Here is a 55,730-nt window from a genome sequence, read left to right on the forward strand (position 1 = left end):
CCGGATGAATGGAGCGAGGATTTTTTGGTGACTTTTTGATCCTTCAAAAAGTTACCCGCCGTAAGGGCGGAAAGGTGAATAAGCGTCACTACAAATAATGAATGCGCATACAACTTTCAAAACCAACAAACCAACAAACCAACAAACAACGAAACCCCAAAAACACAAACGCCAGAAGCCCGAATCAAACCCAAGCCCCTGGCGCCCAACCAGCAGAAAACCCAATCAGCCAAACGGCCGCAACCCCTGCCTCATCCCAAACAAAAACAACAAAATATCGTGATCAGGCTCAACCCGCGCCTGCTGCTCAACCCTGGCCACCCGCGGCAACGGGCAAGCGCCAGCAACCTCCCCCTGGCTGAACACATTCATTCTCGGCTGCTCCCAGGCCGCAAAGGCCACCGTCGTGACGCCTAACGCCGCGACCAGAAACAAACCTCGAGCGATTTCTAGTTTCATTGCTCTAACCCTTTGACAGCGCTGCCAAACGCCATCTGGTAAAAGTAGAGCAAGCTTTGCCACTGCGCATCATCGAACGACGAGTGGCGGCGCAACTGACGCAAGTCGTTATAAGCCGCCCGCTGGCAACTGATGCGCCGACGGCATTTCTCCAGGTCCAGCAAGGCCACCTCGACCCGCGCCTGCTCGCCCTCGCCCAGCACCTTGACGAACACATGCTTGCCGTACAGGCAGCCATGCTGCCAATGCCCCAGGTGCATGCGCGCAAGGTTGTCCGCCAGGTCCTTGAGCATGCGCTCGTGCACCATCTGCGGGTAACGCTCCCGGGCGCCTTCGGCAAACCAGGTATCGAGGTCGACGAAACCGTCCAGCGCCTCGCTCACCAGCAAGGCATGCCACTGGTGATCGTCAGTGCGCTCGGCGCCGGCAAAGACGATGCGCGGCACCCGTACGCCAAGCTGTTCGAAGCTGTTCAACGCGTCCAGTTCGCGCAGCACGGTGGGCCGCCCGAAGGGGTGCAGCAGGCTGCGGTATATGTGACCAACCTGGCGCTTGGCGTACAGCAGTTGGCCACTGGCGTCGCACAGGCGCTGCACGCCGCTCTCGCCGCCACGGCGCTGGTTGGGCTCCTCGACCCACTCCCCCTGCTGCTGCCAGTAGAACTCGAACTGTTCGGACCGTCTCTGGGTTACCGCCATCCGTCTTTACCCCTTACGCAATACGTAAACACGCCACATGGCATAGAACGGCAGGAAGTCCAGACGTTCCTGAATTCTGAAACCGGCTGCCACAAATTCTTCTTCAACTGTTTCAGCGGGTAACACAAAGCGGTTCTGATAACTGCCCTGCTCGCTTTTGGCGCTGCGTCGCGCTTCCAGCTTGCGCCGCCGCCAAGCCTTGAAGTTACCGTCCACCCACAGCGACACGATCACACTGTCACGGCTAACCCGTTGAAATTCTGAAAGAATTTTCTGGCGGTGAGCGGCGTCGCCAATGTGGTGGAACAGGCGCATGCAGAAGATGCTGTCCACGGCGTTGTCGGGCAGGTCGATGGCGAAGGCAGATGTTTGCAAAGGGCGTACCCGCGCCACCACTTCTGGCGGTTGTGCCGCACAGGCTGTCTCGATCATCGCGGCGGAGTTGTCGGCGCCGATGATCACGCGGTTGGGCTTTTCGGCCAGCAGCGGCCAGAAACGGCCAGCGCCGCACGGCAGGTCGAGCACCAAACCCGGCTCGCCGGCGAGCATCAGGGCACGCCGGGCCAGTTGTTCATCGCGCTTGTGAGACAGGCGTCGGGCCAGGCCATCCTGGTGCTTGAGGAAGTACTCCCGGGCATGATCGCGGTCGTACTTTTCGGAAAATTCGAGTTTGATGGGGCTACGCATGAGCATCTCCTGACTCCAAGTGCGCCCACCTTAGTCAGGCAGGCGTTGGAATCAGGTCATGCCAATGTGAAAAATCCGTCACACGATGCGAAGGATGTTACAGAACGTTAATCAGCTTCCGACAACGTGCTGCCGTTTTCACCCTCCAGAAACGCCCCGTTGCTGCGGGTCAGGCTGACCTGAAAACGGCAACCATGGGGCAAGGTGGTGGTCAGGGTGACCTGCCAGCCCTGGTCGTCGCAGATCCGCTGCACCAGCGACAAGCCCAGCCCCAAGCCTTCGCCACGGCGCTCATCGCCACGCACGAAGGGCCGGAACATCGCCTCGCGCTGCTCCTCGGGAATGCCCACACCGCTGTCCTCGACGCTGAAACCATCACTCTGCAGGCTCAGGCGGATATAGCCGCTGTCGGTGTAGTGGGCGGCGTTGCGCAGCAGGTTGCCCATCACCGATTGCAGGAAGGTGGCGTTGTACAGCACCGGGCTGGCACTGACGCGGCCGTCGTAGTACAGCGCCAGGCCCTTCTGCTCGATGGTGTCACGCCAAACGCCGGTAAGGTCGTCGGCCACCTCGCGCAGGGTCGCCTGTGACGCCACCGCCCCCTCGTCGCGCTGGGCGCGGGCCAGCATCAGGAAGGTCTTGACCAGCTCGCGCATTTCTTCGGTGGCCCGGGCAATGCGCTCCACCTGGCTGCGCGAGCGGGTGTCGAGGTTGGGGTTCTCGATCAACAGCTCGCAGGAGGTGGCCAGCACCATCAAGGGCGTGCGCAGCTCGTGGCTGACGTCGCTGGTGAACAGCCGCTCACGGGTCAGGGCATCGCGCAGGCGGCCCAGGGTGTCGTCGAAGGCCACTGCCAGCTGGCCCACTTCGTCCGCCGCGTAGTCCGGCGCCAGCGGCGGCGCCAGGCCCAGCAGCTGGTCGCGGTGGCGTACCTGGCGGGCCAGGCGGATCACCGGCGCCATCACCCGCCGTGCCAGCAACCAGCCCAGCAGCGTCGCCAGGGCCAGGCTGAGCACGAAGCCCACCACCACCACGGCGAACAGCACCCGCTCGCGCTCCTCGAAATCGCTTTGGTCCTGCAGCAGCACGTAGCGGCGCCCGTCGACGATCTCGACCATGGCGTGGTACGACAGCTGGTCGCGGAACACCTCGTGAAAGCCCGGGTCGAGGTGGCGCAGATCGCGCGGCATCTCGAACTCGTCGCGCCCGCCACTGAAATAGAACAGCTGGTCGGGGCGCGGGCGGTGGCTCCAGTCGCTGACGCTGTCCATGCGCAGCAGGCGCTGCAAGTCGCCGCCGAGCACCGACGAAATCAACCGCTCCTCGACCAGGTGCACTGTGGCAACGATGCCGAAGGCGAAGGCCCCGGCCACCAGTGCGCTCATCAGCGCGAAGGCGATGATGATGCGCTGGGCAAGGCTTTGCTTAAACTCCATCGCGGCCCTCGGCGAGGCGATAGCCGACGCCATGGACGGTATGCAGCAGCGGTTTGTCGAACGGTTTGTCGATCACCTGGCGCAACTGGTGCACATGGCTGCGCAGGCTGTCGCTGTCGGGGCAGTCGTCGCCCCACAGGGCCTCTTCCAGCACTTCGCGGCGCAGCACGTGGGGGCTTTTCTGCATCAATACCGCCAGCAGCTTGAGGCCGACCGGGTTGAGCTTGAGCAGGCGGCCCTGGCGGGTCACCTCGAGGGTGTCGAGGTCGTAGCTCAGGTCTGCCACTTGCAGGGTGCGGCGCCCGCCGCCCTGGGCCCGGCGCAGCACCGCTTCGATGCGCGCGGCAAGCTCGGACAGGGCGAACGGCTTGAGCAGGTAGTCGTCGGCGCCGGAACGGAAGCCCTGCAGGCGGTCGTCCAACTGGTCGCGGGCAGTGAGCATGATCACCGGGGTGTCGCGCCGGGCGTCTTCGCGCAGGCGCTTGCACAGCGTGTAGCCGTCGATCCCCGGCAGCATGATGTCGAGCACGATCAGGTCGTAGTGTTCGGTGGCGGCCAGGTGCAGGCCCGACAGGCCATCCTGGGCGCAATCGACGGTGTAGCCTTTCATGCCGAGGTAGTCGGCCAGATTGGCAAGGATATCGCGGTTGTCTTCAACCAAAAGAATGCGCATCGGGGTCTCCTGTGCGGCCCTTCGCGGGGCGCGGCAGGCGCAGCTTAAGGCCATTGCCTGCACTGTGCCAGCCCTTGGGAAATTTCGCCGCGGTTGACGGATTTTTCACTGATCCTTCACGGACACAGGATAGCGGCAGGCTGACAATGCCCGGTCTTTTTCCGCACCGTGGAGTCACCATGCCCGAAGCCATCCGCCCTCGCCCGCTCAATCTCTGGCTCTGCCTGGGCATCCCGTTCGCCACCATCGTCGCTCTGCTGCTGCTCGAGCTGACCTCGCTGGACATGAACATCGCCGACCTGTTCTTCGACCAGACGGCCGGGCAATTCATCGGCCGCCACAGCTACCTGCTGGAGAACATCCTGCATGACCGGGTCAAGCAGGGGGTGATCCTGTTCAGCCTGCTGGCGGTGGCCGGGTATATCGCCAGCTTCTTCTGGAGCAAGCTGGTCAGCTGGCGCCGCGAGCTGGGCTGCCTGGTGCTGGCACTGGGGCTTTCGACCGCGTTCGTCACCCCGCTCAAGCAACTGACCCAGGTGCAGTGCCCGTGGAGCCTGACCCAGTTCGGCGGCAAGGAAACCTACAGCAAGCTGCTCGAGCCACGCCCGCCCACCGACAAGCCGGGCCTGTGCTGGCCGGGCGGCCATGCGGCCACCGGGTTCTGCCTGTTCGCGCTGTTCTTCGCCCTGCGTGACCGCAAGCCACGCCTGGCCAAGGCGGCGCTGGGGCTGGCGTTCGTTGCAGGTTCGGTATTGGGGTTGGGCAGGATGATGCAGGGCGCGCACTTCTTGTCGCACAACATCTGGACGGCGGTGTTCTGCTGGTTGATCGGGCTGGGGTGCTATTACCTGGTGCTGTATCGCCGGGGGGTGGCGCAAGCGCCAGCCGCCGAGCGCAGCGTTGCCTGATTCGCGGGTAAACCCGCTCCCACAGGCTCGGCGTTACCCTCAAGAGCGGCGCAATACCTGTGGGAGCGGGTTCACCCGCGAAGAGGCCCGAACAGGCAATGAAAAAGCCCCGCACTAGGCGGGGCTTCTTGTTACAGCTTGGGGGTAAGGCTGGCTTACATCATGCCGCCCATGCCACCCATGCCGCCCATGTCTGGCATGCCGCCAGCTGGCTTGTCTTCCGGCAGGTCGGCAACCATGGCTTCGGTGGTGATCATCAGACCGCCGATCGAAGCTGCAGCTTGCAGGGCCGAGCGGGTGACCTTGGCTGGGTCCAGGATGCCCATCTCGATCATGTCGCCGTATTCGCCGGTAGCGGCGTTGTAGCCGTAGTTGCCCGAACCTTGCTTGACCTTGTCGGCAACAACGCTTGGCTCGTCGCCGGCGTTGGCAGTGATCTGGCGCAGCGGGGCTTCTACTGCGCGGCGCAGCAGGGCGATACCGACGTTCTGGTCTTCGTTGTCGCCTTTGAGGTCAACGATGGCAGCCAGGGCGCGAACCAGGGCCACACCACCGCCAGGCACCACGCCTTCTTCGACGGCTGCGCGGGTAGCGTGCAGGGCGTCTTCAACGCGGGCTTTCTTCTCTTTCATTTCAACTTCGGTGCCGGCACCGACCTTGATCACGGCAACACCGCCAGCCAGCTTGGCCAGGCGCTCTTGCAGCTTCTCACGGTCGTAGTCCGAGGAAGTCTCTTCGATCTGGGCACGGATCTGCTTGACGCGTGCTTCGATGTCGGCGTCAACGCCAGCACCGTCGATGATGGTGGTGTTTTCCTTGGACAGGATGACGCGCTTGGCGTTACCCAGGTGCTCCAGGGTAGCGGTTTCCAGGGACAGGCCGATTTCTTCGGAGATGACCTGGCCGCCGGTCAGGACGGCGATGTCCTGCAGCATGGCCTTGCGGCGATCGCCAAAGCCCGGGGCCTTGACCGCAGCAACCTTGACGATGCCGCGCATGTTGTTGACCACCAGAGTCGCCAGGGCTTCGCCTTCGACGTCTTCGGCAACGATCAGCAGCGGACGGCCGGCCTTGGCGACGGCTTCCAGAACTGGCAGCAGCTCACGGATGTTGGAGATCTTCTTGTCGACCAGCAGCAGCAGCGGGCCTTCCAGCTCGGCAACCATGGTGTCCGGCTTGTTGACGAAGTACGGCGACAGGTAGCCGCGGTCGAACTGCATGCCTTCTACGACGGACAGTTCGTTTTCCAGGCCCGAGCCTTCTTCGACGGTGATCACGCCTTCTTTACCGACTTTTTCCATGGCTTCGGCGATGATTTCACCGATGGAGTTGTCGGAGTTGGCGGAGATGGTGCCTACCTGGGCGATGGCCTTGGAGTCGGCGCATGGCTTGGACAGGTTTTTCAGCTCGGCGACGACGGCGGCGGTGGCCTTGTCGATACCGCGCTTCAGATCCATCGGGTTCATGCCGGCAGCGACGGCTTTCAGGCCTTCGTTGACGATGGCCTGGGCCAGGACGGTCGCGGTGGTGGTGCCGTCACCGGCAGCGTCGTTGGCCTTGGAAGCAACTTCCTTGACCAGCTGGGCGCCCATGTTTTCGAAGGCGTCTTTCAGTTCGATTTCTTTGGCGACGGAAACGCCGTCCTTGGTGATGGTCGGCGCGCCGAAGCTCTTGGCCAGGACCACGTTGCGGCCTTTCGGGCCGAGGGTCGCTTTGACGGCGTCAGCCAGTACGTTTACACCAACCAGCATTTTCTTGCGGGCGGAATCGCCGAATTTTACGTCTTTAGCAGCCATGATCGTTTAATCCTTGGAATTCTTTGGAGTAACGGGAAGTCGGGGAAATCAGCCTTCGATAACGGCGAGGATTTCGTTCTCGGCCATGACCAGCAGGTCTTCGCCATCGACTTTCACGGTGTTGCTGCCCGAGTAAGGGCCGAAAACCACTTTGTCACCGACTTTAACGGCCAGTGCGCGCACTTCGCCGTTGTCCAGGATGCGACCGGTGCCGACGGCGACGATTTCACCGCGGTTTGGCTTTTCAGCGGCCGAACCTGGCAGGACGATACCGCCAGCGGTTTTCGATTCTTCTTCGCTGCGACGGATGACGACGCGGTCATGCAGAGGACGAAGCTTCATTGTCGATCTCTCCCAAATTGTGGTTTTCATCGGCCGGTATCGACACCGGCGGGTTGATTCGGTCCGGCGTTGCCGGGAGTGGCCCGCCTGGAGCGAACCACCTGTGTAATGACTGGTGCAAACACCAGAAACCTTGCGGTGACCACATACATGAGGCCGGGAGTTTCGATTACAAGGCTTGTTGCAGAAAATTTTTCATAAGCTGTGAAAATGCATCGTGGGGGCGGGCTTGCCACGCGATCAGGGCGACTGGCCCCATCGCGGGGCAAGCCTGCTCCCACCCATGACCACGCCTTACTTGTCGCGGCGCTCGTACTCGCCCTCGATCACGTTCGGGCGGTGGCCGCCGTCACGCGGCTGGGCCTGGAACGGGTCGTCCTGGAACGCACGCTGGCGCATGGCCTGCTGCTCGGCGCGCTGACGCAGCTTGCTGGCCACCAGGCGGCGGCTGAACGGCAGCAGGCACAGCAGGCCGATCACGTCGCTGATGAAACCCGGGATCAGCAGCAGGCCGCCGGCGACCGCCAGCATCAGGCCCTGGAACATGTCCTCGGCGGGCAGCTCGCCACGCTGCAGGCTCTCGCGGGCACGCAGGGCGGTGGCAAGGCCTGCCACGCGCATCACCAGCAGGCCCAGGGCGGAGCCGGCGATGATCAGCAGCAGCGCCGGAAAGAAACCGATGGCCCCGGCGACCTTGACGAACACGAACAGCTCGAGCACGGGGAAAACCAGGAACAGCAATAGAAAGGCGCGCATCAACAATTCCTCTACGGAAGAAAATCTTCCTGTAAGACCCTCAGATGGATGCGCGCCGCGCTTTTTTCAACCCTCGGCCGCCAGCGCAACCGGCCACTGATCGGCGCGGGCCAGCAGTACCAAGGCTTCGCGCACTTGTGTCGGGTTATTACAGGTTTGCGGGAAGGCCAGCCAGTACACGCTCTGGCCGATACGCAGGTGCATGCCTTCGCTGTCGATGCCGACCAGCTCGGCCGGGGCCGTGCGCGGCAGGCCGGTGAGTTCGACGTAGTGAGCGATGGCGTTGGCATGGTCGCTGTTCATGTGCTCGATCATGCTGGCCTCGGCCTTGCCGGCGAACGGGTTGGCCAACGTCACCTGGTCGAGCCAGTGGATGGCACCGAAGCCGCCGATGTAGCGGTGGCGCACCGGTTGCAGCACCCAGAAGTCGAAGTCGTGGGCCTTGTGGTAGTTGGCCGACTCGGGGAAGTAGCGGTAGTAGCGCGCCGCAGCCGCCTCGATGGCGGCTTCGTCGGTGAGCTTGCGGGCTTCGGCCATGAGCGTCAGGCGGCCCACCGCTTGTACGTCCTCGGCGTCGCGCTCACCCACCAGCAGCGAGCACTTGGGGTCTTTTTGCAGGTTGTGGGTGTGCTGGGCAATGCGGCTGATGAGGATCACCGGGTGGCCCTCGGCGTCCAGGCAGTAGGGCACCACCGAACCGAACGGGTAGCCGGGCATGGACTTGGAGTGGGTCGACAGCACGCCGCGGAATTCCTTGAGCAGCAGTTCCCGGGCGGGGCGAAGGGCGTTGGTACTCACGGCAAGAACCTCAAATAAGAATCAGCTGCAAGTTATACGCTACAAGCCCCAAAGGCCGCTACGCGGCCAATCGCCTGCAAGCCGGCACAGGGTTTGTTGAGGTGCTGTAGGAGCGGCCTTGTGTCGCGAAAGGGCTGCGCAGCAGCCCCAGCAATCTTGCATGATGCCGATATCCTGGGGCCGCTGCGCAGCCCTTTCCGACCGGTCCGGCGCCCCGGCAAGGCCGCTCCTACAGCGATGGCGGTTTACCAGGTCACGCCGAAGCCTGCGGTGTAGCGGGTCTTGTCCAGATCGCTGTCGCTGGTGCCCCTGATCAGGTCCTTCTCGGCCTTGAGGTTCAGCGAGGCCCATTCGGTAACCTTGTAGCGCAGGCCCATTTCGGCATCCAGGGTGTAGTCGGCGACGCCGCCGAACGGTTTGCCGACCTCACCGTTGGTGAAGAACTCGACTTTCTTGCCGATCAGGTAGCGGTTGTAGTCCCACTTCACCGACGCCGAATAGAAGTTATCCTTGCCGCCGTCGCGGTACTCGAAGTCGCTGCGGTTGATCAGCGAGCTCAGCGAGAACGCACCCAGCTCGTCATCCCAGAACTGGTAACCCGGGCCGGTACCCACGGTGCGCTGGCGAGCCAGGTCTTCGATCTGGTCGCGCTTGTACTCTGCCCGGCCCTGCCAGAACCACTTCTCGGTGATGAAGCGGTCCAGGGCGTACTCGGCGCTCCAGTTGTTGGTGGTGGTGACGTCGTCCTTGCTCTCGCGGTTGTACTCACCCTCGGCGTTGTGCCGCCAGCGGCCGTGGCGAGCGGTGGTCTTGAAGCTGACGTCGTAGTCGTCGGTGTCGTTCTCGGCGCGCTTGTAGTCCATCGCCACGTCGACGTTGCCCTTCCACATCAGGTCCTCGACCACCGGGCGCGGCTTCATGATCTGCTCGATGCTGGCCAAATCGACGGTCTTGGGTGCCTCGCCGTTGGCTAGCGTGACCTTGCCGGGTTCGGCCGCTTTCAGCGACTTGGCCTTCTCGCCGCTGTAGGCGTCCTGCTTGACCAGCAGCTCCTGGTCGCTTTCCAGGGTTTGCACCTGCTTCCAGTCCAGGGCTATGGAGCCGCCGTAGGGGGTTTCGAGCAGCAGCTTGCCGCCGTCGAACACCTTGATCTTGCCGCTCAAGCGGTCGCCGTTCTTCATCCAGACGGTATCAGCCAAGGCCGGGGTGCAAAGGGTGGCAGCGATGAGGCACAGCAGGGTTTTTGAATACATAAGCAGACTATGGAATCGATTCGATGAAAAAAGCCGGGCATTATCCGGATACCCCGACCCTGAGCAACGACAGACCCAGCCCATGCCGATGAGTTCCGCTCTCATTCACCAGCGCCGCCTGTCCGGTTTCATCCACAGGCCAGGAATGCTCTGATGTCCGCCCTCACTCCCCCACCGCCGGAAGATGCCGAAGCCCGACGGATGGCGCTGTATTCGGTGCTGGGCCAGGTGCCCGAAGGCAAGGTGGTCAGCTATGGCCAACTGGCCGAACTGGCCGGCCTTGGCCGCGCTGCGCGCTGGGTCGGGCGCACCCTCGGGCAGTTACCCCACGACACTCGCCTGCCCTGGCACCGGGTGCTGGGTGCCGGCGGGCGCCTGAGCCTGGCGCTGGGCACGCCGTCCGGCGACGAACAGCGCGCGCGGCTGCGCGCAGAGGGCGTGAATGTAGCCAATAATCGTGTGGATATGGCGCGCCATGGCTGGCGCCCGATGGAGCACAGCGGTTAGAGTGCGCGCTTTGTTTTCGCAAACTTGAGGCAGATGTTGGCCCATGCCCCGTAAAACCTGGCGCGCTGCGCTCGCTGCCTATGCCAGCCCGTCAACCTTGGTGTTGTTGTTGCTCGGCTTTGCCGCCGGCTTGCCCTACATGCTGGTGTTCTCCACGCTTTCGGTCTGGTTGCGCGAGGCAGGCGTTGCCCGCGAAACCATCGGCTACGCCAGCCTGATCGGCCTGGCGTACGCGTTCAAGTGGGTGTGGTCGCCGCTGCTCGACCAATGGCGCCTGCCGCTGCTCGGCGGCATGGGCCGGCGCCGCTCGTGGCTGCTGCTTTCACAGATTCTGGTGGTAGTGGGCCTGCTGGGCATGGGCTTTTGCGATCCGCAAAAGCACCTGTCGTGGCTGATTGCCCTGGCGGTGCTGGTGGCCTTCGCCTCGGCCACCCAGGACATCGCCGTCGACGCCTACCGCCTGGAAATCGCCGACGACCAACGCCAGGCCGCCCTGGCCGCCAGCTACATGGCCGGCTACCGGGTTGCCGCGCTGCTGGCCACCGCCGGTGCGCTGTTCTTCGCCGAATGGTTCGGCTCTACCGGTTTCAGCTACCTGCACAAGGCCTGGGCCAGCACCTACGTGCTGTTCGGCGTGCTGATGCTGCCGGCGCTGTTCACCACCCTGGTGATGCGCGAACCACCGGTGCCGCTGCGCACGCAATTGTCGGCAGCACGCTACGGGCTGATGCACCAGATGGCTTCGGTGTTCGTGCTGATCATCCTGCTGGTGTCGGTACCGGCCAGCTTCACCCAGATGTTCAACACCGGCTGGTCAACCGTGGTTTCCGGTGAGGCCACGCCGCTGGACCTGCTGCTCGAAGACCGCGCCTTCCTGCGCCTGATCCTCTACGTGCTGCTGACCTGGGCCTGCCTGTCGAGCCTCGGCCGCCGCGGCCTGGCGCCAGTGCTCACGCCGATCAACGACTTCATCGCCCGCTACCGCTGGCAGGCCCTGCTGTTGCTCGGGCTGATCGCCACCTACCGCATGTCCGACACGGTCATGGGGGTGATGGCCAACGTGTTCTACATCGACATGGGCTTCACCAAGGACCAGATCGCCAGCGTCAGCAAGATCTTCGGCCTGATCATGACCCTGGTCGGCGCCGGTGCCGGCGGCCTGCTGATCGTGCGCTTCGGCATCCTGCCGATCCTGTTCATCGGTGGCCTGGCCTCGGCCGCGACCAATATCCTGTTCGTGATGCTGGCCGACATGGGGCCGAACCTGGAAATGCTGGTGGTGACCATCTCGCTGGACAACTTCAGTTCAGGCATGGCTACGTCGGCGTTCGTCGCCTACCTGTCGAGCCTGACCAACCTGAAGTTCTCGGCCACCCAATACGCCCTGCTGAGCTCGATCATGCTGCTGTTGCCGCGCTTGATCGGCGGCTATTCGGGGGTGATGGTGGAGAAATTCGGCTACCACAACTTCTTCATGATCACCGCCCTGCTGGGCGTGCCGACGCTGATCCTGATCGCCCTGCATTGGCGCCAGGAAGCCGGGCGCGGCAAGCCTGCGCCGGTTGCTGATTCGGCCACCGAACAGCCCTGAGCAAATGCTTCATCCTGCACCGGCCCCTTCGCGGGCAAGCCCGCTCCCACAGGTTATCTGCTTGTTTTGACACAGCGCAGTACCTGTGGGAGCGGGCTTGCCCGCGAAAGGGCCGGTGCAGGTGAAAATGATTACTGCACCACAGCCCCAGGCCGTCCACCCACCACGAACCACAGCGGCCACAACGCCAGGGCCCCGGCGATACCTGCACCCAGGGCAAAGTGCAGCAGGCTCGCCCCCGCACCCAGCATCGCCAGCACCGCGCCGCCCAAACCCAACAGCGCGATGGTGATCATGCCCAGCATGGCCGACACCAGCCCCTTGCTCTGATCGCTGGCAAACAACGTCATGCGGTACAGCACTGCGTTAGCCACCCCCAGCCCCAGCGCGTACAGCGACATGCCGGCCACCACGCTGGTTACCGTCGGCCACAGCCAGGTTGCCAGCACCATCAGGCACAGGCCTGCCAGGTACGGCGCCAGCGCGCCCCGCACCAGCGCCGGCAACGGGTAGCGGTCGGCGATGCGGTTGATGATCAAGTTGCCGAGGATCAGCCCGCCGAACACCGGCAGCTGCCACAGGGCGTATTCCATGGTGCTCAGGCCCTCGTCGTGAATCAGCAGCACCGGCGACAGGCCGATCCAGCCGATCAGCGGCAGCCCCACCAGCCCCAGCGCCGCACTGCCGGCGACGAACTTGCGGTTGGCCAGCAGTTGGCCGTAGCCGGCCAGCAGCGGCAGCAGGTGGATGGGCGTGAACGCCAGGCGCGAGCCATCGCGGCGCTCAACCCCCAAGGTCTCGGGCATCAGGTGGTACAGCAGCAGCCAGCAGGCCACCGCGCCCACGGCAAAGGCAACGAACAGCCAGCGCCAGTCCAGCCACTGCAGCATCAGGGTGCCCACCAGCGGGCCGAGCAGCGGCGACAGCAGCGCGATATTGGCCAGCAAGGCCATCATGCGCACCGCGTCGGCTTCGCTGAACGCCTCGTTGAGCGCCGGGTAGCTGACCGTCACCACAAAGCCCAGGCCAATGCCCTGCAGCAGGCGCAGCACGTTGAACAGGCCGATATCGTGCACCCAGAAGGTCGCCAGGCAAGCGCCGCCGAAAAACACGCAACCGGTCAGCAGCAGCGGGCGCCTGCCATAACGGTCGGCCAGCGGGCCGATCAGCCACTGCAGCACCACCCCGCCCAGCAGGTACAGGTTGAGCGCGTGGGGGATGAATTCGGGGCTGGCCTTCAGGTCGTCGACCACCACCGGCATGGCCGGCATGACCGCGTCGCTGGCCAGGTACGTGAGCAGCTCGAACAGCGCCAGAGTGAGGCCGAATAGCAAGGCGCGCAGGGGGGTGATGTACAGCAGTGGTTTCATGGTGGCGATCAGGTGCAGGCAGGTGGGGGCAGGTTATATGCCAGAAATGATGGGGGCTTGCTGTGAACAAGTGTAAGGGGATGAAAAAGCCGGGGCCGCTGCGCAGCCCTTCGCGGGCAAGCCCGCTCCCACAGGGTTTGCACAAGCCTTCAAGCCTGCCGCTTTCCTGTGGGAGCGGGCTTGCCCGCGAAGGGCCACGCAGCGGCCCCGGCCTTGGCAAGGCGTTACTGCGCGGCCGTCTCCTGCACCACGCGGATCACCCGCTGCGGAAAGGGAATGTCGATACCCTCGGCCTTGAGCCGGTCGCGGGCATGCTCGTTGAGCATGAACATCACATCCCAGTAGTCCGAGGTCTTGGTCCACAGGCGCAGCGACACGGTGATCGAGCTGTCGCCCAGTGTGGCCACCACTGCCTGCGGCGCCGGGTCCGCCAATACCCGAGGGTCTTTGGCCAGCTCCAGCAGTACGTTGCGCGCCTTCTGCAGGTCGGCCTCGTAGTCCACGCCTACATCGAACACCACCTTGCGCGTCGGCTGGCGGTTGGTGTTGGTGATGATGCCGTTGGACAGGCTGCCGTTGGGCATGATCACTGTCTTGTTGTCGCCGGTGCGCAGCACGGTGTGGAAGATCTGGATGCTGTCCACGGTGCCGCTCACGCCCTGCGCCTCGATCCAGTCACCGATGCGGAACGGGCGGAACATCAAGATCAGCACGCCGCCGGCGAAGTTCGCCAGGCTACCCTGCAGCGCCAGGCCGATGGCCAGGCCCGCAGCACCGATGGCGGCGACGAACGAGGTGGTCTCGATGCCGATCATCGACGCCACGCTGACGAACAGCAGGATCTTCAGCACGATGTTGGCCAGGGTGCTGATGAAGCCCTGCAGGGCCACGTCGGTGTTGCGCATGCTCACCAGCTTGCCCAGGTGCGCACTCAGCCGGTTGACGACCCACCAGCCGATGGCCAGGGTCAGCAGTGCCAGCAGCACCCGGCTGCCGTACTCCATGATCAGCGGAATCCAGGTTTGCGACTGGCGTACCAGCTGGTCGACCTCTGCGTTCAAATCCATGTTCATCTCCTGAAACCGGGCCGCCTGGAACTCAGCGGCCCCGAACCCACATGGACATCATTGCGCCACCTGGGTTCAAGGTGTTGCTTTTATCAGTCGCGGAAGTTGTTGAACTGCAGCGGCATGTCGAACTCCTTGGTGCGCAGCAGGGCAATGGCTTCCTGCAGGTCGTCGCGCTTCTTGCCGGTGACCCGTACCTGCTCGCCCTGGATGGCGGCCTGCACCTTCAGCTTGCCATCCTTGATGGTGGCGACGATCTTCTTGGCCAGGTCCTTGTCGATACCCTCGCGGAACTTGGCTTCCTGCTTTTTCTCTTTACCCGAGGCGTACGGGTCCTGGGTTTCCAGGCACTTGACGTCGATCTTGCGCTTGACCAGCGCCAGGCGCAGGATCTCCAGCATGGCTTCGAGCTGGAACTCCTCCTCGGCGGTCAGCAGCACGGTCTGCTCCTTGTCCTTGAACTCGAAGGTGCCCTTGCCCTTGAGGTCGTAGCGGCGGTCGAGGTCCTTGATGGCGTTGTCGACGGCGTTCTGCACTTCGTGCTTGTCCAGTTCCGATACCACGTCGAACGAAGGCATGGGGTGTTCTCCATAAAATGAACGCGCGCTCGGCCTGAAGATGGAGCGCGTCTGCGTTGGATGGTTAAAATGCGGGCTCATTATAACGGGTTGCGAAACGCAGATGAGCAGCACCTGGCATATTCTCGGCGCCGGTAGCCTCGGCAGCCTCTGGGCCTGCCGCCTGGCCCGTACCGGCAAGGCGGTGCGCCTGATCCTGCGCGACGACCGGCGCCTGGCCGACTATCAGGCGGCAGGCCGGCTGACCCTGGTCGAGCAGGCGCACACCCGCCATTTCGCGATTCCTGCCGAAACCGCCGGCGCCGCCGGCCCCATCCATCGCCTGCTGGTCGCCTGCAAGGCCTACGACGCTGCCCCCGCCGTAAAGCAGTTGCTGCCCCGGCTGGCCCCGGGCGCCGAGCTGGTGCTGCTGCAAAACGGCCTGGGCAGCCAGGACGAGGTGGCCGACGTTGCGCCCCACGCCCGCTGCATCTTCGCCTCCAGCACCGAAGGCGCGTTCCGCGAAGACGACTGGCAGGTGCGCTTTGCCGGCCACGGTTTCAACTGGCTGGGCGACCCGGCCAACCCTGCCCTGCCCGCCTGGTTCGACGACCTGCACGATGCCGGCATCCCGGCACAGTGGAGCCTGGACATCCTCACCCGCCTGTGGCGCAAGCTGGCGCTGAACTGCGCGATCAACCCGCTGACCGTGCTGCATGGCTGCCAGAACGGCGGCCTGCTGGGGCACTTGGGCGAGGTCGAGGCGCTGGGCGCCGAGCTTGCCGAACTGCTGCAACGTTGCGGCCAGCAGGAGGCTGCTCTGGACCTGGACGAAGAAATACAGCGGGTGATCCTCGCCACCGCCGCCAACTACTCTTCCATGTACCAGGACGTGCGTGCCGGCCGGCGCACCGAGATCCACTACCTGCTCGGCCACGCCTGCCGCGCCGCCGCCCGCCATGGCGTGGCGGTGCCTGGGCTTGAACAGTTGCACCAACGCCTGGTCGATAGCCTGACGGCGCGCGGCCTGCCAAGCGCCTGAGCCCCTTTCAACGGACACGGAAGCTGCCTTGCCCATGACCCTGCGCCAACGCCTGGAAAACCTCCCGGTCGGGCAAAAACTGCTGGCAGCCCTGCTGGTGCTGCTGGTGACCATTTTGCTGGTGGCCAACCTGGCCTTCATCAGCGCCGCCTACTGGATCACCCAGGAGAGCATGGCGCCCCAGGCCCTGCAGACCATCGGCAAGCTGGTGTCCAACCCGCAGCTGTCGGCCCGCGCCGGCGACAACCCGGACACCGCCACGGCGCTGCTCAACGAGCTGGACAGCTACTCGCCGCTGCGCGCCGCAGCCCTGTACGGCAGCGACGGGCGCATGCTGGCGCAGTTGCAACATGGCGAGCCGCTGGCCCTGCCCAAGCGCTTTCGCAATATCGATGGCTGGCGGCTCATGGAGTTTCGCAGTACCCAGCTGATTCGCCTGCCCCGCGAAGGCAGCCCGCCCGCGCACCTTCTGCTGGTGGCCAGCAGCGAGCTGCCCACGGCGTTCTACACCGGCACCCTGTCGGCCAGCCTGGCCATCCTGGTGTTCAGCATCGTGCTGTGGATGCTCATCGCCCGGCAGATCAAGCGCCTGATCACCCTGCCGATCAACCGTCTGGAGGAGCTCACCCGCCAGGTCACCCGCGAGGAGAGCTACGCCCTGCGTGCCCAGCGCGGCAACGACGACGAAATCGGCAGCCTGGCCCAGGCGTTCAACACCATGCTGTCGCGCATCGAGGCCCGCGAACAGCAACTCAAGCGCACCCGCGACGAGTTCCAGAGCGCCTACGACCAGGCCCAGGGCCTGGCTGAAGAAACCCGCCACACCAACCGCAAGCTGGAGCTGGAAGTCCAGGTGCGCAGCAAGATCGAAAAAAAGCTCACCGGCTTTCAGAACTACCTCAACAGCATCATCGACTCGATGCCCTCGGCGCTGATCGCCCTCGACGAGCAGTTGTACGTCACCCAGTGGAACCACGAGGCCACGGTACTCTCCGGCACGCCCCTGGACGAGGCGCTGAACCAGCCGATCTTTCTCGCCTTCGAGCCGCTCAAGCCGTTTTTGCCGCAGCTCAAGGAGAGCGTCGAGAAGCACCGGGTGGCGAAGATCGAACGGGTCACCTGGCCCAAAGGCGACGACGCCCGCCACTACGCCCTGACCTTCTACCCGCTGACCGGCGGCGGTGGGCGCGGGGTGGTGATCCGTATCGACGACATCACCCAGCGCCTGTCGCTGGAAGAAATGATGGTGCAGTCGGAAAAGATGCTCTCGGTCGGCGGCCTGGCCGCAGGCATGGCGCATGAGATCAACAACCCGCTGGGGGCGATATTGCACAACGTGCAGAACATCCGCCGGCGCCTGTCGCCGGAGCTGCCACGCAACCAGGAGCAGGCCGACGAGCTGGGCATCGACCTGGCTCGCGTCAACCAGTACCTCGGCAGCCGCGAGGTGCCACAGCTGCTGGACGGCATTCAGCAGGCCGGCGCGCGGGCGGCAAAAATCGTCACCCACATGCTCAGCTTCAGCCGCCGCAGCAACCGCCAGCTGGCACCGTGCGAGCTGCCGGCGCTGATCGACCAGGCAGTGGACATCGCCGGCAACGACTTCGACCTGACCATTGGCTTTGACTTCAAAGGCCAGGCCATCGTGCGCCAGTTCGACCCGCAGCTGGGCCCGGTGCCGTGCACCGCCAACGAACTGGAGCAGGTGCTGCTGAACCTGTTGAAGAACGCCGCCCAGGCCATCCACCAGCGCCCGCAACCGAGCGAGCCGGGGCGCATCACCCTGCGCACCCGGCTCAACCCGCCGTGGGCGGAAATCCAGATCGAGGACAACGGCATCGGCATGCCGGAGGCCGTGCGCAAGCGCACCTTCGAGCCGTTCTTCACCACCAAGGAGATCGGCCAGGGCACAGGGCTTGGGCTTTCGGTGTCGTACTTCATCATCACCAACAACCACAAAGGGCAGATGGAGGTGCACTCCACCCCCGGCCAGGGCACCTGCTTCACCCTGCGCCTGCCCCTGGGCCCGCCGGCCCGCACGGAGACCTGACATGGGCAACCGCCTGACGAAAATCTACACCCGCACCGGCGACAAGGGCGAAACCGGCCTGGGCGATGGCCGCCGCGTGCCCAAGGACCACCCGCGCGTCGAGGCCATGGGCGAGGTGGACACCCTCAACAGCCAGCTCGGGGTGTTGCTGGCCGGGCTGGCCGAGGCTGGTATCAGCGAGGTGAGCGAAGTGCTTGCGCCATGCCAGCACCGACTGTTCGACCTTGGCGGCGAGCTGGCCATGCCCAGTTACCAGGCGTTGAATGCGCAGGAGGTCGAGCGCCTGGAACGGGCCATCGATGTGTGGAACGAGGAGCTGGGGCCGCTGAAGAACTTCATCCTGCCCGGCGGTTCGGCGCTGGTGGCCCAGGCCCATGTGTGCCGCAGCGGGGCGCGGGCGGCGGAGCGCCGGTGCCAGCAGTTGAATGCGGTCGAGCCGCTGGAGGGGGTTGGCCTGGCTTACATCAACCGGCTGTCGGACCTGCTGTTCGTGGCCGCCAGGATCATCGGGCGGCGGCAGGGGGTGGATGAGGTGTTGTGGCAGGCGGCCGCTCGGCCTGAAGGCTGAAATTGCAATCGCCGGCAAGCCGGCTCCTACAGGTACGGCACTGATTTGAAGCTCATGCAATCCCTGTGGGAGCGGCTTTAGCCGCGAAGCAGGCGCCGCGTTAGATGGCACCGGCTTCGCCGGTGTTCGCGGCTAAAGCCGCTCCCACAGAATCTTCGTTAAATCAACGAGTTGTGATTTGTTCCATAGGAGCCGGCTTGCCGGCGATTCATACAGGCGAATCAAACTTCGGGCCAGAACGCCCGAATACCTGCCACACCCTGCGCCCCGGCCTGCCAGGCCTGCTCGCGCTCACCCGGGCCGACCCCACCCAGCAGGTACACCGGCTGCTTGACCGTGGCGATCAACCGCTGCGCCTCATCCCACCCCAGCGGCACGGCCTCGGGGTGGGTCTGGGTGGCCTGCACCGGCGACAAGGTGACGAAATCCACGCCCATCTGCTCGGCCAGCGCCAGCTCCTCGGCGCTGTGGCAGGATGCTGCCAACCAGCGCTCTTTCGGGAACGGCCGGCCCTTGGCCGCGTACTTGCGCAATTGCGCGGCAGTCAGGTGCCAGCCGGCGGCGGGGAAGTCCCCCAACCATTCCAGCGGGCCCTTGAGCATCAGTTGCGCCTTGCCGGCGCACAGGCCCACCGCGTCCACCGCCACATCGCGGTACTTGGGGTCATACATGTCCGGCGCGCGCAGCTGGATCAAACGAATGCCATTGGCCACGGCCTTCTGGATGCCCTTGAGCATCTGCGGCACTTCCAGCCCGTCGGGGGTGATCAGGTACTGGTCGGGCAGGCGCGCGGCGGCAACGATCGGCTTGTTGGCCTCGGGGAACTCGTACTGGCCCAGGTCGCGCGGCGCCACCCAGGCCAGGGGCTGGCCTTCGGCGCCATGGGGCTCGCCGGTGAAGGCATCGACCTCACGCACATCCAGCAACACCTGCTTGTCCGGGTAGTCATGGCTGACCTTGATCAGCGGGCGCGAGCGGCTGACCTCGATGCCCAGTTCCTCGCGCAGTTCACGGGCCAGCGCCGCCTCGACGCCCTCGCCGTCCTCCACCTTGCCGCCGGGGAACTCCCACAGGCCACCCTGGTGCTGGGTGTCGGCGCGGCGGGCAATGAGAATGCGCCCATCGGCGCCGCGAATGACCGCTGCTACAACATGAATCCGTTTCACCCTTCACGCTCCGCGAGGCCAGCTTGCTGCCAGGCCTGGAAGGCCGGCCACTGGTAGATGGTTTCGATATAGGCCGCCGCCTCTGCCGGCACTGCCACGCGGTAAGTGCGCAGGCGCACCGCCACCGGGGCGAAGAAGGCGTCGGCAAGCGTCGCCCGGCCGAACAGGAACGGGCCGTTATCCTTGGCCAGCAGGCGGCATTCGGCCCACAGCGCAACGATGCGGTCGATGTCCACCTGCACGTCCAGGGGGATGCTTTCCAGCGCCTGGTCGCGGGACAGGTCGAACGGCATGGCGCCGCGCAGGGCGAAGAAGCCGCTGTGCATCTGCGCGCACGCAGAGCGAGCCTGGGCCCGGGCTGCCACGTCTTGCGGCCACAGTTGCGCGGCAGGGTGTTGTTCGTTGAGGTATTCGGCGATGGCCAGGGAATCGGCGATTACGCCGTGCCCGGTCTTGAGCAATGGCACCTTGCCGGTGGCGGAGAACGCCAGCAGGCGTTGGCGGGTGTCGGGCTGGTTGAGTTTGACCAGGGTTTCATCGTACGCCACGCCGGCCAGCTCGAGGGCCAGGGCGCCGCGTAGCGACCAGGAGGAATACAGCTTGTCGCCGATGATCAGGTGGTAGCTCATGGGTCGGCTCCATTGAGTTGGCAATTGCAATGCCCGATGGCTGCTGCGCAGCCATTCGCGGGCAAGCCCGCTCCCACAGGGACCGCACCGCTGCCACAGGCCATGGATCACCTGTGGGAGCGGGCTTGCCCGCGAAGGGGCCTTCGGATCAATACATCAGGTACGGTATTCGGCGTTGATCTTCACGTACTCGTGGGACAGGTCGGTGGTCCAGATGGTTTCGCTGCATTGGCCACGGCCCAGCTCGATGCGGATGGTGATCTCTTCCTCGGCCATCACCTTGGAGCCTTGCTCTTCGGTGTAGCTCGGGCTGCGGCCGCCTTGGCTTGCGATGCACACGTCACCCAGGAACACGTCGATCAGGCTGACATCCAGCTCGGGCACGCCGGCACGGCCGACGGCGGCAAGGATGCGGCCCCAGTTGGGGTCGGAGGCGAACAGCGCGGTCTTGATCAGCGGCGAGTGGGCCACGGCGTAGCCGACGTCCAGGCACTCCTGGTGATTGGCGCCGCCGTTCACCTGCACGGTGACAAACTTGGTGGCGCCTTCGCCGTCACGCACGATGGCCTGGGCCACTTCCATGCACACTTCGAACACGGCCTGTTTCAGCGCTTCGAACAGCGCGCCGCGGGCTTCGGTGACTTCCGGCAGGTTGGCCTTGCCGGTGGCGATCAGCATGCAGCAGTCGTTGGTCGAGGTGTCGCCGTCGATGGTGATGCGGTTGAACGACTTGTTGGCGCCGTCGAGCATCAGGTCCTTGAGCACAGCAGGTGCGACCTTGGCGTCGGTGGCGATGTAGCCGAGCATGGTGGCCATGTTCGGGCGAATCATGCCGGCGCCCTTGCTGATACCGGTCACGGTGACGGTCACGCCATCGTGCTGGAACTGGCGGCTGGCACCCTTGGGCAGGGTGTCGGTGGTCATGATGCCGGTGGCGGCTTCAGCCCAGTGGTTCTCCGACAGGTTGTCCAGGGCGGCCTGCAGGGCGCCTTCGATCTTCTCGACCGGCAGCGGCTCGCCGATCACGCCGGTGGAAAACGGCAGTACCGATTCGGCCGCTACGCCGGCAAGCTCGGCCAGCTTGGCGCAGGTGCGCTCGGCGGCGGCCAGGCCCGGGGCGCCGGTGCCGGCGTTGGCGTTGCCGGTGTTGGTCAGCAGGTAACGCACGGTGCCCTGCACACGCTGCTTGCTGAGGATCACCGGGGCTGCGCAGAAGGCGTTCAAGGTGAACACGCCGGCCACGCTGGAGCCTTCGGCGCAGCGCATCACCACCACGTCCTTGCGCCCTGGGCGCTTGATGCCGGCCGAGGCGATGCCGAGTTCGAAACCGGGAACCGGGTGCAGGGTGGGCAGGGGACCAAGACCAACAGCCATTAGAGCGCTCCTAGAAATTTTGTGGGAATTGAAGGGGCCGCTTTGCGGCCCTTTCGCGGCACAAGGCCGCTCCTACAGTGTCTGGCGTGGTGCCATGTAGGAGCGGCCTTGTGTCGCGATGGGCTGCAGAGCAGCCCCGGGATCTCAAGCCAGGGGTGAGGTCAGATCACTCGATCTGCCCGTGGCAGTGCTTGAACTTCTTGCCCGAACCACACCAGCACGGCTCGTTGCGGCCCAGCTTCATGTCGTTGCGCACCGGGGCAGAGGCCACGGCGACTTCGGCGCCCTCCTCGGCCAGCTGCTCGCCTTCAAGGCCTGGGGCAGCGGCGTGCTGGAATTGCATGCGGCTGGCCAGCTCTTCGGCTTCGCGGCGCAGGCGGGCTTCTTCTTCGACCGGGTCTTCGCGGCGTACCTGAACGTGCGACAGCACGCGGATGGTGTCGCGCTTGATCGACTCCAGCAGCTCCTGGAACAGGGTGAACGACTCGCGCTTGTACTCCTGCTTCGGGTTCTTCTGGGCATAGCCGCGCAGGTGAATACCGTGGCGCAGGTGGTCCATGGTCGACAGGTGGTCTTTCCACAGGTCGTCCAGCACGCGCAGCAGGATCTGCTTCTCGAAGGTACGCAGGGCGTCGAGGCCGGCCTGGTCTTCCTTCTCGTTGTAGGCGTCGGTGATTTCCTTGAGCAGCTTCTCGCGCAGGGTTTCTTCGTAGAGGTGGTCGTCCTCGTCGAGCCACTGCTGGATCGGCAGTTTCAGGGCGAAATCGCTGGCCAGCGAAGCTTCCAGGCCGGCCACGTCCCACTGCTCGGGCAACGACTGCGGCGGGATGTGCTGGCTGATGGTGGCGTCGAGCACTTCCTGGCGGAACTCGGCGATGGTGTCGCCGATGTTTTCTGCGGCCAGCAGGCTGTTGCGCATGTGGTAGATCACCTTGCGCTGTTCGTTGGCCACGTCGTCGTATTCGAGCAGCTGTTTACGAATGTCGAAGTTGCGGCCTTCGACCTTGCGCTGGGCCTTCTCGATGGCGTTGGTGACCATGCGGTGCTCGATGGCCTCGCCAGACTGCATGCCCAGGGCCTTCATGAAGTTCTTCACCCGGTCAGAGGCGAAGATGCGCATCAGGCTGTCTTCCAGCGACAGGTAGAAGCGGCTGGAGCCGGCATCACCCTGGCGGCCGGCACGGCCACGCAGCTGGTTGTCGATACGCCGCGATTCGTGGCGCTCGGAGGCGATCACGTGCAGGCCACCGGCCTCCAGCACTTGCTGGTGACGCTTCTGCCAGTCGGCCTTGATCTGGGCGATCTGCTCGGCGGTGGGGTTTTCCAGGGCGGCGACTTCGGCCTCCCAGTTACCGCCCAGCAGAATGTCGGTACCACGGCCGGCCATGTTGGTGGCGATGGTCAGCGCGCCCGGAGCACCGGCCTGGGCGATGATCTCGGCTTCTTTTTCGTGGTACTTGGCGTTCAGTACCTTGTGGTCGATACCTTCCTTCTTGAGCAGGTTGGACATGTGCTCGGAAGTTTCGATGGTCGCGGTACCGACCAGCACCGGGCGGCCCTGGCCCATGCTTTCCTTGATGTCGGCGACGATCGCGGCGTACTTCTCTTCGGCGGTCAGGTACACCAGGTCGTTGAAGTCCTTGCGCGCCAGCGGCTTGTTCGGCGGGATCACCATCACGTTGAGGGCGTAGATCGACTGGAACTCGAACGCTTCGGTATCCGCGGTACCGGTCATGCCGGACAGCTTGGTGTACAGGCGGAAGTAGTTCTGGAAGGTGGTCGAAGCCAGGGTCTGGCTCTCGGCCTGGATGTTCAGGTTTTCTTTCGCTTCGATGGCCTGGTGCAGGCCCTCGGACAGGCGACGGCCCGGCATGGTACGGCCGGTGTGCTCGTCGATCAGCAGGATCTGGCCTTCCTGGACGATGTACTCGACGTTGCGGTGGAACAGCTTGTGGGCACGCAGGCCGGCGTAGACGTGGGTCAGCAGGCCGAGGTTGTGCGCCGAGTACAGGCTCTCGCCCTCGGCCAGCAGGCCCGATTGGGTCAGCATGTCTTCGATGAACTGGTGACCGGCCTCGTTGAGCTCGACCTGGCGGCTCTTCTCATCGATGGTGAAGTGGCCTTCTTGCGTGACCTGGCCTTCGACTTCTTCGATGTGTTGGGTGAGGCGCGGGATCAGGCGGTTGATCTCGATGTACAGTTTGCTGCTGTCCTCGGCCTGGCCGGAGATGATCAGCGGGGTACGCGCTTCGTCGATGAGGATGGAGTCGACTTCGTCGATCACGGCGAAGTTCAGCTCACGCTGGAACTTCTCGTCCTGGCTGAACGCCATGTTGTCGCGCAGGTAGTCGAAACCGAATTCGTTGTTGGTGCCGTAGGTGATGTCGGCGGCGTAGGCGGCGCGTTTTTCTTCCGGCGGCTGGAACGCCGAGACGATACCCACGTTCAGGCCGAGGAATTCGTACAGCGGGCGCATCCAGTTGGCGTCGCGGCGGGCCAGGTAGTCGTTGACCGTGACCACGTGCACGCCCTTGCCGGACAGCGCGTTCAGGTATACGGCCAGGGTACCGACCAAGGTCTTGCCTTCACCGGTACGCATTTCTGCGATCATGCCTTCGTGCAAGGTCATGCCGCCGATCAGCTGGACGTCGAAGTGGCGCATGCCCATGACACGCTTGCCGGCCTCACGGGCCACGGCGAAGGCTTCGGGCAACAGCTGGTCGAGGGTTTCGCCTTTGGCCAGGCGCTCTTTGAACTCTGCGGTCTTGCCCCGCAGCTGCTCATCCGAGAGGGCCACCATCTTCTCTTCGAAGGCATTGACGGCACTTACCGTCTTGAGCATGCGCTTGATTTCACGCTCGTTCTTGCTTCCAAAAAGTTTTTTTAACAAAGGCGCAAACATATCGGCAGGATCTTCCACACGTAGGGATGGAGGGCGGCCCCATGAGTCGCCCGTGCAGCCCTTAGGCCGCATGCGAACGAGCATTCTACCCGGAAACGATGGTGAGGAAAGTGGTGGATTTCCACGATGCTGGCACAGCGCTTTTAGGGGGCCTGACTAACATAGGGGCTTTTTCTGCAAGTTCAAGGTGCGTGCGCATGAAACGTATCGAGAATGACTTGCATCAAGTTTCGACCTTGAGGGCCCTATCGCCGGCAAGCCGGCTCCTACAAGGATCGCGTATGCCTTGCCGGCGCTGGGGCCTGGGCATCTGGTAGACTGCCGGTCTTGTAACCTGCTGCGAACCTCCATGGCCTACAAACCCTCCTCCGCCCACCTGCCCTCGGCCCTGCTGCGCAAGGCACGGCCGCTGCGCCTGCTGCTGAACCAGGCCGAGCGCCTGGAGCACCTGCAGCGCCTGCTGGAAAGCCAGCTGCAGCCGGCGGCGCGCGAGCACTGCCATGTGGCGTCGTGGAAAGAAGGCACTTTGTTGCTGGTGGTAACCGACGGCCACTGGGCGACCCGCCTGCGCTACCAGCAAAAGCGCCTGCAACGCCAGTTGCAGGCCATGGAAGCCTTCGCCAACCTGAGCCGCATCCTGTTCAAGGTGCAGCCGCCGCTGGTGCCGGCCAAGCGCGGCGGGCACGGGCCTGAGCTTTCGGAAAACGCCGCGCAGGGCATTCGCGGCTCGGCCGAAGGCATCAGCGACCCGAAGCTCAAGGCCGCGCTGGAGCGCCTGGCGGCGCATGCCCAAGCCAAGAACTGAGCCCCTAACCTTGGACTCAACGCAATCCTTGTAGGAGCGGCCTTGTGTCGCGATGGGCTGCGCAGCAGCCCCAGAATCTCGACATCATACAAAATTGCCGGGGCTGCTGCGCAGCCCATCGCGACACAAGGCCGCTCCTACAGGGGCATTGCGGCGGCATAAAAAAGGCCACCCGAAGGTGGCCTCAATGAACTAGAGAGTGTTCGAACCTTACACGGCCGCAACAGGGCGCATGTACGAGATCGGTGCCGTACTGGCATCTTCGAAGGTGACCACTTCCCAAGCATCGGTTTCTGCGATCAGCTTGCGCAGCAGCTGGTTGTTCAGCGCGTGCCCGGACTTGTAGCCCTTGAACTCGCCGATCAGGCTGTTGCCCAGCAGATAAAGGTCGCCAATGGCGTCGAGGATCTTGTGCTTGACGAATTCGTCATCGGAACGAAGGCCGTCTTCGTTGAGCACACCGGTTTCGTCGACCACGATGGCGTTCTCGACACTGCCGCCCAACGCAAGGTTGTGCTTGCGCAGGTACTCGATGTCACGCATGAAGCCGAACGTACGGGCACGGCTGACTTCCTTCACGAACGAGGTGCTGGAGAAGTCGACGACCGCGCTTTGGGTCTGGCCCTTGAGGACCGGGTGATCGAAGTCGATCTCGAAGCTCACCTTGAACCCGTCGAAGGGCAGGAAAGTGGCGCGCTTGTCGCCCTCTTCCACTGTGACTTCGCGCAGGATGCGGATGAACTTCTTCGCAGCGCCCTGCTCTTCCAGGCCTGCCGATTGAATCAGGAATACGAAGGGACCGGCGCTGCCATCCATGATCGGCACTTCCGAGGCGGAGAGCTCGACGTAGGCGTTATCGATGCCCAGGCCCGCCATGGCGGAGAGCAGGTGCTCGACCGTATCGACTTTCACGTCACCGTTGACCAACGTGGTGGACATGGTGGTCTCGCCAACATTGGCCGCGCGCGCCGGGATCTCTACGACAGGCGAGAGGTCGGCGCGACGGAAGACGATGCCGGTGTCGACAGGCGCAGGCTTGAGGGTCAGGTAGACCTTCTCCCCGGAGTGCAGGCCGACACCTGTGGCACGGATGGTATTCTTCAGGGTGCGTTGTCTAATCATGGCATTGGCCGCTTCAGCGCAAATAATGCGAACAGGTATCAACAAAGGCTGGGGATGATAACAGACCCGGCCTTTGCTGAACACCAATCACCCCTATACCCCTGATAAATTCCATCAATCGGCCTGACGGCGCAGGAAGGCTGGGATATCGAGGTAGTCCAGGTCGTCCTGAGGGTTGAGTTTAGCGGCTGCCGCGGCACCTGCATGGGCCTGGTTGCGCATTACGGTCGGGCGCTCCAGGTCACGGTAGTTGACGGCTGGCTGCTCCTGGCGCGCCGGCGCCGGGTTGGACGCCTCGTACGCCTGCTGAGCGGTCTGCAGGGTGTTGTCGACCACCTTGACCGGCTTCTCGATGCGCGCACCCAGGCCAGTGGCCACGACGGTGACGTGCAGCTCGTCGCGCATGTCCGGGTCGATCACGGTGCCGACCTTGACCATGGCGTGGTCGGAGGCGAAGGCTTCGATGATGCTACCCACATCGGAGTATTCACCCAGCGACAGGTCCGGGCCTGCGGTGATGTTCACCAGGATGCCGCGGGCGCCCTGCAGGTTGACGTCTTCGAGCAGCGGGTTGCGGATCGCCGCCTCGGTGGCTTCGCGTGCACGGTTCGGGCCGCTGGCGCAACCGGTCCCCATCATCGCCATGCCCATTTCGCTCATCACGGTGCGCACGTCGGCAAAGTCGACGTTGATCATGCCCGGGCGCTTGATGATGTCGGAGATACCGCGAACGGCACCGGCCAATACATCGTCAGCCTTGGCGAAGGCGGACAGCAGGCTTGCATCCTTGCCCAGGATGGTCAGCAGCTTCTCGTTGGGGATGGTGATCAGCGAGTCGACGCTGTCAGCCAGCATGCGGATGCCTTCATCGGCGATCTGCATGCGCTTGCGGCCCTCGAACGGGAACGGACGGGTCACCACCGCAACGGTGAGGATACCCATCTCCTTCGCCACTTCGGCGATGATCGGCGCAGCACCGGTACCGGTACCGCCGCCCATGCCGGTGGTGATGAACACCATGTTGGTGCCTTGCAGCACTTCGGCGATGCGCTCACGGTCTTCCAGCGCGGCCTGACGGCCGACTTCCGGATTCGCGCCGGCACCCAGGCCTTTGGTCACGCCGGTACCCAGCTGCAGAATGGTGCGGGCACCAATGTTCTTCAGCGCCTGGGCATCGGTGTTGGCGCAGATGAACTCGACGCCTTCGATGTTGCTTTTGACCATGTGGTTGACGGCGTTGCCGCCACCACCGCCGACACCGATCACCTTGATGACCGGGCTTTGCGGGACGTTGTCTACGAGCTCGAACATTTTCCCTCTCCTTACAGTTCTCTAGTTGTCGCGCCTACCACTACTGCTTTGAAACTCAGAAGTTGCTCTGGACCCAACGCTTGAGTCGTTCAAGCACTGGCCCCTTGGGTTCATCGCCATAGCTGTTGTTGCTGTTGCTGCTGTTGCTGATACCGGTCATGGACAGGTCCTCGGACTGCTTTTGCAGGCCGTAGGTGAGCAAGCCCACGCCGGTGGAATAGATCGGGTTGCGCACTACATCGCTCAGGCCCCGAACGCTGTGCGGCACGCCCAGGCGTACCGGCATGTGGAAGATTTCCTCGGCCAGCTCGACCGCGCCTTCCATCTTCGAGGTGCCGCCGGTGAGGACGATGCCGGCCGGCACCAGGTCCTCGTAACCGCTGCGGCGCAGCTCGGCCTGGATCAGGGTGAAGAGCTCGTCGTAACGCGGCTCCACCACTTCGGCCAGGGCCTGGCGCGACAGTTCGCGCGGTGGGCGGTCGCCCACGCTCGGCACCTTGATGGTCTCGCCGGCGCCAGCCAGTTTGGCCAGGGCGCAGGCGTAGCGGATCTTGATTTCCTCGGCGTACTGCGTGGGGGTGCGCAGGGCCATGGCGATGTCGTTGGTGACCTGGTCGCCGGCGATCGGGATCACCGCGGTGTGGCGGATAGCGCCTTCGGTGAAGATGGCGATGTCGGTGGTGCCGCCGCCGATGTCCACCAGGCACACGCCCAGCTCTTTCTCGTCGTCGGTCAGCACCGAATAGGCCGAGGCCAGCTGCTCGAGGATGATGTCGTCGATTTCCAGGCCGCAGCGGCGCACGCATTTTTCGATGTTCTGCGCCGCGTTGACCGCGCAGGTGACCACGTGGACCTTGGCTTCCAGGCGCACGCCCGACATGCCCAGCGGCTCGCGCACGCCTTCCTGGTTGTCGATCACGTAGTCCTGCGGCAGGGTGTGCAGCACGCGCTGGTCAGCCGGAATGGCCACGGCCTGGGCGGCGTCGAGCACCCGCTCAAGGTCAGCCATGCTCACTTCACGGTCGCGAATGGCGACGATGCCGTGGGAGTTCAGGCTGCGGATGTGGTTGCCGGCAACCCCGACGAACGCCGAGTGGATGCGGCAGCCGGCCATCAGCTGGGCCTCTTCCACGGCGCGCTGGATCGATTGCACGGTCGACTCGATATTCACCACCACGCCCTTCTTCAGGCCGCGCGACGGGTGGGTGCCGATACCGACGATCTCCAGGGTGCCGTCTTCGCCGACTTCGCCCACCAGCGCCACTACTTTGGATGTGCCGATGTCCAGCCCGACGATCATTTTGCCGCTATGCGCGTTTGCCATGGTCCTGCCTCTCTCTAATTCTTCGCAACGGCGGGTTGGGCCGTCGTCGGTGCATTCGGTTCCCGCCAGCCAACGGCCAGGCCATTGGAGTAACGCAGATCGATGCGGGCGATATTGGTGATCTGGTCTTTAAGCGATTTGTCGTAAATGGCAATGAAACGGCGCATCTTCTCCACCAGGTGGTCGCGCCCCAACAGCAGTTCGATGCCCGGCCCTGCGCTGCCTGCGCCAGTGGTCAGGAACCAGCTGCCACGCTCGCGCAGCTCCAGGCGAGCGATGGAAAAGCCCATGGGGCGCAGCATCTGGCTCAGTACCTGATACTGCTGCATGACTTGTTGCTGCGCCCGCTGCGGCCCGAACAGCTGCGGCAGGTGCTCGTAGTTGGCAAGCTCGCGCGGGGTGAAGGCCTGGCCCTGGTTGTTTAGCAAGGCCTCATCGCCCCAGCGCGCCACCGGCAGTTGTTCTTCGAGGCGGATCACCACCTCGTCCGGCCACACCCGGCGCACTTCAGCGTGGGCGATCCAGGGCATCTGCTCCAGCTCCACGCGCATGGCGGCCAGGTCGACGGTGAAGAAGCTCGCCGCCACATAGGGCGCGATACGCTGCTGCACCGCCTGCTGGCTGATGTAGCTCAAGTCGCCCTGCACGGCGATCTTGGTGATCGGCCGGTCAGCGTAGGGCATCAGCCGCACCGCGCCCTCGTAGGCGCCAAAACCTGCCGCCACCAGCAGCACCGGCCACAGCAGGCGCTTGAGGCCGCCCAGGCTCGGTTTCGGCAGGCGCGCCGATACGGGCTCGTCGGCCACCAGTCGGCTGGCACCACGCGGCACCGGCTTGCTACGGCCGGTAACGGGTTGCTGCTGACGTATCATCGCGCCTTGCATGGCTGCTTAACCTCGCGTCGCTACGCTGTCGGCCAGGATCGCCAGCACCAGTTGCTGGAAGTCCAGACCGGCCGCGCGGGCCGCCATGGGCACCAGGCTATGGTCGGTCATGCCGGGTGCGGTGTTGACTTCGAGCAGCCAGAACCGGCCCTGCTCGTCCTGCATCACGTCCAGCCGCCCCCAGCCTTCGATGCCAACGGCATCGCAGGCACGCGCGGTCAGGTCGATCAGCTCTTGTTCCTTGGCACTGTCCAGGCCGCACGGGATGCGGTACTGGGTGTCATTGGCGATGTACTTGGCGTCGTAGTCGTAGAACACGTGCGGGGTGCCCAGCGCGATCGGCGGCAGCACCTGGCCCCGCAGTACGGCGATGGTGAACTCCGGGCCGTGAATCCATTGCTCGACCAGAACTTGCGAATCGTAGTTGGCGGCGTCTTTCCAGGCGGCGATCAGTTCCTGTTCGCTGTTCACCTTGGCCATGCCGATGCTGGAACCTTCATGGGCAGGTTTGACGATCAACGGGAAGCCCAGTTCCGTGCTGGCGGTCACACAATCGTGCTCGCTGGCCAGTACCGCGTGGCGCGGGGTCGGAATGCCCAGGCTCTGCCACACCTGCTTGGTGCGCAGCTTGTCCATGGCCAAGGCCGACGCGAGGATGCCGCTGCCGGTGTAGGGGATGCCGAGGCACTCCAGCAGGCCCTGCATGCTGCCGTCTTCACCGCCACGGCCGTGGAGGATGATGAATGCGCGGTCGATCTTCTCGCTTTGCAGGCGGGCCAGCAGGTCATCGCCCACATCGATGGCGACCACGTCGACACCGGCGCTGGTCAGCGCTTCGATTACCGCGGCGCCGGATTTCAGCGAAACCTCGCGCTCGGCGCTCTTGCCGCCGTACAGCACGGCAACGCGGCCAAAAGCGCTGACGTCGAGGGTGGAGTGCAGCTTGTCGTAGGCGCCGTTCATTGCGGCTTCTCCTGCTTGGCGCCTGCGAACAGCGGGCTTTTCATCAGTTGCGGGGCCAGCCCGCCGACATCACCGGCACCCTGGCAAATCAGGATGTCGCCGGCGCGCAGCAGCGGCTTGACCACCGGAGCGAGCTCGGTGCCGCGCTCGATGTAGATCGGGTCGAGCTTGCCGCGCTGGCGGATGCTGTGGCACAGCTGGCGGCTGTCGGCACCAGGGATCGGCTCTTCGCCGGCCGGGTAGACCTCCATCAGCAGCAGCACGTTGGCATCACCCAGCACTTGCACGAAGTCGTCGTACAGGTCGCGGGTGCGGCTGTAGCGGTGCGGCTGGTAAACGATCACCAGGCGCCGGCTCGGCCAGCCGCCACGCACGGCCTTGATCACCGCGGCCACTTCGGTCGGGTGGTGGCCGTAGTCGTCCACCAGCATCACGCTGCCGCCTTCGACCGGCAGCTCGCCATACACCTGGAAGCGTCGACCGACGCCCTGGAAGCCCGACAGGCCCTGGACGATGGCCTCGTCGCTGATGCCTTCGTCAGTGGCGATGGCGATGGTGGCCAAGGCGTTGAGCACGTTGTGATTGCCGGGCATGTTCACCGACACGTCCAGCGGCTCGCAGTCGCGGCGCAGCACGGTGAAGTGGGTCTGCATGCCCTGCTGGCGCACGTTGATGGCGCGGATGTCGGCCTCTTCGCTGAAGCCGTAGGTGACCGTCGGGCGCTTGACCTGCGGCAGGATCTCGCGCACCACAGGGTCGTCCAGGCACATCACGGCCAGGCCATAGAACGGCAGGTTGTGCAGGAACTCGACGAAGGTCTTCTTCAGCTTGTTGAAGTCGCCTTCGTAGGTGGCCATGTGGTCGGCGTCGATATTGGTGACCACCGCTACCATCGGTTGCAGGTGCAGGAAGCTGGCATCGCTTTCGTCGGCTTCGGCGATCAGGTAGCGGCTGGTGCCCAACTGCGCGTTGGTGCCGGCCGCGGTCAGGCGCCCGCCGATGACGAAGGTCGGGTCCAGGCCACCGGCGGCGAACACCGAGGCCAGCAGGCTGGTGGTGGTGGTCTTGCCGTGGGTGCCGGCCACCGCCACGCCGTGGCGGTAGCGCATCAGTTCGGCAAGCATCTCGGCGCGCGGCACCACCGGGATGCGGCGCTCCAGGGCGGTGGCGACTTCCGGGTTGGCCGGGTTGATCGCACTGGACACCACCAGCACGTCGGCGGTGGCGGCGTTTTCGGCGCGGTGGCCAACGTAGATCTCGGCGCCGAAGGATTCCAGGCGCTCGGTGACCGGCGAAGCCTTGAGGTCGGAACCGGACACTTCATAGCCCAGGTTCAGCAGCACTTCGGCGATACCGCACATGCCCACGCCGCCGATACCGACGAAGTGGATGCGGCGGATGCGGCCCATCTTGGGTTGCGGCATGGCTTTCTGGCTTTCAACCATGGGCCACCTCCAGGCAGATATCGACCACGGTGCTGGTTGCATCAGGTTTGGCCAGGCGGCGGGCAGTGCCGGCCATGGCGTTGAGTTTCTCGGGTTGCATCAGCACCTCGTTCAGGCGTTCAGCGAGCTGCGCTGCGCCAGTTGTCGCTTGTGGCATCAGGAAGGCGGCGCCTTCACGAGCCAGGTATTGGGCGTTGTGGGTCTGGTGGTCATCGATGGCGTGGGGCAAAGGCACCAGCATCGAGGGCAGGCCCGCCGCCGCCAGTTCGCTGACAGTCAGCGCACCGGCGCGGCACACCACCATGTCGGCCCAGCCATAGGCATGGGCCATATCCTTGATGAACGGTTCGACCTGGGCCTCGACACCGGCTTCGCGGTAACGCTCGGCGGTGGCCGGGCCGTGGTTCTTGCCCGCCTGGTGGAACACCTCGGGGCGCAGGTTGGCCGGCACTTCGGACAGGGCCTTAGGCAACAATTTGTTCAATGGTTCCGCGCCCAGGCTGCCGCCCATCACCAGCAGGCGCGCGCGGCGCTCGGCCAGGGGTGGGCGCTGGGCGTCCATGAACAGTTCCGCGCGCACCGGGTTGCCGGTGACGCGCAGTTTTTCGCTGCTGGCGAAGGTGCCGGGGAAGGCCTCGCACACCCGCGCCGCCAGCGGCAGCAGCAGGCGGTTGGTGGTGCCGGCACGGGCGTTCTGCTCGTGGATCACCAGCGGCACGCCGCACAGGCGCGCGGCCACGCCGCCGGGGCCGGTGACGTAACCGCCGAAGCCGACCACGCACACCGGCTTGAGCTGGCGCACGATGCGGCGCGCCTGCAGCACGGCCTTGATAAGCGTGAACGGTGCCTTGAGCAGCGACAGCTTGCCCTTGCCACGCAGGCCAGTGACCTGGATCAGGTGCAGCGGCAGGCCGGCCTGGGGTACCAGTTCGTTCTCGATGCCGCGCGGGGTGCCGAGCCAGTGCACGCTGTAGCCACGGGCCTGGAACTCGCGGGCGCAGGCCAGGGCCGGGAACACGTGGCCCCCGGTGCCGCCGGCCATGATCAGTACGTTCTTGCCGTCAGCGGCCATGACTGGTCTCCTCGGCAAAATCGCTTTCGTTGAATTCGTGTTCCTCGCTGCCCAGGTGCGTGCGGCTCTCCCACTCGATGCGCAGCAACAAGCCCACGCAGGCGCAGCAGATCACCAGCGAACTGCCCCCGTAGCTCAAGAACGGCAAGGTCAGGCCCTTGGTCGGCAGCAGGCCGACGTTCACCCCGATGTTGATCAGGAACTGGCCGATCCACAGGAACGCCAGGCCAAAAGCCATGTAGGCGGCGAAGAACTGCTTGGCCTTCTCGGCCCACAGGCCGATGTACAGCGCGCGCACGGTGACGAACACGAACAGCGCGATGGTCAGCAGCGAGCCGACCACGCCGAGCTCTTCGGCCAGTACCGAGAACACGAAGTCGGTGTGCGCCTCGGGCAGGTAGAACTGCTTCTGTACGCTGTTGCCCAGGCCCACGCCCAGCCACTCGCCGCGGCCGAAGGCAATCAGTGCCTGGGTCAGCTGGTAGCCGGAGCCAAACTGGTCGGACCAGGGGTCGGTGAAGGTAATCAAGCGCGCCATCCGGTACGGCTGGGCCTGTACCAGAATCACCACCGAGACCACCGCCAGCACCACCATCAGCGAGAAGCGGAACAACCCCACCCCGCCGAGGAACAGCATCGCCGCAGCGGCGCCCATCATCACCACGGTGGCGCCGAAGTCCGGCTCCATCAGCAGCAGGCCAGCCATCGGCAACAGCACGATGAACGGCTTGAAGAAGCCCATCCAGCTTTCGCGCACCTCGGTCTGCCGGCGCACCAGGTAGCCGGCCAGGTAAATCACCACGAACACCTTGGCGATTTCCGAAGGCTGCACGTTGAAGAAGCTGAAGCCGATCCAGCGCATCGAACCGTTCACTTCGCGGCCGATGCCCGGGATCAGCACCATCACCAGCAGGCCGAAGGCACCGATCAGCATCAGGTAACCCATGCGCTGCCAGGTGGCGATTGGCACCAGCATGGTCATCGCACCGGCGCCCAGGCCCAGGGCCACGTACACCAGGTGGCGGAACATATGGTACAGCGGGTTGCCCGACTGCACGGCAGCTACTTCCGAGGACGCCGAGGTGATCATCACCAGGCCCAGGCCGAGCAGCGCCAGGCAACCGGCCAGCAGCGGGAAGTCGACGTCGACGCCACGGCCGCTGATCAGCGGCGAGGGGTAAGGCTTGAGGATGCCGAAGATCATGCCAGCCCCTCCGCTGCCTGGGCGAACAGGCGCCCGCGTTCTTCGAAGTTCTTGAACATGTCCAGGCTGGCGCAGGCTGGCGACAGCAGTACGGCATCGCCCGGCTGGGCCAGTTCGGCGCAGCGCTGCACGGCTTCATCGAGGCTTTGCACGCGCACCAGCGGCACGGCGCCATCGAGGGTGGCAGCCAGGCGCTCGGCATCGCGGCCGAGCAGCACCACGGCGCGGCAGTGCTTGCCGGCGGGCTCGCGCAGGGCGGCGAAGTCGGCGCCCTTGCCGTCACCGCCGGCAATCAGCACCAGCTGGCCTTGGATATCGGCGCCCAGGCCTTCGATGGCGGCCAGGGCCGCGCCGACGTTGGTGGCCTTGGAGTCGTCATACCAGTTGACGCCGTTACGCTCGCGCACCCACTGGCAGCGATGGGCCAGGCCCTTGAACTCGCGCAAGGCCTCGAGCATCGGCTCGAACGCAAGGCCGGCGGCATGGCCCAGGGCCAGGGCGGCCAGGGCGTTGCTCTGGTTGTGGGCACCGCGAATCTTCAGCTCGCGCACCGGCATCAGCGTCTGGAATTCGTAGGCCAGGTATTTTTCGCCATCCACTTCACGCAGGCCGAAGGCCTTGAAGTCGGGCGGGTTGAGGCCAAAGCTGAAGCACGGGCGGCCTTCGACCGGCAACGGCCGGCTGAGGGCGTCCTGGCGGTTCACCACCACCTGGCGGGCGCCGCGGAAAATCCGGTGCTTGGCCAGGTGATAGGCCGGCAGGCCGCTGTAGCGGTCCATGTGGTCTTCGCTGATGTTCAGCACGGTGGCCACTTCGGCATTGAGCTGGTCGGTGGTTTCCAGCTGGAAGCTCGACAGCTCCAGCACGTACAGCTCGACCTCGTCGCTGAGCAGGTCCAGCGCCGGGGTGCCGAGGTTGCCGCCCACCGCCACGCGCTTGCCGGCCTTGGCGGCCATGTCGCCCACCAGGGTGGTGACGGTACTCTTGGCGTTGGAGCCGCTGATCGCCACGATCGGCGCCTTGGCATAACGGGCGAACAGTTCGATATCGCCGGACAGCGTCACGCCGCGCGCGGCGGCCTGTTGCAGGGCGGGCGTGGCCAGGGCCAGGCCCGGGCTCACGTACAGCTCGTTGGCGCGGCACAGGAAGTCGACGTCCAGTTCACCACAGCGTACTTCCACCTGCGGGTAATCACGGCGCAGGGTTTCCAGTTCCGGCGGCTGCTCGCGGGTGTCGGCGACCGCAAAGGCAATGCCCCGGCTCGCCAGGAAGCGAACCAGGGACATGCCGCTCTTGCCGAGGCCGACAACGATGCGGAATTGGTCGGAAGCGATCAGTGACACGCTCGTCTACCTCAGTTTCAGGGTGGCAAGGCCGATCAGCACCAGGATCACGGTGATGATCCAGAAGCGGACGATCACCCGTGGCTCGGGCCAGCCCTTGAGTTCGAAGTGGTGGTGAATCGGCGCCATGCGGAACACCCGCTTGCCGGTGAGCTTGAACGACGCCACCTGGATGACCACCGACAGGGTTTCCATCACGAACACACCGCCCATGATGAACAGCACGATTTCCTGGCGCACGATCACCGCGATGGTGCCCAGGGCTGCGCCCAGCGCCAGTGCGCCGACGTCGCCCATGAACACCTGGGCCGGGTAGGTGTTGAACCACAGGAAGCCCAGGCCCGCGCCTATCAGTGCGCCGCAGAACACGATGAGCTCGCCCGAGCCCGGCACGTAAGGGATCAGCAGGTATTCGGCGAACTTCACGTTACCCGACAGGTAGCAGAAAATGCCCAGGGCGCCGCCAACCATGACCGTCGGCATGATCGCCAGGCCGTCGAGGCCGTCGGTGAGGTTGACCGCGTTGCTGGAGCCGACGATGACGAAGTAGGTCAGTACGATGAAGCCTGCGCCCAGCGGGATGGTGAAGTCCTTGAGCATCGGCACGATCAGCGTGGTTTCGACACTGGTGGGGGCGGTCTTGTACAGGAAGATCGCCGCGCCCAGGCCGAATACCGACTGCCAGAAGTATTTCCAGCGACTCGGCAGGCCACGGGAATTCTTCTCGATCACCTTGCGGTAGTCGTCGACCCAGCCGATGGCACCGAACAGCAAGGTGACGATCAGCACCGTCCACACGTAGCGGTTGGACAAATCGGCCCACAGCAGGGTGCTGATGGCGATGGCCGACAGGATCAGCGCGCCACCCATGGTCGGGGTGCCGGACTTGGACAGGTGCGATTGCGGGCCGTCGTTACGCACGGCCTGACCGATCTGGCGGATCTGCAGGGTACGGATCATCCACGGGCCCAGCCACAGGGCCAGCGAGAGCGCGGTCAGTACACCCAGGATGCCGCGCAGCGACAGGTACTGGAAGACCGCGAAGCCCTTGTGGAACTGTTGCAGATACTCAGCCAACAGCAGCAGCATTAATGTTTCTCCCCGCTGGGTTCGCACAGTGCGGCCACGACGTTTTCCATCGCAGCGCTGCGCGAGCCCTTGATCAAGATAGTGGTGTCACCGGCAGACTCGGCCTTCACGGCGTCGATCAGCTCGGCTTGAGTAGTGAAATGGCGGCCATTGGCGCCGAACGCCTGTACCGCATGGGCCATGTTGCTGCCCACCGCGTACAGCGCGTCGACCTTGCCACGGGCGTAGTCGCCGACCTGGCGATGGCCCTCTTCGGCCCATTGCCCCAGCTCGCCGATGTCGCCAAGCACCAGAACGGTGCGCCCGGAAAAGCCGGCGAGTATATCAATGGCCGCGCACATCGAGGTGGGATTTGCGTTGTAGCTGTCGTCGATCACCCGCACGCCGTTCGGCGCAATTTGCGCCACGGTGCGGCCCTTGACCGGTTGCACGGCATTCAGCCCGGCGGCGATGCCGCTCAGGCTCAGACCAACGGCATGGGCAGCAGCGGCGGCGGCCAGGGCGTTGCTGACGTTGTGGGTGCCGAGCACATTCAATTGCACAGGCACACTGCCATCAGGGGCGTGCAGGGTGAACGACGGGCAGCCACGGGCATCGCGGCCGATATCGCTGGCATGGAAGTCGGCCTGCGGGTTGTCCAGGGCGAAGCTGATCACCTTGTGGTTGCCCGCACGCTTGCGCCAGGTGTCGAAGGCCTTGTCGGCCAGGTTGAGGATGGCCGTGCCGCCCTCGCCCAGGCCTTCAAGAATTTCGCCTTTTGCCTCGACGATTTTCTCTGGCCCGCCGAACTCGCCCACGTGGGCGGTGCCGGCGTTGTTGATGATGACCACGTGCGGCTGGGCCAGCCCCACGGTGTAGCGAATTTCACCGATGCGCGAAGCGCCCAGCTCGATCACTGCGGCGCTGTGCTCCGGGGCGATTTCCAGCAGGGTCAGCGGCGCGCCGAGGTCGTTGTTCAGGTTGCCGCGGGTGGCGTGCACCAGGCCACGGGTGCGCAGGATGCTGGCGAGCATCTCCTTGACCGTGGTCTTGCCGCTGGAGCCGGTAATGGCCACTACCGGCTTGTCGAAGCCGGCACGGTTCAGTGCCCCCAGTTGGCCAAGGGCAACGCGGCAATCGGCGACCAGCAACTGCGGCAGGTCGACATCGGCGACTTCGCGCTCCACCAGTGCGGCGACCGCACCCTTGGCTTTGACATCGGCCAGGTAGTCATGGCCATCGAAACGCGGCCCGGTCAGGGCGACAAACAGCTGGCCGGCGGCCACGCTGCGGCTGTCGATGCTGACGCCGGTAAAACTGGCGTCGGCGCCTGCCAGGCGAGCACCCAGTGCTGTGGTCAGCTGGCTGAGTGTCATGGGCTTAAGCATGTGGAGCCTCCCAGGCTGCAAGTGCCTTGTCGGCTTCGATCAGGTCGGAGAAGTCATGGCGCTGGCCGTTGATCTCCTGGTAGTCCTCGTGCCCCTTGCCGGCCAGCACGATCACATCGTTGGCGTTGGCGCTGGCAATCAGGCGGGCGATAGCCTGGCCACGGCCGGCGACGAACTCGACGGCGGCAGGCTTGGTGAAACCTGGGCGAATGTCGTCGAAGATGCGCTGCGGGTCTTCAGTGCGCGGGTTGTCGTCGGTGACCAGCACGCGGTCGGCCAGGCGCTCGGCCACTTCGGCCATCAGCGGGCGTTTGCCGGCATCGCGGTCGCCGCCGCAACCGAACAGGCACAGTAGCTGGCCATGGGCGTGGGGGCGCAAGGCCTCCAGGACCTTGTCCAGGGCATCCGGGGTGTGCGCGTAGTCGACCACCACCAGCGGTTTGTCACCGCCACCCAGGCGCTGCATGCGGCCGACCGGCCCCTGCAACTGCGGGGTGACCTTGAGAATCTCTTCCAGCGAGTAGTCCAGCGCCAGCAGCGTGGCCACGGCAGCCAGCATGTTGCTCAGGTTGAAGCGCCCTAGCAGTTGGCTGCGCAGGGTGCGTTCGCCCTGGGCGGTGACGAGGGTGGCGCGCACGCCATCGTCATCGAAGTGGGCTTCGCGGCAATACAGCGACGCGTCCGGGTTTTCCAGGCTGTAGCTGAGCAGCCGGGTCTCGATATGATCGGCTACAGGGCGGCGGGCGTAGGCGTCGGCCAGACGGCAGCCGAACGCGTCGTCCAGGTTCACCACCTGGCAGCGCAGGCTCGGCCAGGCGAACAGCTTGGCCTTGGCGGCCTCGTAGGCCTGCATGCTGCCGTGGTAGTCGAGGTGATCGCGGGACAGGTTGGTCATCACCGCAATGTCGAATTCCAGCGCCGCCACCCGGCCCTGCTCCAGGGCGTGGGAGGACACCTCCATGGCCACAGCCTTGGCACCGCCCTTTTTCAGGTCGTTCAAGGTGGACTGCACGGCGATCGGGTCAGGGGTGGTCAGGCGGCCGCTCTGCAGCTCACCGTAAAAGCCGGTGCCCAGGGTGCCGATCAGGCCGCAGCGCTGGCCCAGCGCATCGAGCGCCTGGGCTACCAGTTGGGTGACGCTGGTCTTGCCGTTGGTACCGGTGACCCCGACCAAGCTGAGCTGGCGGCTGGGCTCGCCATAGAAGCGCCCGGCAATCTGCGACAGCTGGCCAATCAGGCCCTTCACCGGAATCAGCGGCACATCGGTCAGCGGCAGCACGGTGGCGCCCTGCTCTTCATAAGCCACGGCTGCGGCGCCACGGGACAGCGCATCGGCGATGTGCTCGCGGCCGTCGACCTTGGCGCCGGGCACGGCGAGGAACAGGTCACCCTGGCGCACCTGACGGCTGTCCAGGGTGATTTCGCGAATCAGCGGGTCGCGGCTGGCATGGGCGAACAGCTTGCTCAATGGCATCGTCATTATCCACGCCCTCCATTGGCGGGTGCTGCGGTGGCTTGCTGGGTCGACGGCGGCGGCAGGTTGTCCGGCGGCACATTCATCAGGCGCAGGGTGCCCGACATGACCTTGCTGAACACCGGGGCCGAGACCAGGCCGCCGAAATAGCCACCCTTGCCCGGTTCGTCGATGACCACGACGATCGCGTAGCGCGGGTCGCTCATCGGGCCGAAGCCTGCGAACAGCGAACGGTAGGCGTTTTCGGTGTAGCCCTTGGAACCGACGGTGGCTTTACGCGCCGTACCGGACTTGCCGGCCACGTGATAGAACGGCACCTGGGCACGGAACACCCCGCGCGGCGCCTCGATCACCTGTTGCAGCATGCCCTGCACGGTTTCGGCGGTTTCTTTCGGAATCGCCTGCACCGCCTCGGGGGCCTTGTCGACCTTGAGAATCGACAGCGGCACCATCTTGCCGTCGTTGGCCAGGGCGGCGTAGGCATGCACCAGCTGCAGCGCGGTCACCGACACGCCATAGCCATACGACAGTGTGGCCGTTTCGGCCTTGCGCCATTCGCGGTGGTTGGGCAGGTTGCCGACCCGCTCACCTGGGAAGCCGAGGCCGGTGTACTGGCCCAGGCCGACCTGGGACATCACCCGGTAGATGGCTTCGCCGCCGATATCGAAGGCGATCTTGCTCATGCCGACGTTACTGGAGTTGATCAGGATGCCGGTCAGGTCGAGGATCGGGCCCTCGCTCCTGGATACGTCTTTAATGGTGTAACGGCCGATCTGCAGGCTGCCGGGGTATACCTCGACCTTGTCGGTGGGCTTCCAGCGGCCGCTCTGCAACGCCGCGCTCATGGAGATCGGCTTGACCGTGGAGCCTGGCTCGAACACGTCGATGATCGCCCGGTTACGCATGGCCGCCGGGAACATGCTGCGGCGGTTGTTCGGGTTGTAGGTCGGCTGGTTGACCATGGCCAGCACTTCGCCGGTTTTTACGTCCATGATCACCAGGCTGCCGGCCTTGGCGTCCTGTTCGGCGATGGCGTTGCGCAGCTCGCGGGTGGCCAGGTACTGCAGGCGCAGGTCTATCGACAACGCCAAGGTCTTCCCGGCCTTGGCGTTCTTGGTGACCTGAATGTCCTTGATCAGCCGGCCACGCCGGTCCTTGATCACCTGGCGCTTGCCCGGCACACCAGCCAGCCATTCGTCGTATGCCAGCTCTACCCCTTCGCGACCGTGGTCGTCGAGGTCGGTGAAGCCGACCATGTGCGCGGTGACATCACCGGCCGGGTAGAAGCGGCGGAATTCTTCCAGGCCGTACACGCCCGGCACTTTCAGGTCGAGCACATGCTGGCCCTGCTCCGGCGTGAGGCCGCGGACCAGGTAGATAAATTCCTTGTTGGCCTGCTGGGTGAGGCGCTCGATCAACTGCTGGGGCGGCTGCCCCAGAGCGGCGGCCAGTTGCGGCCAGCGCTCTTTAGAGGCCTGCATTTCCTTGGGGTTGGCCCACAGGGTGGTCACCGGGGTACTGACCGCCAGCGGCTCGCCGTTGCGGTCGGTGATCAGCCCGCGGTGCGCGGGAATGGGGATATGCCGCAGGCTGCGGGCATCGCCCTGGCCTTTGAGGAAGTCGCGGTCGACCACCTGCAGGTCGATGATGCGCCAGCAGATAGCGCCGACCATCAGCGCCAGCAAACCGATCACCACCCGGAAACGCCAGGGGTAGAGTGCGCCCTCGAGCTTCATCATGGCGCCACCATCCGCACTTCGTCAGCGGCGGGCACACGCATCTTAAGCTGTTCGGAAGCCAGGTTCTCGATACGGCTGGAAGCGGTCCAGGTGCTTTGCTCGAGAATCAGCCGGCCCCACTCGGCCTGGGCCTTGTCGCGCTCGTTGAGCTCGCCGTACAGCGTGTTGAGCAACTGGCGGTTCCAGTGCGCGCTGTAGGAGACAGCGATGGCCGAAACCAGCACGCCGACAAACAGCAGAAGCATCAGGAAGCTTCCGCCTGGCAGGGGCTTGGCAAAAAGCCGACTCACCGAAGCTTCTCCGCCACCCGCATGACGGCGCTGCGCGCCCGCGGGTTGGCCTTGAGCTCTGCGTCAGAGGCGAACTGCGCCTTGCCGATGAGCTTGATCTTTGGTTCGAATACCTTGTGCTGCACCGGCAGGTTGCGCGGCAGGTTGTCCGCCTCGCCTTTGACCAGCTTGCGCATGAACAGCTTGACGATACGGTCTTCCAGCGAGTGGAAGCTGATCACCGCCAGGCGGCCGCCGACTTCCAGCGCATCGAGCGCGGCTTCAAGGCCGGCTTCAAGGTCGCCCAATTCGTTGTTGACGTGAATGCGCAGGCCCTGGAAGGCGCGGGTGGCCGGGTTCTTGCCCTTCTCCCAGGCCGGGTTGGCGACCTTGAGCACTTCGGCCAGGTCAGCAGTACGGGTGAAGGGCTGCTTTTCGCGGCGCTCGACCACGGCACGCGCCATGCGCCCGGCAAAACGCTCCTCGCCGTACTCCTTGAACACGCGGGCGATTTCTTCAACCGGGGCGGTGGCGATGAACTCGGCGGCGCTGATGCCCTGATCAGGGTTCATGCGCATGTCCAGCGGGCCGTCATTGAGGAAGCTGAAGCCGCGCTCGGGGTCGTCCAACTGCGGCGAAGATACGCCCAGGTCGAGCAGAACGCCGCTGACCTTGCCGTCCAGGCCGCGCTCGGCCACTTCGCTGCCCAGCTCAGCAAAGCTGCGCTGCACAATGACAAAGCGGCCGTCTTCGGCCGCCAGCGCTTGCCCCGTGGCAATCGCCTGTGGGTCCTTGTCGAACCCCAGCAGCCGCCCTTGCGGGCCAAGCTTGCTGAGGATCAGGCGGCTGTGGCCGCCGCGCCCGAAGGTGCCGTCCAGATAGCAACCGTCGGCGCGCAGGGCCAATGCCTCGACAGCTTCGTCGAGCAGGACGGTGATGTGGTTGAAGCCGCTATCTATGGTCACAGGATCAGGTCACGCAATTCATCGGGCATGGCGCCCGGTTGTTGAATAGCTGCAAGGTCGGCTGCCGAAACCGCGTTCCAGGCATCCTCATCCCACAGCTGGAATTTGTTCAGTTGCCCCACCAGCATCGCCTTCTTGTCCAGCTTGGCGTACTCGCGCAGTCGGGGCGGTACCAGGAAACGCCCGCTGCCATCGAGCTCCAGGTCAACCGCGTTACCGATCAGCAAGCGCTGCAGGCGGCGGTTTTCCTCACGCAACGATGGCAAGGCACGCAACTTGGCTTCTATCTGTTCCCACTCATCGAGGGGGTAAACACACAAGCAGGGGTCCACCGCGTCGATGGTCACGATCAGTTGACCATTGCAACGCGAATCGAGCTCGTCACGGTACCGGCTCGGCATGGCGAGACGGCCCTTGGCATCGAGGCTGACGGCGTTGGCTCCGCGGAACACGGCTGCGATTCCCCACAATGTTAGCTTTTTTGTGTCAGAAAACCCACTTCATCCCACTTTCTGCCACTTGCGCACACTATAGGAATCCGCCCGCTACACCGTCAAGGCGCGTTCATAAGGAAAACCCTTACGGGACGGCGATTTAGCGCAACAAAGGAAGGTGGAACGACGACCGGGGAAGAAATCTGGCGGGAAAAATCAAACGCACTCAAGCGGATAGAGTGTGAAGTTAAAGTGATTTATTAAGAGTAAGAATTTTTCGGTCTTACGAAGGGGCATCTGCTGTCGATTCAAGCAGGGGAAGGAGAGGTGGAGAGTCGATCTGTAAGCCGGGTTTTGTCGAGGACAGTCATTCCTCTACGACGGCCATCACTGGACGCCTCTAGCAACCTACCCGGTTCCGACGCGGGCCACGCCGTATGGAACCCTATTTGGTCTTGCTCCGAGTGGGGTTTACCTAGCCACGGACTGTTGCCAGCCGTGCGGTGCGCTCTTACCGCACCTTTTCACCCTTACCGGCACCGAAGTGCTTAGGCGGTTATTTTCTGTGGCACTTTCCGTAGGCTCGCGCCTCCCAGGCGTTACCTGGCACTCTGCCCTGCGGAGCCCGGACTTTCCTCCCCCGCCTTTTGCGGAACAAAAGGTGGCAGCGACTGTCCGATCGACTCTCCGCCGACAAGGTTACCGACAGCGGCGCCCAAGAACAAGCGAGACGGCAAAGATTGTCGCGCCCGCCGCACCTGCCTCCTGTAGGAGCCGGCTTGCCGGCGATCACCGGCGCAGCCGGTGCCATGCATTCCTGCTGGGGCCAATCGCCGGCAAGCCGGCTCCTACAAAGGAGCACCGCCAGCCTTCATTCGCCCTTCTGCTTCTCCAGCGCCAGCTGGTACAGCAGGTTCTTGCGCACCCCGGTGATCTCCGCCGCCAGCGCCGCCGCGCGCTTGAGCGGCAGCTCTGCCAGCAACAGGTCGAGCACGCGCTGCGCCTCACTGCTGACAGCCTGGTCGTCCTGCGGCGCGCTCCAGCCCGCCACCAACACCACGCACTCACCGCGCTGCTGGTTGCTGTCGCCCTGCACGAAAGCGCGCAGCTCACTCAGCGGCAAGCCCTTCAGCGTTTCGAAGGTTTTGGTGATCTCCCGCGCCAGCACGGCCGGCCGCTCGCCACCGAACACCAGCTCCATGTCTTCAAGGCACTCGAGAATGCGGTGCGGCGCTTCATAGAAGATCAAGGTGCGCGGCTCTTCTTTCACCTGCTCCAGGCGCGCCCGGCGCCCGGCGGCCTTGGCCGGCAAAAAACCCTCGAAGATGAAGCGGTCGGACGGCAGGCCCGCCGCCGACAGCGCGGCGATCAAGGCGCAGGCACCGGGCACCGGCACCACTTGCACGCCAGCGGCACGCGCCTGGCGCACCAGGTGGTAGCCCGGGTCGGAAATCAACGGCGTGCCGGCATCGGACACCAGCGCCACATCGTCACCGGCCAGCAGCCGGGTGATGAAGCGCCCGCCCTCGTCGCGCTCGTTGTGCTCGTGGCAGGCCGCCAGCGGCGTGTCGATGCCAAAGTGCTGCAACAGGCGCACCGAGTGGCGGGTGTCCTCGGCCGCGATCAGGCTGACGCCGGCAAGCACCTTGAGCGCCCGGGCGCTCATGTCGTCGAGGTTGCCGATGGGCGTGGCCACCACATACAACTTGCCCGTTTTCGAAACCCCTGCAACATCGGTCACTGCGCGCACCTGCTTTCACGATCAAAGGTCGCCATTGTAGCCCGAGCGCCGGCAACAGGGCGCAAAGAACTTCGCCACAGGCACAGCCAGCGCCACCTATAGTGAAGGTTCGTCGTCGCCAACATCGCCTCGGGCCCGGCGCTTCGGTACAATCGCCGGCCAACTTGATCGAGTAACAGGACTTTTACATGATCGCTTGTCTGCGGCTGCTCTCAGCCCTCTGCCTCGCTGCCCTGCTGGCAGCCTGCGCCAGCTCGCCCTCATCCAGCCTGGGCGAGCTGCCACGCACCCCGGACGCCAGCATCGAGCAACTGCTCGACAAGGCTGCCTCCAGCAAGTCTGCCGAGGACGCAGCCCTGCTGCGCCTGAGCGCCGCCGACCTGGCCTACAAGCAAAAGGACTACCCGCGCTCGGCGCGCATCCTCGAACAGGTGCCGCTGGACTCGCTCAAGCCGGCCCAGCAGGTGTTCGCCTCGACCCTGGCCGCAGAGCTGGCCATGAGCCGCAACCAGCCCAAGGCCGCGCTGACCGCCCTCGCCCACCCAAGCCTGCAACGCGCAGGCGAGCTGCCAGCCGAACAGCAGGTGCGCACCTACAGCGTCCACGCCGCCGCCCTGGAGGCCGACGGCCAGGCCCTGGCCGCCGCCCAGCAGCGCATGCTGCTGACCCCACTGCTCAGCGGCCAGGCAGCCACCACCAACAACGACGCCATCTGGGCGCTGGTCGCCGCACTGCCGGCCGAACAACTGCAACAGCCTGCCGCCGACAACACCCTGGCCGGCTGGACCAGCCTGGCCTTCGCGGTAAAAAGCGCCGGCACCCTGGAACAGCAACAGGCGGCCATCGACGCCTGGCGCAACCAGCACCCGGACCACCCGGCCGCCAAGCAACTGCCCACTGCCCTGGTCAAGCTCAAGGAGCTGGCCAGCCAGCCCCTGACCAAGATCGCCCTGCTGCTGCCCCAGGAAGGGCCTCTGGCAGGGGTTGCCCGCGCCCTGCGTGACGGCTTCATGGCCGCGCACTTCCAGGCGCAGAAGGGCGGCCAGCCGGCCCCGGCCGTGCAGGTGTTCGACAGCTCGCGCATCACCTCGTTGGACGACTTCTACCGCCAGGCCCAGGCCGCTGGTGTGCAGTTGGTGGTCGGCCCGCTGGAAAAGCCGCTGGTGAAGAAGCTCGCCGCCTACCCGCAACTACCCATCACCACCCTCGCCCTGAACTACGCCGACGCCGGCCAGAAAGCTCCGCCACAGCTGTTCCAGTTCGGCCTGGCCGCCGAGGACGAAGCCCGCGAAGTGGCCCGTCGCGCCCGCGCCGACGGCAAGGTCCGCGCCGTGGCCCTCGTGCCGAGCGGCGAATGGGGTGACCGCGTGCTGGCCGCCTTCCGCCAGGACTGGCAAGCCAATGGCGGCACCCTGCTGGCCGCCGAGCGCATCGCCCAGCCGGTCGCACTCGCCCAGCAAATCGCCGACCTGTTCCAGCTGCGCCAGAGCGAAGGCCGCGCCAAGAGCCTGCAAAGCACCGTCGGCGGCAGCATCGCCGCGCAGCCGTCGCGCCGCCAGGACATCGACTTCATCTTCCTCGCCGCCACCCCGCAGCAGGCCCAGCAGATCAAGCCGACGCTGAACTTCCAGTACGCCGGCGACGTACCGGTGTACGCCACCTCCAACCTGTACAGCGCCAGCGGTGACGTCAACCAGTACAACGACATGAACGGCATCCGCTTCTGCGAAACCCCGTGGCTGCTGGACACCACCAACAGCCTGCGCCAGCAGGTGGTGCAGCAGTGGCCGCAGGCCGCCGGCAGCCTCGGCCGCCTGTACGCCATGGGCGTCGATGCCTACAGCCTGGCTCCGCGCCTGGGCCAGTTGAAGGCACTGCCGGACAACCGCGTCGAAGGCCTGTCGGGCAGCCTGAGCATCAACGCCAGCCAGCGCGTCGAGCGCCAGCTGCCGTGGGCCGAATTCGCCGGTGGCCAGGTCAAGCGCCTGCCGGACACCCCGCGCTGATGCCCCACGCATCGCCCACGCGCGCCGGCAACGCTGCCGAAGACCAGGCCCTGGAGCATCTCCAGGGCCACGGCCTGGCACTGCTGACACGCAACTGGCGATGCAAGGGCGGCGAGCTTGATCTGGTCATGCTCGACGCCGATACAGTAGTATTCGTCGAAGTCCGCTACCGGCTACACGCGGGCTTTGGTGGCGCGCTCGGCAGCATCGACGGGCGCAAGCAGAAGCGACTGGCGCTGGCCGCCAACCTTTTCCTGCAGCAACACCCCCGCTGGGCCGCTCACCCCTGCCGTTTCGACGTAGTCGCACTGCAGGGCCAAGGGCATGCTGGGCAACCGCTTCTTTGGCTGAAAAACGCCTTCGAGTGCTGAACCCTTACCGAATTTTTTGCTCTATGTTTCGCGGGCTGGTCGCTGTTGCGCACAGCAAAGGCCACCGCCCCACTTAAGGTCACACCAGATGGACATGCAATCCCGAATTCGCCGGCTGTTCCAGGCCAGCATCGACACCAAGCAACAGGCAATGGACATCCTGGCACCTCACATCGAGCAGGCCAGCCTGGTCATGGTCAACGCCCTGCTCAGCGACGGCAAGATGCTCGCCTGCGGCAACGGCGGCTCGGCCGGCGACGCCCAGCATTTCTCATCGGAACTGCTCAACCGCTTCGAGCGCGAGCGCCCGAGCCTGCCGGCCATCGCTCTGACCACCGACAGCTCGACGATCACCTCGATCGCCAACGACTACAGCTACAACGAAGTATTCTCCAAGCAGATTCGCGCCCTGGGCCAGCCCGGTGACGTACTGCTGGCGATCTCCACCAGCGGCAACTCGGCCAACGTGATCCAGGCGATCCAGGCCGCACACGACCGCGAAATGATTGTCGTAGCCTTGACCGGGCGCGACGGTGGCGGCATGGCTTCGCTGCTGCTGCCCGAAGACGTGGAAATCCGCGTGCCTTCGACGGTCACCGCTCGTATCCAGGAAGTCCACCTGCTGGCGATCCACTGTCTGTGCGACCTGATCGACAGCCAACTGTTCGGGAGTGAAGAATGATCCCCAAGCGCCTCGGCCTGATGGCCCTCACCCTGTGCCTCGGCATCACCGGCTGCAGCTCGGTGCTGACCTCGGCCCGCAACTCGCCCATCGAGGATGACCGCGGCACCCGCACCATCGGCAGCAAGATCGACGACTCGCTGATCGAAACCAAGGCAGCGGTCAACATCTCCAAGGCCAACCCGGACCTGGACCAGGGCTCGCACATCGTCGTCAGCAGCTACAACGGTGTCGTGCTGCTGGCCGGCCAGACCCCGCGCGCCGACCTCAAAGCCCTGGCCGAGCAAACCGCCAGCCAGGTGCAGCGGGTCAAGAAGGTGCATAACGAAATCCAGGTCATGCAGCCTTCGTCCATCCTCGCGCGTAACAACGACGCCTGGCTGACCACCAAGATCAAGACCCAGATGCTCACCGACGCCAACGTGCCGGGCTCGCGGGTCAAGGTGATCACCGAGAACGGTATCGTCTACCTGCTGGGCCTGGTGACGCAGCAAGAAGGCAACGCCGCCACCAGCGTGGTGCAGGGCGTTTCCGGCGTACAGAAGATCGTGCGCCTGTTCGAATACATCGACTGATCCCCCTACCCTCTCGCAGGGCAAGCCCGCTCCCACGTGGGAGCGGGCTTGCCCCGCGATGAATCCGCAACAGTCCCACCCTCCTGCCCAGGATTACCCCGCATGAACAAGCTCCTGCCCGCCCTGCTGCTCGGCGCCATCGCCACCCTGGCCGGCTGCGCCAACCCGAACGTGATCACCCTCAACGACGGCCGCGAACTGCAGACACTCGACACCCCGCACTACGATCGCACCTCGGGCTTCTACGAGTTCGAACAGCTCGACGGCAAGCGCAACCGGGTGAACAAAGACCAGGTGCAAACCATCAAGGAGCTCTGAGGCTCCGGCGGCAAGCATAAAAAAGGCGATCCGGATGGATCGCCTTTTTTGTTACTTGACCACTTTCAGGCTGGGCCGGCCACTGGGGCGTGGCGGCTGGCCGCCTTCCGGCGGGCCATCGTCATCCGGCTCGACACTGTCGTCGTCCAGCTCGAGGTCGTCGTCCTGCGGCGGCTCCAGTTCGAAGACCATGCCCTGGCCATTCTCACGGGCGTAGATACCCATGATCGCGCCAGCTGGCACATACAGCGAATGGGCTACACCACCAAAGCGGCCTTCGAAGCTCACCGCCTCGTTGTCCATGTGCAGGCTGCGCACGGCACTGGGGGAAATGTTCAACACGATCTGGCCATCGCTGGCAAAACCTGCAGGTACCTGGACTGCCGGGAATTCGGCATTGACCAGCATGTGGGGCGTGCAATCGTTGTCGACGATCCACTCGTACAGCGCTCGAACCAGGTAAGGGCGACTGGAGTTCATCAACGGCTCCTTAAAGCTTGCGCATTTCACGTTCTGCAGCAGACAGGCTCGCCTGGAAAGGCTCGCGGGCGAACTGTCGCTCCATGTAATCAAGCAGCGGCTTGGCTTGCCGCGGCAATTCGATACCCATCACCGGCAAACGCCAGAGGATGGGCAGTAGACAGCAATCCACCAGGCTTTGCTCCTCACTCATGAAGCAAGGCATTTCGCCGAACAGCGGCGCCACGCCGGTGAGGCTCTCGCGCAGCTCCTTGCGCGCCTGGGTACGCGCAGCATCGGTGCTGCGCTTGTCCAGCAGGGTGTCGGCCAGCGAGCACCAGTCGCGCTGGATGCGGTGCATCAGCAGGCGGCTGTTGCCACGAGCCACCGGGTATACCGGCATCAGCGGCGGGTGCGGGTAACGCTCCTCGAGATACTCCATGACCACGCTCGACTCGTACAGCGCCAGGTCGCGGTCGACCAGGGTCGGCACGCTGCCGTACGGGTTTACCTCGACCAGCTTGGGCGGCAGACGACTGGCATCGACATCGATGATCTGTACCGCCACGCCCTTCTCGGCGAGCACCAGGCGCACGCGGTGGGAGTAGTGATCAGCGGGGTCGGAATAGCAGGCTAACCTGTTGGTTGCGCCCATGTAGCGCCTCCTCGCACGGGATGCTTGTTGAAACTCTAAATGAAAACGCGCCCGGGGCACCCTGGCAGTTTTGCCAAAGCCCCCCGGGCGCGTTCAACTACCAGAAATTACTGCGTGATCAGTGCACGTCCTTCCAGTATTCGCGCTTGAGCAAGTAGGCGAACACGAAGAAGAAAGCCAGGTACAGCAACACATAAGTACCGATGCGCTGGCTTTCCAGTTTGACCGGGTTGGCCGAATAGGCCAGGAAGGTCACCAGGTTCTTGACCTTCTCGTCGAACTGCTCGGTGGTCAGGGTACCGGATTTCTCCTCCACGGTCAGCTGGTCGCACGCTTCATGGGTCAGCGGGCTGCCGGTCAGCGGGTCGTATTGCTTCTTGCCGTCGACCACGGTCTGGATCTGCTTGCAACCGATCACCTGGTTGCCCTGCAGGCCCGCCAGCACGTTAGGCATGCCAACGTTGGGGAAGACCTTGTTGTTCACCCCCCAAGGGCGCGACTTGTCCTCGTAGAAGCTGCGCAGGTAGCTGTACAGCCAGTCGTTGCCACGCACCCGGGCGACCAGGGTGAGATCGGGGGGCGCTGCGCCGAACCAGGTCTTGGCATCGTTGGGCTGCATGCCGATCTGCATGTGGTCGCCGATCTTGGCACCGGTGAACACCAGGTTTTCCAGCATCAGCTCGTGGGGGATACCCAGGTCGTCGGCAACCCGCTCGTAACGCTGAAACTTCGCGCTGTGGCAGCCCATGCAATAGTTGGCGAAGGTGCGCGCACCGTCCTGCATGGCGGCCTTGTCGGTCAGGTCGATGTCGACCTTGTCCAGCTCCAGGCCATGTTCGGCAGCGAAGGAAAGGCCAGGCATCAGTGCCAGCAAAAATACTGCAATCAACTTTTTCATCAGCCAGTCACCCTTTCCGGAACCGGTTTGGTCTTCTCAAGCCTTGTGTAGAACGGCATCAGCAGGAAGTAGGCGAAGTACAGCACCGTGCACACCTGCGACAGCAAGGTACGCCCCGGGGTTGGCGCCAATACGCCCAGCACGCCGAGGATGACGAAGGCCACGCAGAACACCAGCAGCCAGACTTTGCTCAGCCAGCCTTTGTAGCGCATGGAGCGCACCGGGCTGCGGTCGAGCCAGGGCAGCACGAACAGCACGGCGATTGCGGCACCCATGGCGATCACGCCGAACAGCTTGTCGGGCACCGCGCGCAGGATTGCGTAGAACGGTGTGAAGTACCACACCGGGGCAATGTGCTCAGGAGTCTTGAAGGCGTTGGCCTGCTCGAAGTTCGGTTTTTCCAGGAAGTAACCGCCCATTTCCGGGAAGAAGAACACCACGGCGCAGAACACGAAGAGGAACACCACCACCCCGACAATGTCCTTGACGGTGTAGTACGGGTGGAACGGAATGCCGTCCAGCGGGATGCCGTTTTCGTCCTTTTTCTTCTTGATATCGACGCCATCAGGGTTGTTCGAACCCACTTCGTGCAGCGCCAGGATGTGCAGCACCACAAGGCCCAGAATCACGATCGGCAGGGCCACCACATGCAGGGCGAAGAAGCGGTTCAGGGTGATGCCGGAGATCAGGTAGTCACCGCGGATCCACTGCGTCAGGTCGCCGCCGATCACCGGGATGGCGCCGAACAGCGAGATGATCACCTGGGCGCCCCAATACGACATCTGGCCCCACGGCAGCAGGTAACCCATGAACGCCTCGGCCATCAGCGCCAGGTAGATCAGCATGCCGAACAGCCACACCAGTTCACGCGGCTTCTGGTACGAGCCGTACAGCAGGCCGCGGAACATGTGCAGGTAGACCACGATGAAGAACGCCGAGGCGCCGGTGGAATGCAGGTAGCGCAGGATCCAGCCGTACTCGACATCGCGCATGATGTATTCGACCGAGGCGAAGGCCTCTTCTGCCGAGGGGGTGAAGCTCATGGTCAGCCACACACCGGTAACGATCTGGTTGACCAGCACCAGCAGCGCCAGCGAGCCGAAGAAGTACAGGAAGTTGAAGTTCTTGGGCGCGTAATACTTGCTCAGATGGTCTTCCCACATTTTTGTGGCGGGGAAGCGCGCATCGATCCAATCCATGAACTTGCTCATCATGCCTTCTCCTGATCGACGCCGATGACGATGACTTCGTCGGTCTCGTACGAGTGCGGGGGCACTGGCAGGTTGAGAGGCGCTGGCTGGGATTTGTAGACGCGCCCGGCCAGGTCGTAGTGCGAACCATGGCAGGGGCAGAAGTAACCGCCGACCCACTTCGGCCCAAGGTCTGCCGGGGCGACTTCAGGGCGGAAGGTTGGCGAGCACCCAAGGTGCGTGCACAGGCCGACCAGGATGAGGATCTCGGGCTTGATCGAACGGACCTCGGGGTCGACGTAGGTGGGCTGCACCGACGCCTTGGACTGCGGGTCGGACAGGTCGCCCTCGATCTTCTTCAGGTTGGCGAGAATCTCCTGCGTTCGCCGGACGATGAACACCGGCTGCCCCCGCCACTCGGCAACCATCTGCTGCCCAGGCTCGACCTTGGCGATATTGACCTTCACCGGTGCGCCGGCGGCCTTCGCCTTGGCACTGGGAAACCATGACCCCACGAACGGTACCGCTGCCCCCACTGCCCCCGCCGCCCCGACCACGGATGTCGCGGCTACGAGGAAGCGGCGCCGGCCTGCGTTGACGCCGTCATTGCTCATTCAGTCCTCTCCCATCAGCTTGCTTGGCCTGTTAGAACAGGCATCTACTTAGGTATATCGGTGGCACCCAAATTTGCTCGCAATGGTAAGAAACATACCCACACAGTGACAAGGTGATTACCCGCCCGGCGGGCCACAACCTGCGCATTGCTTGATCTGCGTCTATGCGACAAACGGCCACGGATAGCTGACAAGGTTAGTTCAAGACATAAAAAAAGCCCGGTTCGAAGAACCGGGCTTTTCGGACTGCCGAAGCGCTATTAACGCTTGGAGTACTGAGGACGCTTACGTGCTTTACGCAGGCCCACTTTCTTACGCTCGACTTCACGAGCGTCGCGGGTGACGTAGCCGGCACGACGCAGGGCGCCACGCAGGGTTTCGTCGTACTCCATCAGAGCGCGGGTGATGCCGTGGCGGATTGCACCGGCCTGACCGCTGACACCACCACCGGAAACGGTGACGTAGATGTCGAACTTGGCAACGGTCTCGGTCAGTTCCAGCGGCTGGCGAACAACCATGCGAGCGGTTTCGCGGCCGAAGAACACGTCCAGAGAACGGTTGTTGATGGAGATGTTACCGGTGCCCGGACGCAGGAAGACGCGAGCGGTTGCGGTCTTGCGACGGCCAGTGCCGTAGTTTTGAGTCGCCGACATAATGAACTATCCCGTTAGATCTTCAGTTCTTGAGGCTGCTGAGCAGTGTGTGGGTGAGCTGCACCCGCGTACACTTTCAGCTTGCGGTACATGTCGCGACCCAGCGGGTTCTTCGGCAGCATGCCTTTGACCGCGGTTTCGATGACACGCTCAGGGGCCTTGGCGATCAACTTCTCGAAGTTGATTTCCTTGATGCCGCCCGGGAAGCCGGAGTGGGAGTAGTACATCTTGTCGGAAGACTTGGCGCCAGTTACACGGATTTGCTCGGCGTTGATGACGACGATGTAGTCGCCGGTGTCAACGTGAGGGGTGTATTCTGGTTTGTGCTTGCCACGCAGGCGGCTAGCGATTTCGGTAGCCAGACGACCCAGGGTCTGGCCAGCGGCGTCGACTACGAACCACTCGCGCTTTACTGTTTCCGGTTTAGCAGTAAAAGTTTTCATTCTCTAAAGCCTCAGAGGCCGCCCAGCGAAAAATAGACGGCGAATCTTACTGGATAGTGCACGGATTGCCAAGGGCAAACGCGCAGCCGAACGCTGACGCTTTTGGGGGCTCGGGTCGGGCACGCCAATGTTCGACAAAGGTTCTTGCATCGTGGTGGTGCATCACTTCCGCCACGCGAAGAGCTGCAGAATTATCCAGATTGCACAGAAAATTTCAACCTGCTTTTATGGGCATCTTTGCCAAGGAGCGTCTTCCCGATGGAATACCGCAAGCTCGGTCGTACCGACCTCGACGTCAGCGCCCTGTGCCTGGGCACCATGACCTGGGGTGAGCAGAACACCCAGGATGAGGCTTTCGAGCAGATCAAACTGGCCAAGGCCAGCGGCATCAACTTCATCGACACCGCCGAAATGTACCCGGTGCCGCCGCGCCCCGAGACCTACGCCGCCACCGAGCGCATCATCGGCAACTGGTTCCGCGAGCACGGCGACCGCGACGACTGGGTGCTGGCCAGCAAGGTCGCCGGCCCCGGCAACGGCATCAGCCACATCCGCGACGGCCAGCTCAAGCACAACCGCCAGCACATCGTCGCGGCGCTGGACGAGAGCCTCAAGCGCCTGCACACCGACCGCATCGACCTGTACCAGCTGCACTGGCCCGAGCGCAGCACCAACTTCTTCGGCAAGCTGGGCTACCAGCACCTGCCCCACGACCTGTTCACCCCGCTGGAAGACACCCTGGAGGTGCTGGACGAGCAGGTGCGCGCCGGCAAGATCCGCCACATCGGCCTGTCCAACGAAACCCCGTGGGGCACCATGAAGTTCCTGCACCTGGCCGAAAGCCGCGGCTGGCCACGGGCGGTGTCGGTCCAGAACCCCTACAACCTGCTCAACCGCAGCTTCGAGGTGGGCCTGGCCGAGGTGGCGATCCGCGAGCAATGCGGCCTGCTGGCCTACTCGCCCCTGGCCTTCGGCATGCTCTCGGGCAAGTACGAAAACGGCGCCCGCCCAGAAAAGGGCCGCCTGACCCTGTTCAGCCGTTTCGCCCGCTACTCCAACCCGCAGACCGTGGCCGCCTGCAGCCGCTACGTGCAACTGGCCCAGGCCCACGGCCTGGACCCGGCGCAAATGGCCCTGGCCTTCGTCACCCGCCAGCCGTTCGTGACCAGCAACATCATTGGCGCCACGTCGGTGCAGCAACTGCAAAGCAACATCGACAGCCAGGCGCTCAACCTCAGCGACGAGCTGCTGGCAGCGATCGAGGCGATTCACCAGGAGCAGCCGAACCCGGCGCCTTGAGCCCGGATCTGTATCGCGCCCTTCGCGGGCAAGCCCGCTCCCACAGGATTTCACTACCCTCAGGGCCTGTGCAGAACCTGTGGGAGCGGGCTTGCCCGCGAATCAGGCGACTCGGTTCATCGGGCTAGACACAATCGCCAAAAAATAAGACGATCCAGCCGGTGATTGACCACTCTACCCTATAAGAACAATGACAATGATGTTTACCCAACCCCCCGCGTCGCTGCGGCGCGTCAGCATCCTGGCCATTGATAAAGTGTTCGCTTCGACACTGATGCAGGCCAAGGACTTCTTCCACCTGGCCAGCCTGCGCTACAGCAAGCAGCTGGGCCTGGGCCTGCAACCGATGTTCGAAATCGGCCTGGTGAGCCCGGACGGCCTGCCCGT

55 protein-coding genes and 1 other RNA gene (1 of these 56 running past the window's edge) are annotated in these 55,730 nt (G+C 64.3%); 14 read left to right on the forward strand and 42 right to left on the reverse strand.

The window, feature by feature from the left end:
- Window positions 1-225: 225 nt before the first annotated feature.
- The 5 genes from ACI2KK_RS09935 to colR form a co-directional block, all read right to left on the reverse strand.
- The gene (locus tag ACI2KK_RS09935; RefSeq protein ID WP_217887862.1) at window positions 226-459 is read right to left on the reverse strand and encodes a hypothetical protein; all 234 of its coding nucleotides are present in this window, start codon (window positions 457-459) and stop codon (window positions 226-228) included.
- Window positions 456-1,157, reverse strand: a complete 702-nt coding sequence (locus ACI2KK_RS09940; protein WP_404668807.1) for a lipopolysaccharide kinase InaA family protein — start codon at window positions 1,155-1,157, stop codon at window positions 456-458. Before ACI2KK_RS09940 ends, ACI2KK_RS09935 begins: the two co-directional genes overlap by 4 nt.
- A 6-nt stretch (window positions 1,158-1,163) precedes the next feature.
- The gene (locus tag ACI2KK_RS09945; protein ID WP_217841938.1) at window positions 1,164-1,844 is read right to left on the reverse strand and encodes a class I SAM-dependent methyltransferase; all 681 of its coding nucleotides are present in this window, start codon (window positions 1,842-1,844) and stop codon (window positions 1,164-1,166) included.
- Window positions 1,845-1,951: 107 nt separating this feature from the next.
- On the reverse strand, window positions 1,952-3,280 hold the full coding sequence (locus tag ACI2KK_RS09950; RefSeq protein ID WP_404668808.1) for a sensor histidine kinase: 1,329 nt from the start codon (window positions 3,278-3,280) through the stop codon (window positions 1,952-1,954).
- On the reverse strand, window positions 3,270-3,953 hold the full coding sequence (gene colR, locus ACI2KK_RS09955; protein WP_028689695.1) for a two-component system response regulator ColR: 684 nt from the start codon (window positions 3,951-3,953) through the stop codon (window positions 3,270-3,272). The genes ACI2KK_RS09950 and colR overlap by 11 nt, the downstream gene beginning before the upstream one ends.
- A 179-nt stretch (window positions 3,954-4,132) precedes the next feature.
- Between colR and ACI2KK_RS09960 the strand changes: the two genes are divergently transcribed.
- Window positions 4,133-4,861, forward strand: coding sequence for a phosphatase PAP2 family protein (locus ACI2KK_RS09960; RefSeq protein WP_404668809.1), 729 nt, complete (start codon window positions 4,133-4,135; stop codon window positions 4,859-4,861).
- Window positions 4,862-5,016: 155 nt separating this feature from the next.
- Here ACI2KK_RS09960 and groL read toward each other — a convergent pair whose 3' ends face one another.
- The 5 genes from groL to ACI2KK_RS09985 form a co-directional block, all read right to left on the reverse strand.
- A complete protein-coding gene (gene groL, locus ACI2KK_RS09965) occupies window positions 5,017-6,657 on the reverse strand; it encodes a chaperonin GroEL (RefSeq protein ID WP_217841935.1) in 1,641 nt (546 codons plus the stop codon).
- A gap of 48 nt (window positions 6,658-6,705) precedes the next feature.
- A complete protein-coding gene (locus tag ACI2KK_RS09970) occupies window positions 6,706-6,999 on the reverse strand; it encodes a co-chaperone GroES (RefSeq protein WP_009050540.1) in 294 nt (97 codons plus the stop codon).
- 294 nt (window positions 7,000-7,293) lie between these two features.
- Entirely contained in the window at window positions 7,294-7,755 is a 462-nt protein-coding gene (locus ACI2KK_RS09975) for an FxsA family protein (RefSeq protein ID WP_404668810.1), read from the reverse strand.
- A gap of 66 nt (window positions 7,756-7,821) precedes the next feature.
- Complete coding sequence (locus tag ACI2KK_RS09980; protein WP_404668811.1) at window positions 7,822-8,553, reverse strand: HugZ family protein; 732 nt, start codon at window positions 8,551-8,553, stop codon at window positions 7,822-7,824.
- Between the two features lie 245 nt (window positions 8,554-8,798).
- Window positions 8,799-9,806 (reverse strand): DUF481 domain-containing protein, encoded by a 1,008-nt coding sequence (locus ACI2KK_RS09985; protein WP_404668812.1) that lies wholly within the window; start codon window positions 9,804-9,806, stop codon window positions 8,799-8,801.
- Between the two features lie 153 nt (window positions 9,807-9,959).
- Between ACI2KK_RS09985 and ACI2KK_RS09990 the strand changes: the two genes are divergently transcribed.
- On the forward strand, window positions 9,960-10,313 hold the full coding sequence (locus ACI2KK_RS09990) for an MGMT family protein (RefSeq protein ID WP_404668813.1): 354 nt from the start codon (window positions 9,960-9,962) through the stop codon (window positions 10,311-10,313).
- A gap of 43 nt (window positions 10,314-10,356) precedes the next feature.
- On the forward strand, window positions 10,357-11,904 hold the full coding sequence (locus ACI2KK_RS09995; RefSeq protein ID WP_404668814.1) for an AmpG family muropeptide MFS transporter: 1,548 nt from the start codon (window positions 10,357-10,359) through the stop codon (window positions 11,902-11,904).
- 131 nt (window positions 11,905-12,035) lie between these two features.
- On the opposite strand, the gene ACI2KK_RS10000 is transcribed toward ACI2KK_RS09995, so the two are convergent.
- The 3 genes from ACI2KK_RS10000 to ACI2KK_RS10010 form a co-directional block, all read right to left on the reverse strand.
- Window positions 12,036-13,274 (reverse strand): MFS transporter, encoded by a 1,239-nt coding sequence (locus ACI2KK_RS10000; RefSeq protein WP_404668815.1) that lies wholly within the window; start codon window positions 13,272-13,274, stop codon window positions 12,036-12,038.
- 224 nt (window positions 13,275-13,498) lie between these two features.
- A complete protein-coding gene (locus ACI2KK_RS10005) occupies window positions 13,499-14,341 on the reverse strand; it encodes a mechanosensitive ion channel family protein (RefSeq protein ID WP_404668816.1) in 843 nt (280 codons plus the stop codon).
- A gap of 92 nt (window positions 14,342-14,433) precedes the next feature.
- Window positions 14,434-14,919, reverse strand: a complete 486-nt coding sequence (locus tag ACI2KK_RS10010) for a YajQ family cyclic di-GMP-binding protein (RefSeq protein ID WP_217841927.1) — start codon at window positions 14,917-14,919, stop codon at window positions 14,434-14,436.
- Between the two features lie 103 nt (window positions 14,920-15,022).
- Between ACI2KK_RS10010 and ACI2KK_RS10015 the strand changes: the two genes are divergently transcribed.
- The 3 genes from ACI2KK_RS10015 to ACI2KK_RS10025 are packed head-to-tail and all read left to right on the forward strand — an operon-like array spanning window position 15,023 to window position 18,558.
- Window positions 15,023-15,940: a putative 2-dehydropantoate 2-reductase gene (locus tag ACI2KK_RS10015; RefSeq protein ID WP_404668817.1), complete on the forward strand. Its 918-nt coding sequence runs from the start codon at window positions 15,023-15,025 to the stop codon at window positions 15,938-15,940.
- Between the two features lie 34 nt (window positions 15,941-15,974).
- On the forward strand, window positions 15,975-17,990 hold the full coding sequence (locus ACI2KK_RS10020) for an ATP-binding protein (protein ID WP_404668818.1): 2,016 nt from the start codon (window positions 15,975-15,977) through the stop codon (window positions 17,988-17,990).
- A 1-nt stretch (window position 17,991) separates the two neighbouring features.
- Window positions 17,992-18,558, forward strand: coding sequence for a cob(I)yrinic acid a,c-diamide adenosyltransferase (locus ACI2KK_RS10025; RefSeq protein WP_404668819.1), 567 nt, complete (start codon window positions 17,992-17,994; stop codon window positions 18,556-18,558).
- 221 nt (window positions 18,559-18,779) lie between these two features.
- Here the strand turns inward: ACI2KK_RS10025 and ACI2KK_RS10030 are convergent, their stop codons facing one another.
- The 4 genes from ACI2KK_RS10030 to secA form a co-directional block, all read right to left on the reverse strand.
- On the reverse strand, window positions 18,780-19,724 hold the full coding sequence (locus ACI2KK_RS10030; RefSeq protein WP_404668820.1) for a Nudix family hydrolase: 945 nt from the start codon (window positions 19,722-19,724) through the stop codon (window positions 18,780-18,782).
- Window positions 19,721-20,353, reverse strand: a complete 633-nt coding sequence (locus tag ACI2KK_RS10035; RefSeq protein WP_404668821.1) for a glutathione S-transferase family protein — start codon at window positions 20,351-20,353, stop codon at window positions 19,721-19,723. Before ACI2KK_RS10035 ends, ACI2KK_RS10030 begins: the two co-directional genes overlap by 4 nt.
- Window positions 20,354-20,509: 156 nt before the next feature.
- The gene (gene argJ, locus ACI2KK_RS10040; RefSeq protein ID WP_404668822.1) at window positions 20,510-21,727 is read right to left on the reverse strand and encodes a bifunctional glutamate N-acetyltransferase/amino-acid acetyltransferase ArgJ; all 1,218 of its coding nucleotides are present in this window, start codon (window positions 21,725-21,727) and stop codon (window positions 20,510-20,512) included.
- A gap of 166 nt (window positions 21,728-21,893) precedes the next feature.
- The gene (secA, locus tag ACI2KK_RS10045) at window positions 21,894-24,629 is read right to left on the reverse strand and encodes a preprotein translocase subunit SecA (RefSeq protein WP_217887846.1); all 2,736 of its coding nucleotides are present in this window, start codon (window positions 24,627-24,629) and stop codon (window positions 21,894-21,896) included.
- Between the two features lie 349 nt (window positions 24,630-24,978).
- Between secA and ACI2KK_RS10050 the strand changes: the two genes are divergently transcribed.
- Window positions 24,979-25,434, forward strand: a complete 456-nt coding sequence (locus ACI2KK_RS10050) for a DUF721 domain-containing protein (protein WP_404668823.1) — start codon at window positions 24,979-24,981, stop codon at window positions 25,432-25,434.
- Window positions 25,435-25,644: 210 nt separating this feature from the next.
- Here the strand turns inward: ACI2KK_RS10050 and lpxC are convergent, their stop codons facing one another.
- From lpxC to rsmI, 18 genes are all read right to left on the reverse strand, one after another.
- A complete protein-coding gene (gene lpxC / locus ACI2KK_RS10055; protein ID WP_404668824.1) occupies window positions 25,645-26,556 on the reverse strand; it encodes a UDP-3-O-acyl-N-acetylglucosamine deacetylase in 912 nt (303 codons plus the stop codon).
- Between the two features lie 114 nt (window positions 26,557-26,670).
- Window positions 26,671-27,867 (reverse strand): cell division protein FtsZ, encoded by a 1,197-nt coding sequence (gene ftsZ, locus ACI2KK_RS10060; protein ID WP_217841917.1) that lies wholly within the window; start codon window positions 27,865-27,867, stop codon window positions 26,671-26,673.
- A gap of 55 nt (window positions 27,868-27,922) precedes the next feature.
- A complete protein-coding gene (ftsA, locus tag ACI2KK_RS10065; RefSeq protein ID WP_217841916.1) occupies window positions 27,923-29,191 on the reverse strand; it encodes a cell division protein FtsA in 1,269 nt (422 codons plus the stop codon).
- 14 nt (window positions 29,192-29,205) lie between these two features.
- Window positions 29,206-30,075 carry a cell division protein FtsQ/DivIB gene (locus ACI2KK_RS10070; protein WP_404668825.1) on the reverse strand — a complete coding sequence of 290 codons (870 nt, stop codon included), beginning with the start codon at window positions 30,073-30,075 and terminating at the stop codon, window positions 29,206-29,208.
- Window positions 30,076-30,081: 6 nt separating this feature from the next.
- A complete protein-coding gene (locus ACI2KK_RS10075) occupies window positions 30,082-31,038 on the reverse strand; it encodes a D-alanine--D-alanine ligase (protein WP_404668826.1) in 957 nt (318 codons plus the stop codon).
- Window positions 31,035-32,483: a UDP-N-acetylmuramate--L-alanine ligase gene (murC, locus tag ACI2KK_RS10080; protein ID WP_404668827.1), complete on the reverse strand. Its 1,449-nt coding sequence runs from the start codon at window positions 32,481-32,483 to the stop codon at window positions 31,035-31,037. The genes ACI2KK_RS10075 and murC overlap by 4 nt, the downstream gene beginning before the upstream one ends.
- A complete protein-coding gene (gene murG, locus ACI2KK_RS10085) occupies window positions 32,476-33,555 on the reverse strand; it encodes an undecaprenyldiphospho-muramoylpentapeptide beta-N-acetylglucosaminyltransferase (RefSeq protein ID WP_404668828.1) in 1,080 nt (359 codons plus the stop codon). Before murG ends, murC begins: the two co-directional genes overlap by 8 nt.
- A complete protein-coding gene (gene ftsW / locus ACI2KK_RS10090; RefSeq protein WP_369989887.1) occupies window positions 33,545-34,759 on the reverse strand; it encodes a putative lipid II flippase FtsW in 1,215 nt (404 codons plus the stop codon). Before ftsW ends, murG begins: the two co-directional genes overlap by 11 nt.
- Window positions 34,756-36,102, reverse strand: a complete 1,347-nt coding sequence (murD, locus tag ACI2KK_RS10095) for a UDP-N-acetylmuramoyl-L-alanine--D-glutamate ligase (RefSeq protein WP_404668829.1) — start codon at window positions 36,100-36,102, stop codon at window positions 34,756-34,758. The genes ftsW and murD overlap by 4 nt, the downstream gene beginning before the upstream one ends.
- Window positions 36,103-36,108: 6 nt before the next feature.
- Entirely contained in the window at window positions 36,109-37,191 is a 1,083-nt protein-coding gene (mraY, locus tag ACI2KK_RS10100) for a phospho-N-acetylmuramoyl-pentapeptide-transferase (RefSeq protein ID WP_217841910.1), read from the reverse strand.
- Window positions 37,191-38,558, reverse strand: coding sequence for a UDP-N-acetylmuramoyl-tripeptide--D-alanyl-D-alanine ligase (gene murF, locus ACI2KK_RS10105; protein WP_404668830.1), 1,368 nt, complete (start codon window positions 38,556-38,558; stop codon window positions 37,191-37,193). The genes mraY and murF overlap by 1 nt, the downstream gene beginning before the upstream one ends.
- Window positions 38,551-40,038, reverse strand: coding sequence for a UDP-N-acetylmuramoyl-L-alanyl-D-glutamate--2,6-diaminopimelate ligase (murE, locus tag ACI2KK_RS10110; RefSeq protein ID WP_404668831.1), 1,488 nt, complete (start codon window positions 40,036-40,038; stop codon window positions 38,551-38,553). Before murE ends, murF begins: the two co-directional genes overlap by 8 nt.
- Window positions 40,038-41,768, reverse strand: a complete 1,731-nt coding sequence (locus tag ACI2KK_RS10115) for a peptidoglycan D,D-transpeptidase FtsI family protein (RefSeq protein WP_369992115.1) — start codon at window positions 41,766-41,768, stop codon at window positions 40,038-40,040. Before ACI2KK_RS10115 ends, murE begins: the two co-directional genes overlap by 1 nt.
- Window positions 41,768-42,061, reverse strand: coding sequence for a cell division protein FtsL (gene ftsL, locus ACI2KK_RS10120; RefSeq protein ID WP_054899260.1), 294 nt, complete (start codon window positions 42,059-42,061; stop codon window positions 41,768-41,770). The genes ACI2KK_RS10115 and ftsL overlap by 1 nt, the downstream gene beginning before the upstream one ends.
- On the reverse strand, window positions 42,058-43,005 hold the full coding sequence (gene rsmH, locus ACI2KK_RS10125; RefSeq protein ID WP_404668832.1) for a 16S rRNA (cytosine(1402)-N(4))-methyltransferase RsmH: 948 nt from the start codon (window positions 43,003-43,005) through the stop codon (window positions 42,058-42,060). Before rsmH ends, ftsL begins: the two co-directional genes overlap by 4 nt.
- Window positions 43,002-43,457: a division/cell wall cluster transcriptional repressor MraZ gene (gene mraZ / locus ACI2KK_RS10130; protein ID WP_004575120.1), complete on the reverse strand. Its 456-nt coding sequence runs from the start codon at window positions 43,455-43,457 to the stop codon at window positions 43,002-43,004. The genes rsmH and mraZ overlap by 4 nt, the downstream gene beginning before the upstream one ends.
- A gap of 309 nt (window positions 43,458-43,766) precedes the next feature.
- Window positions 43,767-44,126: RNase P RNA component class A (gene rnpB, locus ACI2KK_RS10135), an RNA gene on the reverse strand.
- A gap of 184 nt (window positions 44,127-44,310) precedes the next feature.
- Entirely contained in the window at window positions 44,311-45,180 is an 870-nt protein-coding gene (gene rsmI / locus ACI2KK_RS10140) for a 16S rRNA (cytidine(1402)-2'-O)-methyltransferase (RefSeq protein ID WP_404668833.1), read from the reverse strand.
- Between the two features lie 188 nt (window positions 45,181-45,368).
- On the opposite strand from rsmI, the gene ACI2KK_RS10145 reads away from it, so the two are divergent.
- From ACI2KK_RS10145 to ACI2KK_RS10165, 5 genes are all read left to right on the forward strand, one after another.
- Complete coding sequence (locus ACI2KK_RS10145) at window positions 45,369-47,186, forward strand: penicillin-binding protein activator (RefSeq protein ID WP_404668834.1); 1,818 nt, start codon at window positions 45,369-45,371, stop codon at window positions 47,184-47,186.
- Complete coding sequence (locus ACI2KK_RS10150; protein WP_217887836.1) at window positions 47,186-47,557, forward strand: YraN family protein; 372 nt, start codon at window positions 47,186-47,188, stop codon at window positions 47,555-47,557. The genes ACI2KK_RS10145 and ACI2KK_RS10150 overlap by 1 nt, the downstream gene beginning before the upstream one ends.
- An 88-nt stretch (window positions 47,558-47,645) precedes the next feature.
- Entirely contained in the window at window positions 47,646-48,239 is a 594-nt protein-coding gene (locus ACI2KK_RS10155) for a phosphoheptose isomerase (RefSeq protein ID WP_217841904.1), read from the forward strand.
- On the forward strand, window positions 48,236-48,814 hold the full coding sequence (locus tag ACI2KK_RS10160) for a BON domain-containing protein (RefSeq protein ID WP_217841903.1): 579 nt from the start codon (window positions 48,236-48,238) through the stop codon (window positions 48,812-48,814). Before ACI2KK_RS10155 ends, ACI2KK_RS10160 begins: the two co-directional genes overlap by 4 nt.
- Window positions 48,815-48,916: 102 nt before the next feature.
- The gene (locus ACI2KK_RS10165; RefSeq protein WP_217887835.1) at window positions 48,917-49,132 is read left to right on the forward strand and encodes a YgdI/YgdR family lipoprotein; all 216 of its coding nucleotides are present in this window, start codon (window positions 48,917-48,919) and stop codon (window positions 49,130-49,132) included.
- Window positions 49,133-49,183: 51 nt separating this feature from the next.
- Here the strand turns inward: ACI2KK_RS10165 and ACI2KK_RS10170 are convergent, their stop codons facing one another.
- From ACI2KK_RS10170 to rplM, 7 genes are all read right to left on the reverse strand, one after another.
- Complete coding sequence (locus ACI2KK_RS10170) at window positions 49,184-49,612, reverse strand: ClpXP protease specificity-enhancing factor (protein ID WP_404668835.1); 429 nt, start codon at window positions 49,610-49,612, stop codon at window positions 49,184-49,186.
- Window positions 49,613-49,622: 10 nt separating this feature from the next.
- Complete coding sequence (locus ACI2KK_RS10175) at window positions 49,623-50,246, reverse strand: glutathione S-transferase N-terminal domain-containing protein (protein WP_217841900.1); 624 nt, start codon at window positions 50,244-50,246, stop codon at window positions 49,623-49,625.
- A gap of 118 nt (window positions 50,247-50,364) precedes the next feature.
- A complete protein-coding gene (locus tag ACI2KK_RS10180) occupies window positions 50,365-51,144 on the reverse strand; it encodes a cytochrome c1 (protein WP_217841899.1) in 780 nt (259 codons plus the stop codon).
- Window positions 51,144-52,355 carry a cytochrome bc complex cytochrome b subunit gene (locus ACI2KK_RS10185; RefSeq protein WP_217843524.1) on the reverse strand — a complete coding sequence of 404 codons (1,212 nt, stop codon included), beginning with the start codon at window positions 52,353-52,355 and terminating at the stop codon, window positions 51,144-51,146. Before ACI2KK_RS10185 ends, ACI2KK_RS10180 begins: the two co-directional genes overlap by 1 nt.
- Window positions 52,355-52,948, reverse strand: a complete 594-nt coding sequence (gene petA, locus ACI2KK_RS10190; RefSeq protein ID WP_217841898.1) for a ubiquinol-cytochrome c reductase iron-sulfur subunit — start codon at window positions 52,946-52,948, stop codon at window positions 52,355-52,357. Before petA ends, ACI2KK_RS10185 begins: the two co-directional genes overlap by 1 nt.
- Before the next feature lie 260 nt (window positions 52,949-53,208).
- Complete coding sequence (gene rpsI, locus ACI2KK_RS10195) at window positions 53,209-53,601, reverse strand: 30S ribosomal protein S9 (RefSeq protein ID WP_110736741.1); 393 nt, start codon at window positions 53,599-53,601, stop codon at window positions 53,209-53,211.
- A gap of 14 nt (window positions 53,602-53,615) precedes the next feature.
- On the reverse strand, window positions 53,616-54,044 hold the full coding sequence (gene rplM / locus ACI2KK_RS10200) for a 50S ribosomal protein L13 (protein ID WP_008097538.1): 429 nt from the start codon (window positions 54,042-54,044) through the stop codon (window positions 53,616-53,618).
- Window positions 54,045-54,302: 258 nt separating this feature from the next.
- Here rplM and ACI2KK_RS10205 point away from each other — a divergent pair, with 258 nt between their 5' ends.
- Together ACI2KK_RS10205 and ACI2KK_RS10210 are read left to right on the forward strand one after the other, a co-directional pair.
- Window positions 54,303-55,343, forward strand: coding sequence for an NADP(H)-dependent aldo-keto reductase (locus tag ACI2KK_RS10205; RefSeq protein ID WP_404668836.1), 1,041 nt, complete (start codon window positions 54,303-54,305; stop codon window positions 55,341-55,343).
- Between the two features lie 298 nt (window positions 55,344-55,641).
- Window positions 55,642-55,730, forward strand: partial view of a GlxA family transcriptional regulator gene (locus tag ACI2KK_RS10210; RefSeq protein ID WP_369992114.1) — the beginning only. 808 nt of this gene lie beyond the right edge of the window; only the first 89 of its 897 coding nucleotides appear in the window; it begins with the start codon at window positions 55,642-55,644; its stop codon lies beyond the right edge, outside the window.

The organism is Pseudomonas sp. NPDC089406 (assembly GCF_044900265.1).
GTDB lineage: Bacteria > Pseudomonadota > Gammaproteobacteria > Pseudomonadales > Pseudomonadaceae > Aquipseudomonas > Aquipseudomonas fakonensis.

Excerpts from the sequence above, each read along its gene's own strand:
- ACI2KK_RS10070 (WP_404668825.1), bottom strand. The coding sequence starts at position 30,075 with ATGCAAGGCGCGATGATACGTCAGCAGCAACCCGTTACCGGCCGTAGC.
- ACI2KK_RS09990 (WP_404668813.1), top strand. The coding sequence starts at position 9,960 with ATGTCCGCCCTCACTCCCCCACCGCCGGAAGATGCCGAAGCCCGACGG.
- ACI2KK_RS09995 (WP_404668814.1), top strand. The coding sequence starts at position 10,357 with ATGCCCCGTAAAACCTGGCGCGCTGCGCTCGCTGCCTATGCCAGCCCG.
- ACI2KK_RS09945 (WP_217841938.1), bottom strand. The coding sequence starts at position 1,844 with ATGCGTAGCCCCATCAAACTCGAATTTTCCGAAAAGTACGACCGCGAT.
- ACI2KK_RS10015 (WP_404668817.1), top strand. The coding sequence starts at position 15,023 with ATGAGCAGCACCTGGCATATTCTCGGCGCCGGTAGCCTCGGCAGCCTC.
- ACI2KK_RS09985 (WP_404668812.1), bottom strand. The coding sequence starts at position 9,806 with ATGTATTCAAAAACCCTGCTGTGCCTCATCGCTGCCACCCTTTGCACC.
- ACI2KK_RS10180 (WP_217841899.1), bottom strand. The coding sequence starts at position 51,144 with ATGAAAAAGTTGATTGCAGTATTTTTGCTGGCACTGATGCCTGGCCTT.
- ACI2KK_RS09975 (WP_404668810.1), bottom strand. The coding sequence starts at position 7,755 with ATGCGCGCCTTTCTATTGCTGTTCCTGGTTTTCCCCGTGCTCGAGCTG.
- ACI2KK_RS10155 (WP_217841904.1), top strand. The coding sequence starts at position 47,646 with ATGGACATGCAATCCCGAATTCGCCGGCTGTTCCAGGCCAGCATCGAC.
- petA (WP_217841898.1), bottom strand. The coding sequence starts at position 52,948 with ATGAGCAATGACGGCGTCAACGCAGGCCGGCGCCGCTTCCTCGTAGCC.
- rplM (WP_008097538.1), bottom strand. The coding sequence starts at position 54,044 with ATGAAAACTTTTACTGCTAAACCGGAAACAGTAAAGCGCGAGTGGTTC.
- ACI2KK_RS09940 (WP_404668807.1), bottom strand. The coding sequence starts at position 1,157 with ATGGCGGTAACCCAGAGACGGTCCGAACAGTTCGAGTTCTACTGGCAG.
- ACI2KK_RS10035 (WP_404668821.1), bottom strand. The coding sequence starts at position 20,353 with ATGAGCTACCACCTGATCATCGGCGACAAGCTGTATTCCTCCTGGTCG.
- lpxC (WP_404668824.1), bottom strand. The coding sequence starts at position 26,556 with ATGATTAGACAACGCACCCTGAAGAATACCATCCGTGCCACAGGTGTC.
- colR (WP_028689695.1), bottom strand. The coding sequence starts at position 3,953 with ATGCGCATTCTTTTGGTTGAAGACAACCGCGATATCCTTGCCAATCTG.
- ACI2KK_RS10115 (WP_369992115.1), bottom strand. The coding sequence starts at position 41,768 with ATGAAGCTCGAGGGCGCACTCTACCCCTGGCGTTTCCGGGTGGTGATC.
- ACI2KK_RS10150 (WP_217887836.1), top strand. The coding sequence starts at position 47,186 with ATGCCCCACGCATCGCCCACGCGCGCCGGCAACGCTGCCGAAGACCAG.
- rpsI (WP_110736741.1), bottom strand. The coding sequence starts at position 53,601 with ATGTCGGCGACTCAAAACTACGGCACTGGCCGTCGCAAGACCGCAACC.
- secA (WP_217887846.1), bottom strand. The coding sequence starts at position 24,629 with ATGTTTGCGCCTTTGTTAAAAAAACTTTTTGGAAGCAAGAACGAGCGT.
- ACI2KK_RS09950 (WP_404668808.1), bottom strand. The coding sequence starts at position 3,280 with ATGGAGTTTAAGCAAAGCCTTGCCCAGCGCATCATCATCGCCTTCGCG.
- mraY (WP_217841910.1), bottom strand. The coding sequence starts at position 37,191 with ATGCTGCTGCTGTTGGCTGAGTATCTGCAACAGTTCCACAAGGGCTTC.
- murF (WP_404668830.1), bottom strand. The coding sequence starts at position 38,558 with ATGCTTAAGCCCATGACACTCAGCCAGCTGACCACAGCACTGGGTGCT.
- ACI2KK_RS10165 (WP_217887835.1), top strand. The coding sequence starts at position 48,917 with ATGAACAAGCTCCTGCCCGCCCTGCTGCTCGGCGCCATCGCCACCCTG.
- ACI2KK_RS10185 (WP_217843524.1), bottom strand. The coding sequence starts at position 52,355 with ATGAGCAAGTTCATGGATTGGATCGATGCGCGCTTCCCCGCCACAAAA.
- murG (WP_404668828.1), bottom strand. The coding sequence starts at position 33,555 with ATGGCCGCTGACGGCAAGAACGTACTGATCATGGCCGGCGGCACCGGG.
- ftsA (WP_217841916.1), bottom strand. The coding sequence starts at position 29,191 with ATGGCAAACGCGCATAGCGGCAAAATGATCGTCGGGCTGGACATCGGC.
- ACI2KK_RS10000 (WP_404668815.1), bottom strand. The coding sequence starts at position 13,274 with ATGAAACCACTGCTGTACATCACCCCCCTGCGCGCCTTGCTATTCGGC.
- ACI2KK_RS10175 (WP_217841900.1), bottom strand. The coding sequence starts at position 50,246 with ATGGGCGCAACCAACAGGTTAGCCTGCTATTCCGACCCCGCTGATCAC.
- ACI2KK_RS09970 (WP_009050540.1), bottom strand. The coding sequence starts at position 6,999 with ATGAAGCTTCGTCCTCTGCATGACCGCGTCGTCATCCGTCGCAGCGAA.
- murC (WP_404668827.1), bottom strand. The coding sequence starts at position 32,483 with ATGGTTGAAAGCCAGAAAGCCATGCCGCAACCCAAGATGGGCCGCATC.
- ACI2KK_RS09935 (WP_217887862.1), bottom strand. The coding sequence starts at position 459 with ATGAAACTAGAAATCGCTCGAGGTTTGTTTCTGGTCGCGGCGTTAGGC.
- ACI2KK_RS10170 (WP_404668835.1), bottom strand. The coding sequence starts at position 49,612 with ATGAACTCCAGTCGCCCTTACCTGGTTCGAGCGCTGTACGAGTGGATC.
- murE (WP_404668831.1), bottom strand. The coding sequence starts at position 40,038 with ATGACGATGCCATTGAGCAAGCTGTTCGCCCATGCCAGCCGCGACCCG.
- ftsZ (WP_217841917.1), bottom strand. The coding sequence starts at position 27,867 with ATGTTCGAGCTCGTAGACAACGTCCCGCAAAGCCCGGTCATCAAGGTG.
- ftsW (WP_369989887.1), bottom strand. The coding sequence starts at position 34,759 with ATGATCTTCGGCATCCTCAAGCCTTACCCCTCGCCGCTGATCAGCGGC.
- ACI2KK_RS10145 (WP_404668834.1), top strand. The coding sequence starts at position 45,369 with ATGATCGCTTGTCTGCGGCTGCTCTCAGCCCTCTGCCTCGCTGCCCTG.
- ACI2KK_RS10025 (WP_404668819.1), top strand. The coding sequence starts at position 17,992 with ATGGGCAACCGCCTGACGAAAATCTACACCCGCACCGGCGACAAGGGC.
- ACI2KK_RS10010 (WP_217841927.1), bottom strand. The coding sequence starts at position 14,919 with ATGCCTTCGTTCGACGTGGTATCGGAACTGGACAAGCACGAAGTGCAG.
- ACI2KK_RS10205 (WP_404668836.1), top strand. The coding sequence starts at position 54,303 with ATGGAATACCGCAAGCTCGGTCGTACCGACCTCGACGTCAGCGCCCTG.
- groL (WP_217841935.1), bottom strand. The coding sequence starts at position 6,657 with ATGGCTGCTAAAGACGTAAAATTCGGCGATTCCGCCCGCAAGAAAATG.
- ACI2KK_RS10160 (WP_217841903.1), top strand. The coding sequence starts at position 48,236 with ATGATCCCCAAGCGCCTCGGCCTGATGGCCCTCACCCTGTGCCTCGGC.
- argJ (WP_404668822.1), bottom strand. The coding sequence starts at position 21,727 with ATGGCTGTTGGTCTTGGTCCCCTGCCCACCCTGCACCCGGTTCCCGGT.
- ACI2KK_RS10075 (WP_404668826.1), bottom strand. The coding sequence starts at position 31,038 with ATGAACGGCGCCTACGACAAGCTGCACTCCACCCTCGACGTCAGCGCT.
- ACI2KK_RS10020 (WP_404668818.1), top strand. The coding sequence starts at position 15,975 with ATGACCCTGCGCCAACGCCTGGAAAACCTCCCGGTCGGGCAAAAACTG.
- ACI2KK_RS09960 (WP_404668809.1), top strand. The coding sequence starts at position 4,133 with ATGCCCGAAGCCATCCGCCCTCGCCCGCTCAATCTCTGGCTCTGCCTG.
- ACI2KK_RS10005 (WP_404668816.1), bottom strand. The coding sequence starts at position 14,341 with ATGGATTTGAACGCAGAGGTCGACCAGCTGGTACGCCAGTCGCAAACC.
- ACI2KK_RS10050 (WP_404668823.1), top strand. The coding sequence starts at position 24,979 with ATGGCCTACAAACCCTCCTCCGCCCACCTGCCCTCGGCCCTGCTGCGC.